This window comes from Bacillus sp. T3 (assembly GCF_033449965.1).
In the GTDB taxonomy this organism is placed as follows: Bacteria; Bacillota; Bacilli; order Bacillales; family Cytobacillaceae; genus Bacillus_BU.
In genome coordinates, this window is sequence record NZ_CP137761.1 from 1,038,088 (window position 1) to 1,095,758 (window position 57,671).

General features: G+C 38.6%; 52 protein-coding genes, 10 pseudogenes, 1 riboswitch and 1 other annotated feature (2 of these 64 only partly in view). Of the genes and pseudogenes, 46 read left to right on the forward strand and 16 right to left on the reverse strand.

Going from position 1 to position 57,671, the window contains the following annotated elements; translation table 11 throughout:
• Nucleotides 1-306 (reverse strand): annotated as a pseudogene (locus RGF10_RS05350) (metal ABC transporter substrate-binding protein); it reaches 648 nt to the left of the window's first position.
• Between the two features lie 232 nt (nt 307-538).
• On the opposite strand from RGF10_RS05350, the gene RGF10_RS05355 reads away from it, so the two are divergent.
• Nucleotides 539-1,111, forward strand: a complete 573-nt coding sequence (locus RGF10_RS05355) for a beta-class carbonic anhydrase (RefSeq protein WP_318507892.1) — start codon at nt 539-541, stop codon at nt 1,109-1,111.
• Nucleotides 1,112-1,114: 3 nt separating this feature from the next.
• Here RGF10_RS05355 and yidD read toward each other — a convergent pair whose 3' ends face one another.
• Entirely contained in the window at nt 1,115-1,360 is a 246-nt protein-coding gene (gene yidD, locus RGF10_RS05360) for a membrane protein insertion efficiency factor YidD (protein ID WP_318507894.1), read from the reverse strand.
• 112 nt (nt 1,361-1,472) lie between these two features.
• Between yidD and RGF10_RS05365 the strand changes: the two genes are divergently transcribed.
• Nucleotides 1,473-1,946: an S-ribosylhomocysteine lyase gene (locus RGF10_RS05365; protein WP_318507896.1), complete on the forward strand. Its 474-nt coding sequence runs from the start codon at nt 1,473-1,475 to the stop codon at nt 1,944-1,946.
• A 56-nt stretch (nt 1,947-2,002) separates the two neighbouring features.
• Here the strand turns inward: RGF10_RS05365 and ytzI are convergent, their stop codons facing one another.
• Entirely contained in the window at nt 2,003-2,164 is a 162-nt protein-coding gene (gene ytzI / locus RGF10_RS05370) for a YtzI protein (RefSeq protein WP_318507898.1), read from the reverse strand.
• A 127-nt stretch (nt 2,165-2,291) separates the two neighbouring features.
• Between ytzI and RGF10_RS05375 the strand changes: the two genes are divergently transcribed.
• Nucleotides 2,292-2,750, forward strand: coding sequence for a Dps family protein (locus RGF10_RS05375; RefSeq protein ID WP_318507899.1), 459 nt, complete (start codon nt 2,292-2,294; stop codon nt 2,748-2,750).
• Nucleotides 2,751-2,796: 46 nt separating this feature from the next.
• On the opposite strand, the gene RGF10_RS05380 is transcribed toward RGF10_RS05375, so the two are convergent.
• Nucleotides 2,797-3,033 carry a DUF6154 family protein gene (locus RGF10_RS05380; protein ID WP_412176680.1) on the reverse strand — a complete coding sequence of 79 codons (237 nt, stop codon included), beginning with the start codon at nt 3,031-3,033 and terminating at the stop codon, nt 2,797-2,799.
• A 275-nt stretch (nt 3,034-3,308) separates the two neighbouring features.
• On the opposite strand from RGF10_RS05380, the gene RGF10_RS05385 reads away from it, so the two are divergent.
• From RGF10_RS05385 to RGF10_RS05400, 4 genes are all read left to right on the forward strand, one after another.
• Nucleotides 3,309-3,632, forward strand: coding sequence for a hydrolase (locus RGF10_RS05385; RefSeq protein ID WP_318507901.1), 324 nt, complete (start codon nt 3,309-3,311; stop codon nt 3,630-3,632).
• 69 nt (nt 3,633-3,701) lie between these two features.
• Nucleotides 3,702-4,187, forward strand: a complete 486-nt coding sequence (gene ytkD, locus RGF10_RS05390; RefSeq protein ID WP_318507903.1) for an RNA deprotection pyrophosphohydrolase — start codon at nt 3,702-3,704, stop codon at nt 4,185-4,187.
• 135 nt (nt 4,188-4,322) lie between these two features.
• Nucleotides 4,323-5,108, forward strand: a complete 786-nt coding sequence (locus RGF10_RS05395) for an alpha/beta hydrolase family protein (protein WP_318507904.1) — start codon at nt 4,323-4,325, stop codon at nt 5,106-5,108.
• A 43-nt stretch (nt 5,109-5,151) separates the two neighbouring features.
• Entirely contained in the window at nt 5,152-5,394 is a 243-nt protein-coding gene (locus RGF10_RS05400) for a DUF2584 domain-containing protein (RefSeq protein ID WP_318507906.1), read from the forward strand.
• Between the two features lie 198 nt (nt 5,395-5,592).
• Here the strand turns inward: RGF10_RS05400 and pckA are convergent.
• Nucleotides 5,593-7,183 (reverse strand): annotated as a pseudogene (gene pckA, locus RGF10_RS05405) (phosphoenolpyruvate carboxykinase (ATP)).
• A 310-nt stretch (nt 7,184-7,493) separates the two neighbouring features.
• A riboswitch (SAM riboswitch) is annotated at nt 7,494-7,635 on the forward strand.
• 230 nt (nt 7,636-7,865) lie between these two features.
• Between pckA and metK the strand changes: the two are divergent.
• Together metK and asnB are read left to right on the forward strand one after the other, a co-directional pair.
• Nucleotides 7,866-9,065 (forward strand): methionine adenosyltransferase, encoded by a 1,200-nt coding sequence (metK, locus tag RGF10_RS05410; RefSeq protein WP_318507908.1) that lies wholly within the window; start codon nt 7,866-7,868, stop codon nt 9,063-9,065.
• Between the two features lie 369 nt (nt 9,066-9,434).
• On the forward strand, nt 9,435-11,330 hold the full coding sequence (gene asnB / locus RGF10_RS05415; RefSeq protein ID WP_318507909.1) for an asparagine synthase (glutamine-hydrolyzing): 1,896 nt from the start codon (nt 9,435-9,437) through the stop codon (nt 11,328-11,330).
• A gap of 149 nt (nt 11,331-11,479) precedes the next feature.
• Here asnB and RGF10_RS05420 read toward each other — a convergent pair.
• Nucleotides 11,480-12,008 (reverse strand): annotated as a pseudogene (locus RGF10_RS05420) (gamma carbonic anhydrase family protein).
• A gap of 145 nt (nt 12,009-12,153) precedes the next feature.
• Here RGF10_RS05420 and RGF10_RS05425 point away from each other — a divergent pair.
• Nucleotides 12,154-12,957 carry an alpha/beta hydrolase gene (locus RGF10_RS05425; RefSeq protein ID WP_318507911.1) on the forward strand — a complete coding sequence of 268 codons (804 nt, stop codon included), beginning with the start codon at nt 12,154-12,156 and terminating at the stop codon, nt 12,955-12,957.
• Between the two features lie 100 nt (nt 12,958-13,057).
• Nucleotides 13,058-14,162 (forward strand): annotated as a pseudogene (locus tag RGF10_RS05430) (tetraprenyl-beta-curcumene synthase family protein).
• A 48-nt stretch (nt 14,163-14,210) separates the two neighbouring features.
• Here RGF10_RS05430 and RGF10_RS05435 read toward each other — a convergent pair.
• The gene (locus tag RGF10_RS05435; RefSeq protein ID WP_318507912.1) at nt 14,211-14,783 is read right to left on the reverse strand and encodes a tRNA 5-(aminomethyl)-2-thiouridylate-methyltransferase MnmM; all 573 of its coding nucleotides are present in this window, start codon (nt 14,781-14,783) and stop codon (nt 14,211-14,213) included.
• A gap of 19 nt (nt 14,784-14,802) precedes the next feature.
• Nucleotides 14,803-15,750 carry a tRNA modification radical SAM protein MnmL/YtqA gene (locus RGF10_RS05440; protein WP_318507913.1) on the reverse strand — a complete coding sequence of 316 codons (948 nt, stop codon included), beginning with the start codon at nt 15,748-15,750 and terminating at the stop codon, nt 14,803-14,805.
• A gap of 332 nt (nt 15,751-16,082) precedes the next feature.
• On the opposite strand from RGF10_RS05440, the gene RGF10_RS05445 reads away from it, so the two are divergent.
• The 15 genes and pseudogenes from RGF10_RS05445 (at nt 16,083) to RGF10_RS05510 (ending at nt 28,796) form a co-directional block, all read left to right on the forward strand.
• Complete coding sequence (locus RGF10_RS05445; RefSeq protein WP_318507915.1) at nt 16,083-16,355, forward strand: YtzC family protein; 273 nt, start codon at nt 16,083-16,085, stop codon at nt 16,353-16,355.
• 10 nt (nt 16,356-16,365) lie between these two features.
• Nucleotides 16,366-16,545 (forward strand): glycogen biosynthesis protein GlgD, encoded by a 180-nt coding sequence (locus RGF10_RS05450; protein WP_318507916.1) that lies wholly within the window; start codon nt 16,366-16,368, stop codon nt 16,543-16,545.
• A 178-nt stretch (nt 16,546-16,723) separates the two neighbouring features.
• A complete protein-coding gene (locus tag RGF10_RS05455) occupies nt 16,724-17,794 on the forward strand; it encodes an EGFR-like transmembrane domain-containing protein (RefSeq protein WP_318507918.1) in 1,071 nt (356 codons plus the stop codon).
• A gap of 91 nt (nt 17,795-17,885) precedes the next feature.
• Nucleotides 17,886-19,874 (forward strand): heme lyase CcmF/NrfE family subunit, encoded by a 1,989-nt coding sequence (locus RGF10_RS05460; protein WP_318507919.1) that lies wholly within the window; start codon nt 17,886-17,888, stop codon nt 19,872-19,874.
• The gene (locus tag RGF10_RS05465) at nt 19,871-20,341 is read left to right on the forward strand and encodes a cytochrome c-type biogenesis protein CcmH (RefSeq protein ID WP_318507920.1); all 471 of its coding nucleotides are present in this window, start codon (nt 19,871-19,873) and stop codon (nt 20,339-20,341) included. The genes RGF10_RS05460 and RGF10_RS05465 overlap by 4 nt, the downstream gene beginning before the upstream one ends.
• Nucleotides 20,342-20,406: 65 nt before the next feature.
• Nucleotides 20,407-20,766 (forward strand): hypothetical protein, encoded by a 360-nt coding sequence (locus RGF10_RS05470; protein WP_318507922.1) that lies wholly within the window; start codon nt 20,407-20,409, stop codon nt 20,764-20,766.
• The gene (locus RGF10_RS05475) at nt 20,763-21,110 is read left to right on the forward strand and encodes a hypothetical protein (RefSeq protein ID WP_318507924.1); all 348 of its coding nucleotides are present in this window, start codon (nt 20,763-20,765) and stop codon (nt 21,108-21,110) included. The genes RGF10_RS05470 and RGF10_RS05475 overlap by 4 nt, the downstream gene beginning before the upstream one ends.
• 16 nt (nt 21,111-21,126) lie before the next feature.
• Nucleotides 21,127-21,552: a TlpA family protein disulfide reductase gene (locus tag RGF10_RS05480; RefSeq protein ID WP_318507926.1), complete on the forward strand. Its 426-nt coding sequence runs from the start codon at nt 21,127-21,129 to the stop codon at nt 21,550-21,552.
• Nucleotides 21,515-21,631: a TlpA family protein disulfide reductase gene (locus RGF10_RS23775; RefSeq protein WP_412176681.1), complete on the forward strand. Its 117-nt coding sequence runs from the start codon at nt 21,515-21,517 to the stop codon at nt 21,629-21,631. The genes RGF10_RS05480 and RGF10_RS23775 overlap by 38 nt, the downstream gene beginning before the upstream one ends.
• 60 nt (nt 21,632-21,691) lie before the next feature.
• Nucleotides 21,692-22,216, forward strand: coding sequence for a NapC/NirT family cytochrome c (locus RGF10_RS05485; RefSeq protein ID WP_318507928.1), 525 nt, complete (start codon nt 21,692-21,694; stop codon nt 22,214-22,216).
• Entirely contained in the window at nt 22,209-23,663 is a 1,455-nt protein-coding gene (locus RGF10_RS05490; RefSeq protein ID WP_318507929.1) for an ammonia-forming cytochrome c nitrite reductase subunit c552, read from the forward strand. The genes RGF10_RS05485 and RGF10_RS05490 overlap by 8 nt, the downstream gene beginning before the upstream one ends.
• Before the next feature lie 322 nt (nt 23,664-23,985).
• Nucleotides 23,986-25,176 carry an MDR family MFS transporter gene (locus RGF10_RS05495; protein WP_318507931.1) on the forward strand — a complete coding sequence of 397 codons (1,191 nt, stop codon included), beginning with the start codon at nt 23,986-23,988 and terminating at the stop codon, nt 25,174-25,176.
• Between the two features lie 139 nt (nt 25,177-25,315).
• Nucleotides 25,316-25,535, forward strand: a binding site (T-box leader).
• Between the two features lie 75 nt (nt 25,536-25,610).
• Nucleotides 25,611-28,026 (forward strand): annotated as a pseudogene (gene leuS / locus RGF10_RS05500) (leucine--tRNA ligase).
• A 153-nt stretch (nt 28,027-28,179) separates the two neighbouring features.
• Complete coding sequence (locus RGF10_RS05505) at nt 28,180-28,488, forward strand: rhodanese-like domain-containing protein (protein WP_318507933.1); 309 nt, start codon at nt 28,180-28,182, stop codon at nt 28,486-28,488.
• 125 nt (nt 28,489-28,613) lie between these two features.
• A complete protein-coding gene (locus tag RGF10_RS05510; RefSeq protein ID WP_318507935.1) occupies nt 28,614-28,796 on the forward strand; it encodes a sporulation protein Cse60 in 183 nt (60 codons plus the stop codon).
• Between the two features lie 233 nt (nt 28,797-29,029).
• On the opposite strand, the pseudogene RGF10_RS05515 reads toward RGF10_RS05510, so the two are convergent.
• A pseudogene (locus RGF10_RS05515) lies at nt 29,030-30,299 on the reverse strand (NAD(P)/FAD-dependent oxidoreductase).
• 207 nt (nt 30,300-30,506) lie between these two features.
• On the opposite strand from RGF10_RS05515, the pseudogene RGF10_RS05520 reads away from it, so the two are divergent.
• A pseudogene (locus RGF10_RS05520) lies at nt 30,507-32,124 on the forward strand (oligosaccharide flippase family protein).
• 84 nt (nt 32,125-32,208) lie between these two features.
• On the opposite strand, the gene RGF10_RS05525 reads toward RGF10_RS05520, so the two are convergent.
• The gene (locus tag RGF10_RS05525) at nt 32,209-32,493 is read right to left on the reverse strand and encodes a hypothetical protein (protein WP_318507936.1); all 285 of its coding nucleotides are present in this window, start codon (nt 32,491-32,493) and stop codon (nt 32,209-32,211) included.
• Nucleotides 32,494-32,606: 113 nt separating this feature from the next.
• On the opposite strand from RGF10_RS05525, the gene RGF10_RS05530 reads away from it, so the two are divergent.
• Nucleotides 32,607-33,326: a pseudouridine synthase gene (locus RGF10_RS05530; protein ID WP_318507937.1), complete on the forward strand. Its 720-nt coding sequence runs from the start codon at nt 32,607-32,609 to the stop codon at nt 33,324-33,326.
• A 35-nt stretch (nt 33,327-33,361) separates the two neighbouring features.
• Here RGF10_RS05530 and RGF10_RS05535 read toward each other — a convergent pair whose 3' ends face one another.
• Complete coding sequence (locus tag RGF10_RS05535) at nt 33,362-33,583, reverse strand: DeoR family transcriptional regulator (RefSeq protein ID WP_015595300.1); 222 nt, start codon at nt 33,581-33,583, stop codon at nt 33,362-33,364.
• A gap of 453 nt (nt 33,584-34,036) precedes the next feature.
• Between RGF10_RS05535 and pepV the strand changes: the two genes are divergently transcribed.
• The 5 genes and pseudogenes from pepV to RGF10_RS05565 all read left to right on the forward strand — a co-directional run bounded on the left by pepV (nt 34,037) and on the right by RGF10_RS05565 (nt 40,599).
• Nucleotides 34,037-35,476: a dipeptidase PepV gene (pepV, locus tag RGF10_RS05540; RefSeq protein ID WP_318507942.1), complete on the forward strand. Its 1,440-nt coding sequence runs from the start codon at nt 34,037-34,039 to the stop codon at nt 35,474-35,476.
• Between the two features lie 3 nt (nt 35,477-35,479).
• Nucleotides 35,480-36,334: a D-amino-acid transaminase gene (gene dat, locus RGF10_RS05545; RefSeq protein WP_318507944.1), complete on the forward strand. Its 855-nt coding sequence runs from the start codon at nt 35,480-35,482 to the stop codon at nt 36,332-36,334.
• Between the two features lie 117 nt (nt 36,335-36,451).
• Nucleotides 36,452-37,018 (forward strand): RNA 2',3'-cyclic phosphodiesterase, encoded by a 567-nt coding sequence (gene thpR, locus RGF10_RS05550; RefSeq protein ID WP_318507946.1) that lies wholly within the window; start codon nt 36,452-36,454, stop codon nt 37,016-37,018.
• Nucleotides 37,019-37,369: 351 nt separating this feature from the next.
• Nucleotides 37,370-39,519: pseudogene (pulA, locus tag RGF10_RS05555) on the forward strand (type I pullulanase).
• 306 nt (nt 39,520-39,825) lie between these two features.
• Complete coding sequence (locus tag RGF10_RS05565) at nt 39,826-40,599, forward strand: phosphotransferase family protein (protein ID WP_318507951.1); 774 nt, start codon at nt 39,826-39,828, stop codon at nt 40,597-40,599.
• On the opposite strand, the gene RGF10_RS05570 is transcribed toward RGF10_RS05565, so the two are convergent.
• Nucleotides 40,596-40,874 (reverse strand): YtzH-like family protein, encoded by a 279-nt coding sequence (locus tag RGF10_RS05570; protein WP_318507953.1) that lies wholly within the window; start codon nt 40,872-40,874, stop codon nt 40,596-40,598. The genes RGF10_RS05565 and RGF10_RS05570 overlap by 4 nt on opposite strands.
• Before the next feature lie 347 nt (nt 40,875-41,221).
• On the opposite strand from RGF10_RS05570, the gene trmB reads away from it, so the two are divergent.
• The gene (trmB, locus tag RGF10_RS05575; protein ID WP_318507955.1) at nt 41,222-41,860 is read left to right on the forward strand and encodes a tRNA (guanosine(46)-N7)-methyltransferase TrmB; all 639 of its coding nucleotides are present in this window, start codon (nt 41,222-41,224) and stop codon (nt 41,858-41,860) included.
• A 51-nt stretch (nt 41,861-41,911) separates the two neighbouring features.
• Here the strand turns inward: trmB and RGF10_RS05580 are convergent, their stop codons facing one another.
• Complete coding sequence (locus tag RGF10_RS05580; protein ID WP_318507956.1) at nt 41,912-42,229, reverse strand: PepSY domain-containing protein; 318 nt, start codon at nt 42,227-42,229, stop codon at nt 41,912-41,914.
• 105 nt (nt 42,230-42,334) lie between these two features.
• Between RGF10_RS05580 and RGF10_RS05585 the strand changes: the two are divergent.
• The 7 genes and pseudogenes from RGF10_RS05585 to murC all read left to right on the forward strand — a co-directional run bounded on the left by RGF10_RS05585 (nt 42,335) and on the right by murC (nt 50,393).
• Nucleotides 42,335-43,409, forward strand: a pseudogene (locus RGF10_RS05585) (M42 family metallopeptidase).
• A 69-nt stretch (nt 43,410-43,478) separates the two neighbouring features.
• Nucleotides 43,479-44,000 (forward strand): DUF84 family protein, encoded by a 522-nt coding sequence (locus RGF10_RS05590; RefSeq protein ID WP_318507958.1) that lies wholly within the window; start codon nt 43,479-43,481, stop codon nt 43,998-44,000.
• A gap of 249 nt (nt 44,001-44,249) precedes the next feature.
• On the forward strand, nt 44,250-44,795 hold the full coding sequence (locus tag RGF10_RS05595; protein WP_318507959.1) for a hypothetical protein: 546 nt from the start codon (nt 44,250-44,252) through the stop codon (nt 44,793-44,795).
• Nucleotides 44,796-44,943: 148 nt separating this feature from the next.
• The gene (locus RGF10_RS05600) at nt 44,944-45,258 is read left to right on the forward strand and encodes a thioredoxin family protein (RefSeq protein ID WP_318507961.1); all 315 of its coding nucleotides are present in this window, start codon (nt 44,944-44,946) and stop codon (nt 45,256-45,258) included.
• Nucleotides 45,259-45,262: 4 nt separating this feature from the next.
• Nucleotides 45,263-46,057 carry a DUF1444 domain-containing protein gene (locus tag RGF10_RS05605; protein WP_318507962.1) on the forward strand — a complete coding sequence of 265 codons (795 nt, stop codon included), beginning with the start codon at nt 45,263-45,265 and terminating at the stop codon, nt 46,055-46,057.
• A 140-nt stretch (nt 46,058-46,197) separates the two neighbouring features.
• Entirely contained in the window at nt 46,198-48,909 is a 2,712-nt protein-coding gene (locus RGF10_RS05610; RefSeq protein WP_318507964.1) for a DNA translocase FtsK, read from the forward strand.
• A gap of 182 nt (nt 48,910-49,091) precedes the next feature.
• Nucleotides 49,092-50,393, forward strand: coding sequence for a UDP-N-acetylmuramate--L-alanine ligase (murC, locus tag RGF10_RS05615; RefSeq protein WP_318507966.1), 1,302 nt, complete (start codon nt 49,092-49,094; stop codon nt 50,391-50,393).
• Between the two features lie 102 nt (nt 50,394-50,495).
• Here the strand turns inward: murC and RGF10_RS05620 are convergent.
• Nucleotides 50,496-51,608, reverse strand: a pseudogene (locus RGF10_RS05620) (aminopeptidase); the annotation flags it as partial.
• 201 nt (nt 51,609-51,809) lie between these two features.
• Between RGF10_RS05620 and RGF10_RS05625 the strand changes: the two are divergent.
• The 5 genes from RGF10_RS05625 (at nt 51,810) to ccpA (ending at nt 55,828) form a co-directional block, all read left to right on the forward strand.
• Nucleotides 51,810-52,274, forward strand: a complete 465-nt coding sequence (locus RGF10_RS05625; RefSeq protein WP_318507968.1) for a DUF948 domain-containing protein — start codon at nt 51,810-51,812, stop codon at nt 52,272-52,274.
• A gap of 20 nt (nt 52,275-52,294) precedes the next feature.
• Nucleotides 52,295-52,729, forward strand: a complete 435-nt coding sequence (locus tag RGF10_RS05630) for a YtxH domain-containing protein (protein WP_318507970.1) — start codon at nt 52,295-52,297, stop codon at nt 52,727-52,729.
• A 124-nt stretch (nt 52,730-52,853) separates the two neighbouring features.
• Nucleotides 52,854-53,183, forward strand: coding sequence for a bacillithiol system redox-active protein YtxJ (gene ytxJ, locus RGF10_RS05635; protein ID WP_318507972.1), 330 nt, complete (start codon nt 52,854-52,856; stop codon nt 53,181-53,183).
• A 270-nt stretch (nt 53,184-53,453) separates the two neighbouring features.
• A complete protein-coding gene (locus tag RGF10_RS05640; RefSeq protein WP_318507974.1) occupies nt 53,454-54,524 on the forward strand; it encodes a bifunctional 3-deoxy-7-phosphoheptulonate synthase/chorismate mutase in 1,071 nt (356 codons plus the stop codon).
• 302 nt (nt 54,525-54,826) lie between these two features.
• Nucleotides 54,827-55,828 carry a catabolite control protein A gene (ccpA, locus tag RGF10_RS05645; protein WP_318507976.1) on the forward strand — a complete coding sequence of 334 codons (1,002 nt, stop codon included), beginning with the start codon at nt 54,827-54,829 and terminating at the stop codon, nt 55,826-55,828.
• Between the two features lie 44 nt (nt 55,829-55,872).
• Here ccpA and RGF10_RS05650 read toward each other — a convergent pair whose 3' ends face one another.
• Nucleotides 55,873-57,042 (reverse strand): acetoin utilization protein AcuC, encoded by a 1,170-nt coding sequence (locus RGF10_RS05650; protein ID WP_318509336.1) that lies wholly within the window; start codon nt 57,040-57,042, stop codon nt 55,873-55,875.
• Nucleotides 57,036-57,671 carry the 3' portion of an acetoin utilization AcuB family protein gene (locus tag RGF10_RS05655; RefSeq protein WP_318507978.1) on the reverse strand. Its footprint extends 12 nt past the window's final position, so 636 of the gene's 648 nt are visible here — the last part of the coding sequence; the start codon falls outside the window, past its right edge — the gene reads right to left on this strand; its stop codon occupies nt 57,036-57,038. The genes RGF10_RS05650 and RGF10_RS05655 overlap by 7 nt, the downstream gene beginning before the upstream one ends.

The following is a 57,671-nucleotide window of genomic DNA, read 5'->3' on the forward strand; positions in this document are numbered from 1 at the left end:
CTTTTGCTTTATTCACAAAGCCTTCTAAACCTAATCCAATATAGAAAAAAAGGTCTGCATCTACGAGTTTCATCATATCCTTTTGAGTTGGCTCAAAGGTGTGTTCATCCGCACCAGGAGGATAGACCGTATCGACTACAACATATTTTCCACCGATTTGTTCTGTGAAATATTGGAGTGGGTATACCGTCGTATAAACGGTTAGCTGATTGTTATTATTTTCTTTTTTTGTTCTTTTCCACAGCCTGCTAAAAATAAACTTAGGAGGAGGAAAAGGGAAATAAAAATGTACCAAATCTTTTTCAAGTTGATCACCTATCCTTGACGATAATGTAAGTAAAAATATGATCATAAATAATCTTATGTCTAATTAACTAGATTACTATGAATCTTCAGAGGTAATTCGTAATCGTTACGATTTACTTTTGTATCTTACATAATTTATTCAAAAATTGCAACATTTAAATCCAATTTATTGATTAAAGCTCAATATTTTATTATTATGGACAAAATACGACAATTTTAGGGGAGATTATAGATGGCTTTATTAGATGAAATTCTAAGTTTTAATGAGGAATTTGTTGATGAAAAGAAGTATGAGGAGTATATTACAACGAAGTTTCCAAACAAACATATGGTTATTTTAACTTGTATGGATACAAGACTGCTTGAACTCTTGCCAAAAGCATTAAACCTTGGGAATGGGGATACTAAAATCGTTAAGGATGCTGGTGCCCTTATTACTCACCCATTTGGAAGTGTAATGCGCAGTATTCTTGTAGCGATTTATGAATTGCAGGCCGAGGAAGTATTAATTATTGGCCATTATGATTGTGGTATGGCAGGATTAAAGGCTGATCCAATTATTGAGAAAATGAAGGCTCGTGGGGTAAAAGAAGAAACAATTGAAACATTAGCCTATTCAGGTATCGATGTTGCAGGCTGGTTAAAAGGCTTTGATAATGTAACAGAAAGTGTTTCCCACAGTGTAAATATCGTGAGAAATCACCCACTATTACCTAAAAATGTGGCTGTCCATGGACTCGTTATTGATCCAACAACAGGTAAACTAGATTTAGTGGAAAATGGCTATGACGTAAAGGATAAGTAAGATTTATTTTTTCGGATTCTTTCTTGAAGGCCATTCCTCCGGCACGAAATCCAATCCGCCTGGGTGAAGAGGATGGCATTTCAAGATCCGTTTTACTGCTAAATAGCCGCCTTTTAATGCCCCAAAGCGTTGGATAGCCTCTAAGCCATAGTGAGAGCAGGTTGGATAAAAACGGCAGGTTGGCGGCTTTAGTGGCGAAATGACAATTTGATAAAAACGAATCAGCTTCAGCATAATTTTTGCAAACATGAATGATACCCTTTCATCGTAAGATTATTAAATAAACGGTAGCATAAATTTCCTTATTCGTCTAAAATTGTGATTGCAGAAGAAAATTTATTTAATATAAAGGAGTGTTTTTATGCCATCAGTTGAAAGCTTTGATTTAGATCATAATGCTGTTGTTGCCCCATATGTGCGCCATTGTGGTGTTCATAATGTAGGGAGTGACGGTGTTGTTAATAAATATGATATCCGCTTTTGTCAGCCAAATAAACAAGCAATGAAGCCGGATGCGATTCATACATTAGAACATTTACTTGCTTTTAATATTCGCAAGCACGTGGAAAAATACGATCATTTTGATATTATTGATATTTCACCAATGGGCTGTCAAACTGGCTATTATTTAGTAGTAAGTGGTGAACCCACTGTAGAGGAAATCATTGATTTGCTTGAAGATACGATGAAGGAAGCGGTCGAAATTACGGATATTCCAGCTGCCAATGAACGTCAATGCGGTCAAGCAAAGCTGCATGATTTAGAAGGAGCAAAGCGCTTAATGCGTTTCTGGCTTGAACACGATAAAAACAACTTAAAAGAAGTATTTGCATAAATGAAACCGTGCTGCTCAAATGAAGAGCACCACAAAACAAGGGACTGACCAATGTGTCAGTCCCTTGTTTTCGTTTGGTCTTGTAAATCATCTTGTTTCGGAAGATCATCGACCGGATCGATTGTATGCTTATAGGAATAGGCTTTTCCTGTTGTTAACACGGCTAATACTAGTACGACAAACACAATAATAATTGATATCACCATTACAACCTTCAAAACTTTCCCCTCCCTGTCACATTTATTTTATCATAAAATTGCCATTTTTGAGAAAGTGTTTCCTAATGGCTTATGAACAGGGTTAATTTTTTGATAACGGGCAAAATAGTTTCGGGAGGTTGATACTATGTCAGCAGAATTATTCACAGCAGTTAATAAACAAGTGGCCAATTGGACAGTGCTCTATGTTAAGCTTCATAATTATCATTGGCTCATTAAAGGTCATCATTTCTTTACGCTTCATGAGAAATTTGAGGAATATTACAATGAGGCTTCGGCTAATATTGATGAGCTTGCTGAAAGGATTCTTTCGATTGGTGGAAAGCCGGTAGGAACGATTAAAGAATGCTTAGAATTGTCATCGATTAAGGAAGCATCAGGTACTGAAGCGGAAACAGAAATGGTGCAGGCTATTCATAATGATTTCGCAACGATTGTCAATGAATTAAAAGGAGCCATTGAGCTTGCTGAACAAAATAATGATCAAGGAACCGCAGACATATTAATTGGGATTCAAAAAAATTTACGCAAACATATGTGGATGCTACAAGCTTTCCTTGGGCAAGGAGTTTCGGCGAAGGTTTAGTGGCAGTCATAAAGAAAGCTGGCCTCTGTGCCAGCTTTTATGTATTTTAATGAATATTTCGGGTTACCGTAGGGTGTGGACGGTGCTGACCGTATTCTTCTTGAGCAAATTTTTCGCGAAGACTTTCAATTAGATAAACACCAATTAAATTGTATAATTCTTGAGTTGTGAGGTCCTGGATCAGATGGAGGATGTCTTCTCTACTCATTTCTTCTAAAACTGCAAAGGCTAGCATGTCGATATCTTCATCGTCTCCAGGTAAGTTTATCACGGTATAATTCAAACAGTTCATCCACAAGCTTCATTTTTCCACCTCCATTCAATTTGCTTCTAATCATTTTATGTTTATGTTACTTATTAAATCCCTCATCATGAAGGATTTATTCTACCAACACTTATTTATGTAATATCAGTTTACCCCAAAACCACATGGAAGTGTTAGTTAAGTTACTCGAAAAGAAAAAAGATTTTCCTTTTTATAGGAATCTTGTTGAATGCGTATAATCTTCCAGCTTCTGTGGGAAACGATAATGAAGAGATTAAAAGGGGATGACGAAGATGAATTTAAGTAAAAAGCCCTACTATATTTCGATTGGTACTGGAGAAATTATGCAGACTGCAACGGATTCTCCTTGGAATTTTAAGATAGAAGCGACTGATGATGAAATCACAAAATTACGTGAGTATTTTGACCAAAATTACTCAACAGAATGGCAAAATTTTTTTAGAGCTCATGTCCCATATATCCAATATCATTATGATCGTGAAAATGACGCATACGATAACACGATGGTGAAAATCTATCAAATGATTTATGAATTAGGTGATGAAGAAGCGAAGCAGCATATTCGCTCGATTGGAATAATCTCTGATCAAATGTAAGCAATATACTCCCAAACACCAAACCCTATTGTAAAATAGGTAAGAGGGACAGGAACGGGGGAGTATAGAGTGGAGCAATTTTTTGATGAAAATGGGTGTACGGTGCAGTTGGTCTTTAAACAGCAAGGATTTGAACAACCTAGTCGGCATGTGCTGGTACTCTGCCGTTTTGTAGATAAATGGTTACTTACAGCCCATAAAGAGCGCGGTTGGGAGTTTCCAGGTGGAAAAATCGAGGTTGGTGAAAGTGCCGAACAAGCTGCTATCCGTGAGGTGTTTGAAGAAACGGGCGGATTGCTGGAAACTTTTTTTCCTCTAGGCGAGTATCGTGTATCAAACGGCAGGAGTTCATTTGTCAAAACAATCTTTTTCGGAAGCGTAAAAGAATTGATTGAAAAAAATACTTATTTAGAAACGGATGGTCCTGTCTTTGAGGACGGTAATATTTTGGAGACAAGATTCCAGCCGAAGTATAGCTATATTATGAAAGATGATGTTATTAAAAAAAGTATCGAATATCTCGATGAATTGAGCCTTTTGACCAATAAACGTTAATGACATTGATGTATCGGACAAGGTTGACTAGGGAGGTATATCTGGTCAACTTTTTTTAGTGTTCAATAGGATATTCATTTAATGGGATTGGAGTAAGAAAAAATAATTATCGTCAGAAAGGAGGTCAAATCTAGTATGGATCAACAAGACGGGAGCATAATTTCAAAATGGAGTTTTCCTTCTCCGAATCCGAATGTAGCCTTAACACTTGTTACTTATCGTTCCCAAGGGTTAATTGTAAAAGGGTTATTAGCTGAGCCGAAACAAGCAGGAGTTCGAGATGGGTTTTTATATCTGCGTGGTGGGATAAAAAATGTTGGTAGAGTAAGACCAGCTCGAATTGCTCAGTTTGCTCAAGAAGGCTTTATTGTGTTTGCGCCGTTTTATCGTGGCAATCAGGGTGGGGAAGGAAACGAGGATTTTGCTGGAGAGGGCCGGCACGATGCTTTTGCTGGCTTTTTGCTTTTGAATGCTCATCCTCTTGTTAATAGAATTCATGTTTTTGGTTTTTCGCGCGGAGGAGTGATGGCATTGCTGACAGCGATCCACTTTCCGGAAACAGCCTCTGTCGTCACATGGGGTGGAGTGAGTGATATGGCATTAACCTACCGAGAAAGAATGGATTTGCGAAAAATGATGAAGCGAGTGATTGGTGGTACACCGGATAAATATCCAGAGCGGTACCAGGAAAGAACCCCTCTGAATGGATTAGATAAACTTCAAGCACCAGTTCTTATTATCCACGGTTGGAACGATAAAAACGTATCGGTCGAGCATGCAACCAAGCTACAACGAAGATTACAGGAACTACAAAAGATTGTTACCACTTGGTATTTTAAACAATTTACTCATTATTTTCCCCCAGAAGTGAATAGAGAAATTGTAAAAGATCTCACGAAGTGGATGAAAATGCAGACATAATAATGTTAAAATAACGAGAAGAAGAGGTTGGAGGAGTGAGTTTATGGGAATGCCACTTGAATTAAATACTCTTATCGTAACAAAAGGGAGAGAAAAAAGATTGGATGAAAACAATTTCTCTCTAACAAAAGAAGGATATCGGCTTTATCCGATCGAGATCCCTTTAGAAGTCAGAAAAACTCTGGAGAGTGAAACAAACGGAACAGCCATAATTAAAAAAGTAGTATGGGAAAAAGAAGAAACGACTATTGTATATCAATTAATCGCACTCCATTCCACAAATTAAGAAAAGCGCAAGGCGCCCATTAATCGGCGCCTAGCGCTCGTCACCTATCAAAATTTTATACTTTCTTTACTTTATAAAAAAAGGCTGCGCAGGTCTGAATTGACCCTGGCAGCCTTTTTTATCCCCATTTTTTTCCGAACAAATTCCCCATAATAAGCCATAATGCCCCCATGCAACTATGACTTATGTGAAACTAGATTAACGTGCAATCGGTGCACCCTTCAAACCAATTTCTTGAGGTGCATTTGCAAACTTTTTGAAATTTTCATGGAATTTACCAGCTAATTCAGTTGCTTTTGCAACATATGCTGCTTTATCTGCCCAAGTTTTGCTTGGTTGAAGCACTTCATCAGGAACACCTGGAACATGAGCTGGGATTTCTAAACCGAAAATATCATCCGTTTCAGTTTCAATATGATTTAATTCGCCGTTAAGAGCAGCTTGAACCATAGAACGAGTGTAAGAAAGCTTCATTCTTGAACCAACGCCATACTCGCCGCCAGTCCAACCAGTGTTTACTAAGAAAACATTGGCATGGTGCTCATCAATTTTTTGTCCTAGCATTTCCGCATAACGTGTTGCAGGAAGCGGTAGGAATGGAGAACCAAAGCATGTTGAGAAGGTTGCTTCAGGTGAAGTAACTCCTCTTTCAGTACCAGCAAGCTTAGAAGTGTAACCACTTAAGAAATGGTACATAGCTTGTTCTTTTGTCAGCTTAGAGATTGGAGGTAAAACTCCAAAGGCATCGGCTGTTAAGAAAATAATCGTGTTTGGATGACCAGCTACACTTGGATCAACGATATTTGTAATCGCTTGTAATGGATAGGCTGCACGCGTATTTTCAGTTAATGATGTGTCATCATAATCTGCAATACGGCTTTCCTCATCAAGGATTACATTCTCAAGCACAGAGCCGAAACGAATCGCATCAAAAATTTGTGGTTCTTTTTCACGAGATAAGTTTATGCATTTTGCATAGCAGCCACCTTCAATATTGAAGACGCCGTTATTTGACCAGCCGTGCTCATCGTCGCCAATTAATTTGCGATTAGCGTCTGCTGATAATGTTGTTTTTCCAGTTCCAGGAGAGACCAAAGAATAAAGCAACGTCACCCTCTGCGCCTACGTTTGCAGAGCAGTGCATTGGCATAATCCCGTTTTCAGGAAGCAGATAGTTCATAACAGAGAATATAGATTTTTTAATTTCCCCTGCATATTCTGTTCCACCAATGAGGACCGTTCTCTGTTCAAAAGAAATAATGATGAAGGTTTCAGTTGCAGTTCCGTCAACTGCTGGATCTGCCTTGAAATTTGGAGCACAAATAACAGAGAAAGCATCATTATGCTCTTCTAATTCACCATCATTTGGACGAATGAACAATTGGTGAGAAAACAGGTTGTGCCAAGCGTATTCGTTGATAACTTGAATTGGTAAGCGGTATTTTTTATCTGCACCTGCAAAGCCACGGAAAACAAATACTTCTTCTTTTTGCTGCAAGTAGTTGATAACCTTATTGTAAAGATTTGAAAATGCTTCTTCAGAGATTGGTTGGTTTACAGAACCCCATTCTATTTTATCTTTAGAAGAACTTTCTTCTACAATATACTTGTCTTTTGGAGAACGACCTGTATATTTCCCTGTTGTTGCACGAACAGCTCCAGTAGAGGAGATAATTCCTTCTTTGCGTTCTAAAACCTTTTCAACTAATTGCGGTACAGAAAGCTGATTACGAATATTGCTACCCTTTAACAATACATTTAGTTCATTAGAGATACTGACAGAGTTCATCTGATAAATACCATCCTTTATCAAATATTTTTGAGTGTTGTGAATAGTATAACACATTTAACTAATTAATCTATACTAATATCCACTTTTTTAAAAAAATATCTAAATTATTATGGTTTCCTCCTTAAATATGGTTGTTAATTAAATTAATTTGTTAATTAGGATATTCTATTTTAGTAAATAAGGAACTAATAATGAGGTAGATTTAAATCGATAATTGTCGAAAAATGGTTACACAATCGTGAACAATTGAAAAAGCTATTGACACAATTTGAACGGTTACGGTATTATTCTACCTTGAACGGATACTCTCTTATCCCGAGCTGGTGGAGGGACAGGCCCAATGAAACCCAGCAACCTGCTATGTTAAAAATCTATCAAGACATTAGTCTAATGATTTTTCATAGCAAAGGTGCTAACCTGACGCAAGGTATAACCTTGAACGATAAGAGTGAAAGGCGCAATTGTTAACTCAAACCTTTCCTCATTTAATAGGAAAGGTTTTTATTTTGCACCTTTTGAAGTGACGCGTGTCGTTTTTATTCTGTTATCAGGATAAAAACCCCATGTTTATTTCATACTACTTAGGGAATGAGTACCGTATCAAATTGAGGTTACAAATAGGACAGTTACATATTCTTGATTAACCTCGCTTTATTTCTATATAAAAGGAGGAACTCAGATGTCAACAAAACGTCGTTTGTTTACTTCTGAATCGGTAACAGAAGGTCATCCGGATAAGATTTGTGACCAAATTTCTGATGCGATTTTAGATGCGATTTTAGCAAAGGATGCAAATGCTCGCGTTGCTGCTGAAACTTCAGTTACAACTGGTCTTGTACTAGTAGCAGGTGAAATCACAACTTCTACTTATGTCGACATCCCTAAACTTGTTCGTAAAACAATCAAAAACATTGGTTATACACGGGCAAAGTATGGCTTTGATTCAGAAACTTGTGCAGTACTAACTTCAATTGATGAGCAGTCAGCTGATATTGCTATGGGTGTTAACCAAGCACTTGAAGCAAGAGAGGGTAACATGACCGATGATGAAATTGAAGCGATCGGTGCAGGTGACCAAGGTTTAATGTTCGGATTTGCTTGTAATGAAACGAAAGAGCTTATGCCCCTTCCGATTTCGTTAGCGCACAAGCTTGCTCGTCGTCTAACAGAGGTTCGTAAAGAGGATATTCTTCCGTACCTTCGTCCAGATGGTAAAACGCAGGTTACTGTTGAGTATGATGAAAATGACAAGCCAGTGCGGATTGACACAATCGTTATTTCAACTCAACATCACCCAGAAGCTACACTAGAGCAAATTCAACGAAACATTAAAGAACATGTAATTAATCCAGTGGTTCCTACAGAACTAATTGATGAAAATACAAAATACTTCATTAACCCAACAGGCCGCTTCGTAATTGGTGGACCACAAGGCGATGCTGGTTTAACAGGTCGTAAGATTATTGTTGATACTTATGGCGGTTATGCACGTCATGGTGGTGGCGCGTTCTCAGGAAAAGATCCTACAAAGGTTGACCGTTCTGCTGCTTATGCTGCACGCTATGTTGCCAAAAACATCGTTGCAGCGGGTCTTGCTGAAAAAGTTGAAGTTCAGTTTGCGTATGCGATTGGGGTTGCACAACCAGTATCGATTGCGGTGGATACGTTTGGAACTGGCAAGGTAAGCGAGGATGTATTAGTTGACCTTGTTCGCAAAAACTTCGATCTTCGTCCAGCTGGTATTATCAAAATGCTTGACCTTCGTCGTCCTATCTATAAGCAAACAGCTGCTTATGGTCATTTTGGAAGAACTGATATCGATCTTCCTTGGGAACGTACAGATAAAGCAGAAACATTGAAGGCGCAAGCTACTAATTAATATGAACAAAGTAGGAGTTACACTAGGATGTAACTCCTGTTTTTTATTTGATTCCGATATGGTAGTATAGAAGGTATGAATTCAGCAAGAGTCGATTCATAATCAAATTAATGAGGGTTCTTTTATTAAAATAAGGCTTGTTATAGCACATTTTCATGTTTGCACACAATGTTGATTGGAGCGGAAGGTACTCGACTCCTGCGGGAGCAGCGGGACAGGTGAGACCCCGCAGGCGTAAAACGCCGAGGAGGCTCACCGCCCGCCCCGCGCGGCGCTGAGTACCTGGAGCGGAAATCAACATTCTAATTAACACAGCTGTTTATTTAAATAAAGAACTTCTTAAATGAACGGAGAAGGTGAACGTACATAATGTGTGGCTTTATTGGTTGTGTACATGAGAAAACACAAGAATATCGTGATGAACAAAAACAGCTTTTTACTAATATGAACAATGTCATTACTCATCGTGGACCAGATGATGATGGCTATTTTTATGATGAACATATTCAATTCGGCTTTCGTCGCTTAAGTATCATTGATATTGAATGCGGTCATCAGCCGCTTACCTATGAGAATGAACGTTATTGGATTATTTTTAATGGTGAAGTATACAACTATGTTGAGCTTCGTGAAGAGCTGTTGAAAGAAGGCTTAACCTTTGCAACACATTCAGATACAGAAGTAATCATTGCTCTATATAGCCACCTTAAAGAAAAGGCTGTTGAGCGGCTACGTGGGATGTTTGCCTTTGTCATTTGGGACAAACAGGAGCAAACACTTTATGGGGCTAGAGACCCATTCGGTATCAAACCATTCTTTTATTATGAAACTGACGAGCAGACTTATTTTGCTTCAGAAAAGAAAAGTATTTTGCTGGCGCTTGAAAACCAAGCTTTAAATTACGAAGCCATTCAACAATACTTAACTTATCAGTTTGTTCCAGAACCTGCTACTATGACTGACGGAATTCTTAAGCTAGAGCCGGGACATTATTTCACGAAAAAAATCGGCGAGAAAATGAACATTTCCCGTTATTGGAGAGCATCCTTCAAGCCAGTGAATAAATCAGAGGATGCTTTTATCAAAGAAATTAGAGATGTTATGTATGATTCAGTTAAAATCCATATGCGGAGTGATGTACCTGTTGGTTCATTCCTTTCAGGTGGAATTGATTCGTCGATCATAGCATCAATTGCAAAGGAATTTCATCCTGCGATTAAAACCTTCTCAGTTGGCTTTGACCATAATGGCTTTAGCGAAATTGATGTTGCAAAAGAAACGGCAGAAAAGCTTGGGGTTGAAAATATAAGCTATATCATTTCACCTGAAGAATATATAAATGAATTGCCAAAAATTATGTGGCATACCGATGATCCTTTGGCTGACCCAGCTTGTGTTCCGCTTTATTTCGTTGCACGTGAAGCACGAAAGCACGTCACGGTTGTACTATCTGGCGAGGGTGCTGATGAATTATTTGGTGGCTATAATATATATCGTGAGCCGCAGTCGTTAGAGGTATTTAATAATATCCCTGCGATTGGCAAAAAGCTGTTAAAAGGAATTGCGACCATCATGCCAGAGGGTATGAAGGGGAAAAGCTTCATCGAGCGTGGTGTTACACCGATGGAGGAGCGTTATATTGGGAATGCTAAAATGTTCACCGAGGAAGAAAAGCGCAATTTGCTTCATGTCTACAATCCTCAACTGAAGTACACGGATGTCACGAAACCGCTCTATGCTGAGAGCAGAGGCTACGATCCGGTAGACCGGATGCAATTCATCGATATTCACACATGGATGCGTGGAGACATTCTCCTTAAAGCAGATAAAATGACGATGGCACATTCGTTAGAGCTGCGTGTCCCATTCTTGGATAAAGCGGTGTTTGAGGTAGCTTCAAAAATTCCAACTAGCCTGAAAACGGCAAATGGAACAACGAAATATATTTTACGTAAAGCAGTAGAAGGAATTGTTCCTGATCATGTACTAAACAGGAAAAAACTTGGTTTCCCTGTTCCAATCCGTCATTGGTTAAAGGATGAAATGAATGATTGGGCGAAAAAGACGATCCAAGAGAGTAATACTGACCATTTATTTAATAAGGCTTATTTGTTAAAGCTATTAGATGATCATTGTCAAGGTAAAGCAGACAACAGTCGTAAAATCTGGACCGTGTTAATGTTCATGGTTTGGCATGATGTCTATATCGAAAAAAAGTATTCATTTGAGAAAGAACTAGTAAAGCAAAAAGTGATGCAAAATTAAAAAAGAACAGCCTGTTAAGGAGTAAAAAAATCCTTATCAGGCTGTTCTTTTTTAGTCAAACTCTTGGTATTATCCCATCTGTAAAGCTATAATAGTAAAAAACGTTTCAAAAGGAATATACCTTAATACTATGGGGAAACTAAACTAGTTTATTTATTCTGAACATCGTCCTGAACAGATTTATAATATTGAGCCTTTTCTGCGTATTCACGTGAGATTCGCTCCATATCAGCAATGTCGTCAGCGTTTAATTCTCGGATGACCTTAGCAGGTCTGCCGAAAGCAAGCGTATTGGGTGGGATTTTTTTTCCTTGAGGGACAAGACTACCTGCACCGATAAAGGCTCCTTCACCAATCTCTGCATTATCAAGGACTATGGAGCCCATTCCAATTAAAGCTTTCTTTCTAATGATACAGCTATGAAGAATAACCTGATGGCCAACTGTTACTTCATCCTCTAGGATGAGCGGATTGTTCGGACTTTGGTGAAGAATGGAATTATCTTGGATGTTTACTTTTTTACCGATTATGGTCGGGGCAACATCTCCGCGGATGACGGAATTGTACCAAACACTAGATTGGTCACCAATCTTGACGTCTCCAGGTAATGGTAACAAAATCTGCAATAAAAGCAGAATCAGCTATTTGGGGATAAATCCCTTTAAATGGATAAATCATTTAGTTCTCTCCTTTTTCGACTCTTAAAATTAATTTAGCCAAAGATGTGGTTAGTTTGTCAAAGGTTTTTTTATTGAATATTCAAAAAATGTCGATTGATCTAATTGTAACTGCTACTTTTTTGTGATGACGGGGGATATGAAATATGTGGAAATGGGAAGCTGAAGGAGAAGCAAAAGCAGTAATAGTGATGATCCATGGAGCGATGGAGCATCATCGGCGTTACGGTTGGCTTATACAAATGTGGCGTTCTTCAGGCTTTCATGTCGTTATGGGCGATTTGCCAGGGCAAGGAATGACGACGCGTTCTAGTAGAGGTCATATTGATTCCTTTGATGATTATCTTGTTGAAGTGAAGGATTGGATTCAAGCGGCCTACCAATTTGAATTGCCAGTTTTTTTACTAGGTCATAGTATGGGTGGATTAATTGCTGTCCGATTGCTACAGGAGGAAAAACTAAATATCGCAGGCCTTATTCTTTCATCGCCATGCTTTGGGCTAGCCCAGTACCCATCAAAGGTATTAAATGCCCTGTCCATTGCCGTAAATGTTATTTATCCACAATTGAGAATGAATTCGGGCATTACGGTCGAGCTTGCTACTCGCAATCAAGATGTACGCGATGCTGATTTAAATGATACCTTGTACGTAACAAAAGTATCGATTCGTTGGTATCGAGAGCTTGTCGAAGCGATTAAGATGGCCTTTATAAAAATGGATCAGTTACAGGACTTACCATTGTTGGTGATGCAGGCAGGAGACGATAAAATTGTAAACAAGCATCCTGTTCGCGAGTGGTTTAACGGGGTTCCGCTTTCCGAAAAGCGATTTAAGGAATGGAATGGCTGCTACCATGAAATTTTTAATGAGCCTGAGCGTGAGGATATATTTGAATACGCGAAGGATTTCGTCAACAGTCAATTAAAGGCAATTGGTTATTTAGTGTAAGGGCTGTGTTAAAGCTCTATATTGATTTTTGGCACAATGTTGATTGGAGCGAAAATCAACATTCTAATTTAACACAGTCTAATATAAAAGGAGGACAAGGATGCGGACAATTAAGATCCCGACCCGACCAATTAGTTTAATGTCAAAGGTTTATTGGCAGGTTTTTCCGATTGTCCACCAAGAATTGAGCTATTGGAAAAGGCGGGCAAATGAAATTCCAAGCGAGGAGCTCAGGAAACAGGCATTAGCAAGTATTGAAACAAAGACCTTTCATTGTCAAGGCGGGGCTATTCTTTCATTACTAGCTTTAGGAAATCGTCGCAAAGCGATAAAATTTATTGTGGCTTATCAAACAATAAGTGATTACTTGGACAATCTGTGTGATCGAAGTACCTCTCTCGATCCTGATGATTTTGCTGCTCTACATGATGCCATGAAAGATGCACTGACGTTAAACCCAGAACGGCAAAATTACTACCGCTATCGTAACGATCAAGATGATGGAGGATATTTAGCTGAGTTAGCAGAGGTTTGCCGCGGCATTCTAAGGGAAATGAAGCATTTTGATAAAATTAAAAGCTATCTCGATGAATTATGTGAATATTACTGTGATTTGCAAATCCATAAACATGTTGATGAAGAGGAACGAATTCCACGACTTAAGAAATGGTTTAATCATTATCAAAATCAGGTTCCTAATATGGAGTGGTATGAGTTTTCTGCCTGTTCAGGTTCAACTTTAGGTATTTTTTGCTTGTTATCTTATGCGTTACGGGATGATTTTGAGTTGCATCATGCCGAAAGGATTCGCAATGGTTATTTTCCATATATTCAAGGTTTACATATTCTGCTTGATTACTTTATCGATCAAGAGGAAGACCGAGAAGGCGGAGATTTAAATTTCTGTTTTTATTATGATAATCATCAAACCTTGTTTAATCGGTTAAAGCATTTCCTACAGGAGGCAGACCGGCATACGTTCAAGCTTCCGCACCAACGCTTTCATAGGCTGATTAATCGCGGCTTACTTGGTATTTATTTATCAGATCAAAAGGTGTCTAAGCAAAAAAACGTCCAGGAAATTAGCGAAAGAAATGATTAAAACGGGTGGAGCGGTTAGCTATTTCTTTTATGTAAATGGACTTATTTTTCGAAGAGTAGAAAAATGGGTACCTACTTCAATCCTTAGTTCCTTTTTAAAATAGGCTGATGATTTAAGGGTTTATCCCTAGTCATCAGCCTTTTATTTGTTCTTACCGTTTTTCAATAGCAAGGATAAAGGGTGGATTGTTCGCTTGGTTGATAAATTGATATTTAAGAACATGAACTTTTTGTTGATCCAACTGTTGAACAAATTGGAGCAGTTCATCGCGTTCTACAGCTCCTTCTTCATGACCATGGTATATAACTAACACGATAATTGCTTCAGGGGCCATGATTTCGAGCAGTTGCCCAATTGCAGCTATTGTTGTTTGTGCTGTCGTGACGATGGATTTATCACCACCAGGTAAATAACCAAGATTAAAGATTGCACCACGGACCTTACCAAAGTGTTCTTTCGGTACAGATGTCATAATATGTTCATGTCCTTTATGAAAAAGAACAACACGTTCGGATAAACTGTGTTCCTGCAGCCGGGCTTTGGTCGACTCAATTGCTTGCTTTTGAATATCAAACCCAAAAACAGTCCCGTTATCACCTACTAGCCCTGCTAAAAAGGTGGTATCGTGTCCGTTACCAAGTGTTGCATCGATTGCGATGTCACCAGGTCCTATTGCTTGCTCTAATAGCCTCCGAGCAAATGGTAAAATACGTTCGAGCTTCATCGTTTCCAAATCTCCTCTATTAACCTTGGTAATATTTCCCTTGCCAACTGTTGCGTCGAAGGAGCTCCGCATCTATGGCATTAAGAACTTCCCATTTATTGACACTCCACATTGGTCCAATCATTAAATCAATTGGTCCGTCCCCAGTAATACGGTGAATAATCATATCTGGGGGTAAAATCTCTAGTTGATCACATACTAAATTGACATACTCATCAAAAGGGAGAAATTGTAGCATTCCTTTTTCGTATTGCTTGACCATGGGTGTTCCTTTTAATAAATGGAGTAAATGAATTTTAATCCCTTGAACATCTAGCTTGGCCACTTCACGAGCTGTTTCCATCATCATTTCTGGTGTTTCAAGCGGAAGCCCGTTTATGATATGGCTACAGACACGAATACCATGTTTACGAAGCTTGTTAACACCTTCGATATAGCTTGGAAAGTCATGGGCTCTGTTAATCAAAAGAGCTGTTCGTTCGTGAACCGTTTGTAGTCCGAGCTCCACCCATAAATAAGTGCGTTTATTTAAATCAGCTAAATATTCCACCACATCATCTGGTAAGCAGTCAGGTCGTGTCGCAATAGAAAGCCCAACTACACCTTCTTGCTGAAGGACACGTTCATATTTTTCTTTTAACACTTCAACGGGAGCATGAGTGTTAGTAAATGCTTGGAAATAGGCCATATATTTTCCATCTTTCCATTTTTCGTGCATCTTTACTTTAATTTTTGCAAATTGTGTATCTAAATCCTCTGCGCGGTTTCCGGCATAATCACCAGAACCCGCGGCACTGCAAAATGTACAGCCGCCATGAGCAACTGTGCCGTCTCGGTTTGGACAATCAAATCCACCGTCTAGTGCAATTTTAAATACTTTATGGCCAAAGGTTTGGCGTAAATGGTAATTCCATGTATGGTAACGTTTTGAATCCGTTGCATATGGAAAGGGGTTCGTCTGAGTCAATTCAGAATCCTCCTTTTAAATTTCAAAAAAATTAATTCATAAAGAAAATTGTAACATGAAGGATTAGAGGATTCCAAGGGAAATTGATGTAAATAGTTGGTGGCTAGCTCCAGCGTCTAGCCCCTCGAGGTCATAAGCCAATCTGTCAAAAAGGTCAAAGTACGACCTTTCGGCCAGCTCGTCTTATGCTTGTCGGGGCTAAGCAAGCCGCTGCCGCTTTTCTTAATTGGAAGGATTTTAAGTGTGTAGTTCGTGTTAGGAAAGTGAATTGTGAACAAAATAAACAAGAAGCAACTGCTTCGTGTTCATTATGTTCGAGGGAGGAACCGAAAATGGCTACTCGTCAATCCATGGATGAATTTATTCATAAATGTGAAGAGGTCATCAAGTACGCTGAAGACCAAAAAACAATAGCCAGTAAACAGAACCATTATCACGATGACAACTTCACAGATGCTTTGCAAAAGTTAGAGGGCACATATAATGAGCTTGCAGATATGGCAAGAAGTGCAAATGGTCAGCAGCGTGACCAGCTTCATCGCATGCGCCTTCAACTTCAGCAAGTTCAAAATTCAATGATTCTACATGACCATTTTGGGGAGTGAGAAAATAAAGATGAAAAAGCGCTCTAAACAAAATAACCCAGAACAAAAAACGCGAAATGGCATCAACAATCAAGATTTGGAACTAGGGCAAGATTACGATCCCGTGAAAACTTCGAAGAAAAAGTATGAAAAATCGGGTGGACAACCAGTGAAATCGAAATTTCATCCTGAACCCGAACAATCGTCATAAAATTGAAAAACAGCCTCAATCATGCAAATGATCGAGGCTGTTTTTATTTGTAAACACTTTAAGCGTAGTGTTTATGGTGAAAAAAACGTGTTCACAAAGTAGTAACGAACTGCCAAATAAAGTGTGAAGTAGGTCACAGATGGTGCCTTTGAAAAATCGTTAAATAAGGTAGTACCAAATGAAAATAACGACAAGCTCCCAGATGATTTACGAAAGTGAAACGAGAGCTTTTATCGTAGATGATTTTAACCAAGGAAGGAAGAAGAGGATGCGCTATTTTAAGATTTTACTTAGTATATTAGCCTGTTTCTTGTTTGTGCTACCACACGATACAAAAGCAGAAACGACTGCTCCACTCCTAAAAATGGAGGAGCTTGCTATTCAAATTATGCCAGAATATTCTTATCATCCTGAGGATAAGAACAAAGAGAAGCCCCCATTACTAGTTGGTCTACATGGATCATTAATCAACAATAGTCAGCAGCCTCAAAAAGGACAAATTGAAATACCGCTCCCACTTAAAGATAAGGATTTCCGAATTGGTTATGTCGCTGATTATAATCGTGACCAAACGAAAATGAACGAAATAAAATATGAAATTGATAAAGCGAAGGGCACGATATCTTGGACAACGAGTGAAGTAATCCAGCCAGGAGAATTATATAAATTTGTTATTGAGTACTATACAAATGACATTAAGGTTGATAAGAAAAACCATACCCTTACTTATAAATTTCAAAGCTTTGCCGATATTGGTATGGTTCGCGTCTTGTTTTTAGAACCTCTAAAATCCGATAGCTTTAGCTTAACGCCCGCAGCAGAATCACATCAAGAAAATGGGTACGGAATGAACATGTTTATGTACCAGTATCAAGGAATGAAACCCGGGGACATAAAAGAGTACTCATTGAAATATCAGCGTACTGAAACGAAGACAACAATGGACATTATGAATGAGATGGGAAATAAATCAGCAGCTAAAGCTGAAGTAAAAGAAAATAAAACACTTTCTACTAGTGTGATCATTGGGGTCATCGGAGGTTTAAGTGTGCTGATTGCAGGATTGATTCTGTTCATACTTAAAAGAAAAACTAAAAAGCAGAAGACATCTCCTGAACCAAAACAGTTGAATGTTGATTTAGGAAAAATAGATTTTGAAACGAAAAAGAAAAAGCTAAGAGGGATGCTCCTTGATGGAAGCATTACCGAAGAAGAGTATCAACAATTACTTCAAAAGCTTGCTAAATAGAAATTTATTGAAGAATGAATAAAGCTTTGGATCTGTCCAGTCAGCATGAAACAGCAGGTTCATCCGATATTTTTTAAGACAGGCAGGTGCCATGATGTATATATTAGGAAATCTTTCGTTATATCTCGGTCTCGTTATCTCGATTTATTCGTTAATCGCCAATTTTATTGGGATCACAAAACAAAAGTCGAAGTGGTTAGCCAGTGCAAAGGCTGGCGTATTATCAATCACTTTTGTAACGAGTATAGCGACTTTTCTTTTGCTCTTTCTGTTAGGAACGAGTCAATTTCAATACAAATACGTTGCAACTTACACAAATCTTGACCTATCAATGGTTTATAAACTGACAGCCTTTTGGGCAGGGAATGCCGGTTCATTGCTACTATGGTTGTTCTTGTTGTCTGTCTATACGGGAATGGTTGTTTTAACGAAGAAGCGAAATGACATGATTCCTTATGTGACGAGTGTTTTATTGGTAAATATTCTGTTCTTCTTTATTGTTCTAATTTTTAGTGTGAATCCATTTGAGATGACGAAAAGCATACCAGCAGACGGAAAAGGTTTAAATCCGATGCTGCAAAATCCAGGAATGGTCCTTCATCCTGTGACGTTATATATGGGCTATGTTGGTTTAGCTATACCATTTGCGTACGGGATTGCTGCATTGATTATGAAACGGATGGATGCAGATTGGATTAAGATAACGAGACGCTGGACACTAACCGCTTGGTTATTTTTAACATTAGGTAATATTATTGGTGGCTGGTGGGCATATTTAGAGCTTGGCTGGGGCGGCTATTGGGCTTGGGATCCTGTCGAAAATGCATCATTTCTCCCATGGCTGACAGCTTCTGCTTTTCTGCACTCGGTTATGATTCAAGAGCGGAAAAATATGCTTCACACCTGGAATATCAGTTTAATTGTTATTTCCTATTTGCTAACACTGTTCGGCACTTTCTTAGTGCGAAGCGGAATTTTAACAAGTGTTCATGCCTTTGGGGATACAGATCTTGGAACGTACTTTATCATTTTTATGTCTTTTATGACGTTATTGGCGCTTTATATCGTGATGTCTAGATATGGGCTAATTAAAAAAGAAAGCAGCCCGTTTCAGTCTTATTTTTCAAAAGAAAGTAGTTTCTTATTAAATAACCTTATCTTAATCGCTGCTGCATTTGCTGTAATGTGGGGAACCATGTATCCATTAGTATCGGAAGCGATTACTGGAACAAAGGTAAATGTAGGTGCACCGTATTTTAATAAGGTAATGGCGCCGATTATGCTCGGACTGATCCTGCTAATGGCTGTTTGTCCATTGATTGCCTGGCAGAAGGCTTCATTTAATCGGTTTGTAAAAAATATGGTTGGTCCAATTATTGTTTCTGTTGTTTTCGGATTCGGTCTTGTTTTGTACGGGATTCGTGGGGGATTTGCGATTGTCGGTTTATCCTCTTCAGTGTTCATGATTGCAACCCATATTCAAGAATTTTGGCGTGGAATAAGAGCGCGAAGAAAGGCGACAAGTGAAAATTGGGCAACTGCAGCAATCCGATTAATGGTCAAAAATCAACGGCGATATGGCGGATATTTAGTCCATATAGGAGTTGCCATTTTAGCCGTCGGTGTCATTTCATCGCATGCCTATTCAGATGAGGTTTTAAAGACAGTAAATACAGGCGATAGTTTCACGATTGGTGATTATAAATTGACTTTTAACAGCTTAAGTGAACGGACAAAAGGAAGTAATGAAATTGTTCATGCCGATATGACGGTCACTTATCAAGGTGAAAAAATGGGAAAAATCATGCCAGAAAAAGTCTTTTATGACAATTGGCCGGAGCCTTCTACAGAAGTCGAGATTAAAACGAATTTAAAGGAAGATTTATATCTTGTACTCAGCTCTTGGGAAAATCGAGACAAGGCTACCTTTCTAGTTAAGGTCAATCCATTTGTCAGTTGGATTTGGGCTGGGGGATTCATTATGGTGTTGGGAATTGCTGTTGCCTTAATAGGCGGAAAAACAGCAATCCATCGCTTAAACCTACAACCTTTGAAGCGATTGGAGGGCGTAAGTAAATGATGAAAAGAGTCTTCATGGTGACGATTTTCATTGTCGTCATGGTCCCGTCACTAGCACTTGCAGCCTTTACGGTTAACTCAAAGGAATTTCGGCATGTCATTGAACAGTTGGATATGCAAGGGCATGCTGATCATGAACTATCAACCTGTACAGTAAAGAAGGTTTATTACGAGGAAGTAATCGACATGTTGAATGAAGGGAAATCAGAGGAAGAGATCATTCAATCCTATGTCGATGAATATGGTCAAGCTGCGCTAAGGACACCAGGAAACGATTTAGGAGGAATCCTCGCATGGCTTATGCCAGCAATGGGTCTTGTCATTGGAATTGTGATTGTGTTCATTACAATGAAAAAAATTACGTTAAAAAGGTCAAACCAGCACGAAGAGATCGATGTTTGGCAAAGTGAAATCGATCGTGAATTATTTGAAAAAACAATGGATGTAGAGCGACGAAAATTCTTTTAACTTAGTGAATTATCGATTAGCTGGTATGTCTAAGCCAGATCCGTCAGTCGCTAAGGAGGTTAACCATGATAGATTACGTGTATTTGATTGTCGGTTCGATGGTTACAATTATTTGTTTTTATACAATAGCATCTCCCTTTTTTCAAAGGGAGGAGCAGGCTGGGACCAATCATCAGGTTTCAGGTCAGGAGTTGTCAATTGAATTCATATATAGTGCAGTCAATGAATTAGAAATGGATTATTTAATGAAGAAAATTAGCGAAACCGATTTTCAGAAGATGAAGGAGCGCTATCAAATCATAGCTGCTGAATTGCTAAAAGCTGAAGAGGAGCATGTTACGATTGACGCACCCTTTATCAAGGATGAGGATATTTTAATAGAATTGCAAAAGATTCGCAATAAGAAGGGACGAAATGCCGGATGAATCAGCTCCCTCCTTTTCACCCTGATTGGCTCGTCAGTTTTTGGTTTTCGATGCCAATCCTAAGGTCAATCAATCCACATTGGTTTTTAATAACCATTGCAGTCATGGGTTTAGTAATCTTTTTTGCAAGAAGGAAAGGCAAAAGCCTTTCTGCTCCGTTAGATTCAGATGAGCAGCAATTTCAACATTTACTTACAAAAAAACAAATTATTGAGAAGAAATTAGTACAGCTAGAAAACCAAAGATCCCGAGGGGAATTATCAGAAGAAAATTTCCAAAGGAATTTCGATGAATATAAAAAGCATCTGGATAAGGTTAATCTGGATTTGCTTTATTACACCTAAGAAGGCGGTGTAGATTATGAAAAAAAAAATTATGCAGTTATCCATTATCCTACTAGCAGCAGTCTTTATCGGTCTTTTGCTCAATGGCTTAAACGGTAAAGCAACTTCTGCAGAAAAAGGGGAACAAGCCCCTGATTTTACTCTCAAGGATCCGAGTGGCAAGGAATATAAGCTTTCCGATTTAAGAGGGGAAGTAGTTGTTGTTAATTATTTTACGACCTGGTGTGAACCCTGCTTAGATGAAGCTCCTGAATTGGAGGCATTTAACAGTGAATATAAAGATGCGAAATTATTGGTTTTAGCAAAGGGAGAAACTTCTTCCAGGGTTAAGAAATATATCGATTTATCTGGATCAAAGCTTACGTATTTACTAGATACAAAAGAAGAAACAGCGAAGGCCTACAATGTTGTTGGTCAGCCAGGAGACGCTGATTATCAATGAAGAAGGCATCATTCGTGAGCGGTTCTCTGGACCAACGACGAAGGAAAAGCTGATTGAAATGATTGAAAAGCTTCATTAACTTTGGTTAGAGCACTTATGTGTTTTAATAGATATTTATTTTTGCCTGGGAGGTGAAAACATGTTGAAAAAGTTGCTGAAAATGGACAAACGCTTGCTTCTATTGATTGGTTTATTTATAGGGATCATCGTCTCGGTGGTTACAGCTAAAACGTTGGCCTATACGGATTCTGCAGAGTTTTGTAAGAGCTGTCATATTATGAATAATGTTTATGACTCGTTCACAGATTCTACTCATGCGGAATTAGCTTGTGGGTCTTGCCACTTACCACACGATTCATTAGTGAGTAAATATACCTTCAAGGCCAAATCAGGTTTAGGGCATGTGTACTTTAATACATTAGGAGAGGATAAAATCCCAGGTGTATTACATCCAACAGATGGCTCGAAGGATGCAATTAATCACAATTGTATGAGCTGTCACAAAAGCACTTTAGAGAATGTTTCACATGATGCAAAGGAAAGTTGTACAGAATGTCATCAGTCTGTACCGCATGGAAAGGGATTTAAAACAGAGGATTTCTATAAAGCACCTAAACCAGGAGAGCTTTTAGAAAATAAGGGAGGTACGATGAATAATGGCTAGGAAATTACATTGGGTCTATTTAAGCCTAGTCGCTGTCATCATGCTAATTTCAGGATGCTCAGGAGCTGAAGAGACAAAAAAAGCAGAAGAGCTAAAAACGGGATTATCAAAGGATGAAATTAGTAATGAAGCATTTAAGGATTTATTCCCGCTTCAATATGACAGCTACAAGAAGAATGAAAAAATGGAAGATACAAAATACAGTGGTTCCGTTAAGCGAAGTAAATTTGATCAGGATAAAGAACCGTATTTACCAATTCTTTTTAACGGTTACGGATTTGCAACTGAGTACAATGAAGATCGTGGTCACATCTATGCAAATGAGGATATCCGTGCGGTTGCACGTATTACAGATAAATCAGTAGGTTCTTGTTTAACCTGTAAATCAACTGCCGTTCCGCATATGATTGAGGAAATGGGTGAGGATTACTGGGGAGCGAACTTTAACAGTGAGATTTGGCCTAAAGCAGAATCAATGGGCCATTCACCAATTGGCTGTTCAGACTGTCACGATCCGGAAACAATGGATTTACGTGTGACTCGTCCAAGCTTCGTAAAAGCGATGGAATCAAAAGGCGTGGACATGTCTAAACCGACAAAAAATGAAATGCGTAGTTATGTCTGCGGACAGTGTCACGTAGAATACTACTTTGATGCAACTACGAGCGAAGTAACATTCCCTTGGGCAAATGGTTTCAAGCCTGAAGAAATGTATCAATACTACCAAACTACTGCTAAAGAAAAAGGTTTTGAGAAAGACTGGATTAGTAATGTTTCAGGTACTCCGATGTTAAAAGCACAACATCCTGATTTTGAAACCTTCTCAGAAGGACCTCACGGTAAAGCTCAAGTTGCTTGTGCTGACTGTCATATGCCTTATGAGCGTGTTGATGGTAAGAAGAAAATCAGTTCACACTGGTGGACATCTCCATTAAAAACGATGAAACAATCTTGTGGAACATGTCATACAAATCGTGAACTTGATGAATTAGAAAAACGTGTAATTGATATTCAAGATACACATATGGAAGCATTGCACCAAGCTGAAGATGTATCAATTTCTTCGCACTACTATGTAAATAAAATGATTACTTCTGGTGTTGCACAAGATAAAATCAAGGCAGCACAAGAACTAGTCCGTAAAGGTCAATGGTATTGGGATATTGTAGCGGCTGAAAGCTCAGCTGGATTCCATAACCCACAAGGTTCTATGAATTCTTTAAGAATTTCACTTGAAGCGTCTAACGAAGCGATTCGTATTGCAACAGAAGAGCTAGTTAAGAAGGGTGTAAGTATTGAAGAATTGAATGGTGAGATAGAAAAAGTTAAGAAGGCTGTAACAGATGAGAAGGATAACTTTAAAAAGAAAGATCAAGCAATCAATAGTTATTTCCCAGCTCAACAGCCCCCTGCAGCACCTGCTGCACCAAAAAATAAGATGCAATAAATTCGAAACACTGGGTAATGGCCGTTACCCGGTGTTTTCTTATTGTCCAGCTCCAGCGGCTAGCCCCTCGCTGGTCATAAGCCAAGCTGTCCAAAAGGTCAAAAACCGACCTTTCAGCCAGCTCGTCTTATGCTTGTCGGGGCTGGGCGAGCCGCTTCCGCTTTTATAATTGAATTGTGATGAGTTTATGTCTAAAAGTCAACGAATAAAGTTCTGTTTACAAATAATATTTAAGCAATGGAAAATTCTTGCCAAGGCACGGGAAAACCACTAATATTATTCTGTTATAATAATGTGTTTTTTTGTAAAGGAGATTTTATTCATGCCACGTGCCTTATGGCTTTTGGTAATTGGGATGGCTGTTAATGTAACTGGAGCATCATTTTTATGGCCATTAAATTCAATTTATATTCATGATCACCTAGGGAAATCAATGACGATTGCTGGATTTGTTCTAATGCTGAACTCGGCAGCTAGTGTTGCCGGAAATTTAGTTGGAGGCTATCTGTTCGATAAGCTTGGCGGTTATCGTTCAATTCTTTTGGGAATTATCATTTCTGTAGTCGCAATGTTAGGATTATCGGTCTGGAATAGCTGGCCATACTATGTTATTTTTCTAACGATTATTGGGTTGGGTTCTGGAATCGTTTTTCCATCCATGTATGCAATGGCGGGATCTGTTTGGAAGGAAGGTGGCCGGAAGGCGTTCAATGCGGTCTATGTTGCAACCAATTTGGGTGTCGCAGTAGGTTCTGCACTTGGCGGAATGGTCGCAGCTATTTCTTTTCAATGGATTTTCCTAGCCAATGCCTTTTTATATGTCGTTTTTTTATTGATTGCTGTTTTAGGATATCGAGGAATTCAAGTTGAGGGATTATCACAGAGTAAAAAACAGCAATTTGAAAGCAAGATAAAAACAGATCGTTCCAAGCTGTATTCTTTACTGATTCTATGTATCGGGTATGCCCTTTGCTGGATCGGCTATTGCCAATGGCAAGCAACTATCGGTCCCTACACACAAGAACTTGGCATCACGCTTAAAGAATATAGCTATCTTTGGACCATTAACGGCGCTTTAATTGTATTAGGTCAGCCTATTTTGAATAAACTGATGATGTATTTTGCCAAAACATTAAAATCGCAAATTTTGACTGGGACGATTATTTTTGCGCTGGCCTTCTATATTGCTGCACATGCACAGCAATTTACTGCTTTTGCAGTTGCCATGATTGTCATGACTCTTGGAGAAATGTTGGTTTGGCCAGCCGTGCCAACTATCGCTGATAGCTTAGCACCGCATGGGAGGGCTGGCTTTTATCAGGGGATTGTTAACAGTGCTGCGACCTGGGGCAGGATGATTGGCCCTATTCTTGGAGGTATGCTAGTCGATATTTACGGTATGGATACATTATTTATCGTAATGATTATCTTGTTTATTCTGTCTCTCTCTACATCGCTCATATTTGACAAAAAACTTAAAGGGAAGAATGAACTTATTTCAAGGTCATTATAAATAATATTTTTGGATAAAATTTAGTAGTAATCGTCACTCATTAATCCATTCCTCATACTATGAATATTACCTTTTCGGAAGCTAATGAACGCATACTTGCATCAGTAGGGGAAATTTTATACAATAGGTATAGTTTTATAGTTCGACAGGGACAAGGAGTAGTAATGGCAGTAAGTCTGTTTTTAGAGAGTTGACGGGTGGTGCAAGTCAACCAGACGCTTCATGAACTCGCCTTTGAGTCGCAAGAGTGAAGGAACAGTAATTCTTGCCGTTTTCCGCGTTAAGGAATTTGAAGTGAGTGTGCATACACTAATGTGGGTGGTACCGCGGGAGATATAATCAGACCTCTCGTCCCTGTTTTGGGATGAGGGGTTTTTTATTATAGTCGAAAAAAATTGTATAGCAAATACATAGTAATTAAGGAGGAAGATCCGATGAGCTTCAATCATCAGGAGATTGAAAAAAAGTGGCAAGCGTATTGGGAAGAAAATAAATCCTTTCAAACGAGTGAAGAAAAAGGAAAGCGTAAGTTCTATGCCCTTGACATGTTCCCATATCCATCAGGAGCAGGACTGCATGTAGGGCATCCGGAGGGATATACTGCAACCGATATATTATCAAGATTAAAACGGATGCAGGGCTACAATGTGTTACATCCAATGGGATGGGATGCATTTGGCTTACCTGCTGAGCAATATGCCTTGGATACGGGGAATGATCCGGCTGAATTTACTAAGAAAAACATTGATAACTTCCGTCGTCAAATTAAAGCTTTAGGATTTTCTTATGACTGGGATCGTGAAGTGAATACAACAGATCCACACTATTATAAATGGACACAATGGATTTTTCTTCAGCTTTATAAAAAAGGTTTAGCCTATATTGATGAAGTAGCTGTAAACTGGTGTCCTGCACTTGGAACCGTTTTGGCTAACGAGGAAGTCATTGATGGGAAAAGTGAACGCGGTGGTCATCCCGTCGAAAGACGACCAATGAAGCAATGGATGCTACGAATTACCGCTTATGCTGATCGCTTATTAGAAGACTTAGAAGAGGTTGATTGGCCTGAAAGCATTAAAGAAATGCAACGAAACTGGATTGGTCGTTCGGAAGGAGCGGAGGTAACCTTCGGTATTGAAGGACATGATGAGACCTTCACTGTGTTTACCACTCGTCCGGAACACGTTATTTGGTGCAACATATGCGGTGCTTGCACCGGAGCATCCTTTAGTAGATGTGATTTCAACTACTGATGCACGGGCTAATGTTGAGGCATATTTAGAAAAAATTAAAAGTAAAAGTGATCTTGAACGGACTGACTTAGCAAAAGAAAAAACAGGTGTGTTTACTGGTGCATATGCCATTAATCCTGTTAATAACGCTAAAATGCCAATTTGGATTGCTGATTATGTCTTAATGAGCTACGGTAGCGGCGCGATTATGGCTGTACCAGCCCACGATGAGCGTGACTATGAATTCGCTAAGGTTTTCGAACTACCGATTATTGAAGTATTAGCAGGTGGAGATGTATCGAAAGAGGCATTTACTGGTGATGGTCCACATGTGAATTCAGGCTTCTTAGATGGAATGAACAAGGCGGATGGAATTGCTGCCATGATTTCATGGCTTGAGGAAAAAGGTATCGGAACGAAAAAAGTAACATACCGTTTACGAGATTGGTTGTTCAGTCGCCAGCGGTACTGGGGTGAGCCGATTCCAATTATCCATTGGGAAGATGGCACATCATCAGCTGTTCCTGAACAAGAACTTCCATTAGTGCTTCCAAAAACATCTGAAATCAAGCCATCTGGTACAGGTGAATCTCCACTTGCTAATATTGCTGATTGGGTGAATGTGGTTGACCCTGACACTGGTAGAAAAGGTCGCCGTGAAACGAATACAATGCCACAATGGGCAGGAAGCTGCTGGTACTATTTACGCTACATCGATCCTAAAAATGAGGATGCCTTAGCGGACGCAGAAAAATTAAACGAATGGCTACCTGTTGATATTTATATCGGTGGTGCTGAGCACGCGGTGCTACATTTATTGTACGCTCGTTTCTGGCATAAATTCTTATATGATATTGGTGTTGTTCCAACGAAGGAGCCGTTCCAAAAGCTATTTAACCAAGGTATGATTCTAGGCGAAAACAATGAAAAAATGAGTAAATCAAAAGGGAATGTTGTGAACCCTGATGATATCGTCACAAGCCATGGTGCAGATACTTTACGTTTATATGAAATGTTCATGGGACCACTTGATGCTTCTATTGCTTGGTCAACAAATGGTTTAGACGGCTCAAGACGTTTCTTAGACCGCATTTGGCGATTGTTTATTGAAGATAACGGTGAGCTTAGCGCAAAAGTTAAGGAAAGTGAAGAAACAACGCTTGAAAAAATCTATCATCAAACCGTTAAAAAGGTAACAGAGGACTACGAAGGGTTACGTTTTAATACCGCGATTTCGCAAATGATGGTGTTCATTAACGATGCTTATAAGGCAGCGGTACTTCCAAAGCATTTTATGGAAGGTTTCGTAAAAATGCTAGCTCCAATTTGCCCACATGTTGCTGAAGAGCTATGGGAAAAGCTTGGACATAAAGGAACCCTTTCGTACGAAGCATGGCCTGCTTATGATGAAGCAAAGCTAGTTGATGATGAAGTGGAAATCGTTATTCAAATCAACGGTAAAGTAAAAGCAAAATTATTGGTTCCATCGGGTTCATCAAGAGAAGCCCTTGAACAAATTGCGATGGATGATGATACGGTAAAAGAACAAATAGACGGAAAAACAGTGCGCAAAGTAATTGCCGTTCCTGGCAAGCTAGTAAATATAGTTGCGAACTAACTAGTTTATTGTGAAAATGATTAATTCCAAAGGGGTACCACCGATTAATGGAGGTTAGGAATTAGATCATTTTTAGATAAAAAAGCAAAGTTAACATGTTATGTTGAATGGAGCGGAAATCAACAACTAGTTAACTCAGAAAGGAAAATGGGGATGGAAGAATTAAATATTATTACTCCAGAAGAGCTACAAAAAAAGATTGAAGCTGGAGAACAATTAGAATTAGTGGATGTAAGAGAAGATGAAGAGGTTGCAACCGGAATGATTCCAGGTGCAAAGCATATCAAAATGGGCGAAATCCCAATGAATCTTGATTACTTTGATCAGGATAAAGAATATATTCTGATTTGCCGTTCAAGTCGTCGCAGCGAAAATGTAGGCTACTTCCTGCATGACCATGGCGTTAAAGTACGCAATATGGTCGGTGGAATGCTTGAATGGAAAGGTGAATTAGTGTTTTAAAATATTAAGCAACAATTATCCCAGTCCCTTCTTGGAGGACTGGGATTTTTTTATGAGGTAAAAAATGTTCTAAAAAATCAGATTATTGTCAATGATAGATGTAAAAACGATTGGAGCATAAGGAAATGATCCAGGTGAAAGTATTCGATTATGAGCATGAAAAGGATTTAGAGAGTGAAATGAATCGGTTTTTAGAGAAATTGGACGAAAAAAAGCTGCTCGACATTAAATATAATGTGGCAGCCTATCAAGAGGACGAGGAGGATCAAATTTATTGTTTTTCAGCGATGGTTATTTACCGAGCATGATACGGTTCATGAAGGCCATGCCTTTTTTAGTACCTTTATTTCACCAGCTAGTTCCAAAACAGGGAACTAAACAATCATTTAATGCCCTTAATCCATTTAGTACTCAATAAATAGGGTACTAACCAATCTTTAAGTGTCCTTATTTTCTTCTACACTAAAAAGTAGCGTACTAATAGTGGAACATCCCAAGTATCTTAGGACACCACTCCCAATGTTATAAACAGTCAATTATATCACTGTGAAGCCGCAAACTTCCCTGCGTTTAGACCAGCTAAACGACCTGTTACTAAAGCAGATGTAATATTGTACCCACCTGGTATAGCCGTGGATATCCAATATTTCTCCACAAAAATAAAGACCATTCATTTTCTTTGAGGCCATTGTTTTCGGCTCAATTTCTTTTACTGATACACCCCCGCCTGTGACGAAGGCTTTTTCGAGTGGGAGGGTGCCAGTAACGCGAAATTGAAATTGCTTGCAGACCGTAACAAAGCTGCGTATTTTATCCTGTGAGATGGAATTACCCATCGCACTAGGGTCCATTTCACATTGTTCAAGTAAAAATAACAAAAAACGTTCTGGTACAATTCCTTTAAAACTATTCTTTATTGCTTTTTTCGGTTCTACCTTGATAATCTTCATGATTTCCTGAAACAGCATTTCTGCATTTTTGTCAGGAACAGTATCGAGACTCATCATTACTTCATTTTTCTTCGTTTTTCGCATTTCCTTCACAACATACTGGCTGCATCGTAGTACTGCTGGACCACTAATTCCGAAATGAGTAAAGATCATATCCATTTTGTGCGTAATGATTGGTTTGCCCTTTTGATTTAATACACTTAACGCCACGTTTCGCAGTGATAAACCCTGTAAGTCTTTTCTTTTAATAAATGGCTCGGAAGAAGTTAGTGGTACCTCGGTTGGATATAAGTCTGTAATCGTATGTCCTGCTTTTATAGCCCAGGCATAGCCATCCCCAGTCGAACCTGGTGTGGGTACAGATTTACCGCCAACTGCAATGACAACCGCCTTAGCTGTAATGGTTTCTCGATTATGTAAAATAACTGAAGCAACACGACCATCTGAATATTGAATATCTTTTACTGGACAATTCGTCCAACGTTTTACTCCAAGCTGCTCGAGGCGATCAATTAAGGCATCAACAACGGATTGCGCCTTATCATTGACTGGGAACATTCGGCCATGATCCTCTTCCTTTAATTCCACTCCAAGCTTTTCAAAAAAAGAGATAATATCCTCATTATTAAATATAGAAAATGCGCTATGGAGAAAACGGCCATTGCCAGGTATATGTTTAATGATTTCATCGATTGGAAGCCTGTTTGTCACATTGCAGCGTCCTCCTCCAGAAATGGCAAGCTTTCGGCCAAGCTTATCGCCTTTATCGACGAGAAGGACTTTTTTGCCTTGCTCTGCTGCGGCTATACCTGCCATTAAGCCTGAAGGTCCGCCGCCAATTACTACAACATCAAATTGCATAGTTCATTCACCCGCTTAATCAATTACTTCTTTTGAATACAACCCATTTATTATATTATCATTCCGAAGAAAAAGAAAACTTCTCTCCTACAATACAAATTTATATATTACGAGTAGCATTCAACAGTAAAGAAAGGTAAACTACTACTAGTGTGTGTTTCTAGCGCAGGCTGTGTGCTTGCGTATTTCTGAGTAGGAAGGGATTATATGTCATCAAAGCTTTTAAGAGGGACCCTTATCCTGACGTTAGGGACAATGGTTTCAAAGGTTCTCGGCTTATTTTATGTCATACCATTTTACGAAATCGTGGGGTACCGAGGGACGGTTCTTTACAATTACTCATACGTTCCATATACCATTTTTATAAGTATTGCCACCGCTGGGATTCCACTAGCCGTTGCAAAATTTATTTCGAAATACAATGCGTTAGAAGAATATGGTGTAGGCAGAAAACTGTTCAAATCAGGACTGCTCGTGATGCTGGCGACAGGGGTCGTTTCTTTTTTAATCATGTATATGTCGGCGCCACTGCTAGCTGATGTTGTCATACAGGATAAAGACCAGGTAACAAGTGTGAAGGATGTTATAACCGTTATTAGAGCAGTAAGCTTTGCCTTAATTGTTGTACCGTTCATGAGTCTTATTCGTGGTTTCTTTCAAGGGCATCAATCGATGGGGCCATCGGCAGTCTCGCAGGTTGTTGAACAAATTGTGCGGATCGCATTTGTGTTGGTTGGGGCATATGTTGTTTTAAATGTTCTTGATGGAAGCATTACTCAAGCGGTCAGTGTTGCGACGTTTGCTGCCTTTATTGGTGCAATTGGGAGCTTGCTCATTCTATTTTGGTATTGGGTAAAGAGAAAACCATATTTAGATGAAATTCTTTTGCAGGATAAAGGAACAATAGATATATCTTTAAGTCAAATATATAAGGAAATTCTCATTTATGCTGCTCCATTTGTGTTTGTTGGAATTGCTAATCCGCTGTTTCAATTGATTGACCAATTAACCTTTAACAAAGCGATGGTGTCAATGGGGCTTGCAAAACAAACGGATTTCGCGCTTAGTGTTCTAAACTTTGAATCCCATAAATTAGTTATTATTCCTGGTCTCGCTTGCAACAGCGTTCTCGCTTACGCTAGTACCAAGTGTCACTAAGGCCTTTGTTGAAAATGATCGGAAGGACTTGATTCGTCAGTTAAATCAAACCTTTCAGGTAATGTTGTTTTTAACTTTGCCGGCGGTTCTTGGATTATCTTTGTTAGCAGAGCCAGTTTATACCGTATTTTATGAGCATAAGGACTTAGGAACAGAGGTGCTTAGGGCTTATGCACCTGTTGCGATTCTTTTTTCACTCTATTCCGTTACCGCCGCCATACTCCAGGGCATTAATGAACAGCGGTTTACGATTCTTAGTCTACTGATTGGGTTACTCTTAAAGTTAAGCTTAAACATTCCTCTTATTAAGCTTTTTGAAACAAATGGAGCGGTGCTTGCGACAGCCTTAGGATATACTGCGGCAATTATGATTAATTTGTTTGTGATCAAAAAATTTGCCCATTTTCCGTTTCGATTTGTGGTTAGGCGTTCTATGTTGATCGTATTATTCACATTAATCATGTTGGCCGGTGCTTTTGCTACCTTGAAACTATCATTGCTATTTTTATCGCCAGCTTCTAAAATACAATCGTTAATTATTATTGCTTTATCAGCGTTTGTAGGGGCAGGGATCTATGTATTTTTAGCCTATCGTTCAAAGCTTGTCTATCGATTGTTCGGCCAACGTGCCCATAGTATGAAACAAAAATTGCGTTTACCATTTTAATTAAAACGATCCCTCACTTTTGAAACGGAGTGTTTCAAAGCGAGGAGATCATCATCTGCTGACTAAGACGATTTACTGTTTTTCTTAATAGTAGTAGCCAGTGTATTGTGGGTATTGAGCTGGTAGCTGTTGTGGCTGTGCAACAACCTGAGTCTCTTCCTGTCTAATCCCTAAGCGACGTTCAATACGATCAATACGACGACGTAATTGTTCAACTTCGCGATCAAGTCGATCTACACGGCGGTCTAATCTATCTAGGCGTCGGTCGACATTTCCTGCTCCACCACCAGGGAATCCACCACCAGGAAAGCCGCCACCAGGGAAGCCACCTCCTGGAAAACCTGGGAATTGTTGTTGTCGGAAGTCCATATTATCATCTCCATTTTTTATATTGGGTAAGAATGATAACAGTCTATGTGGTTAATTGGGAATGGTATAGGCAGCTGCCCAAAACACGGTTTAGAATGTTCGGAGGTGTGTTGATGAGAATCGATAAAATGTTAGCGAATCTCGGTTTTGGAAGTCGGAAGGATGTAAAGCAACTCCTTAAATCAGGGGTTGTTCAAATAAATAATGTAGTCATAAAGGATTCGAAACAGCATGTGGATCCAGAAAACGATGTTGTGTCACTGAATGGTGAGGTGATTGAATACCGCCAATTTATTTATTTGATGATGAATAAACCGAATGGAGTCATTTCAGCAACAGAGGATAGTAAGGATGAAACGGTAATCGATTTGTTGGAAATGGCTGATTGTGTTTTTGAGCCATTTCCGGTTGGTCGCCTTGATAAAGATACAGAGGGGTTGCTCCTTCTAACAAATGATGGGCAATTAGCCCATCGACTTCTGTCACCTAAAAAGCATGTTCCAAAAATGTATTACGCTGTCATTGATGGAGTAGTGACAGAAGCTGACGTGGAAGCCTTTAAACAAGGCGTGACCTTGGATGATGGATATGTCACTAAACCTGGTAAGCTAAACATCATTAAAAGCGGAATCCGCTCAGAAATTGAGCTGACCATTACTGAAGGGAAATTCCATCAGGTGAAAAGAATGTTCCAAGCCGTGGACAAACGAGTCGTTTATTTAAAAAGAATGACGATGGGCCCGCTCAAGCTGGATGAGGACTTGGAATTAGGTGAATATAGAGAACTAACCGAGGAAGAAATCGAACAATTATTAAATTATCAGCAAAAATAAAGAAATCGTCCAAAGGACGATTTCTATTTTGCTATTTAAGACGACATTTTAACCTTCTTATGAGTTGTTGTCCATCTGCCGCGGCTGGGACTTTCTACTAAGTCATTATAAGCCAAAACATTTAAATCTCTTTGGATCGTGCGAGGAGTAATTCCAAATTCCTCAACAAGGTCCTGTGTCGATACGGTCCCATTTTTTTGAATAAACATGTAGATGGATTTGATACGGTTTAACATTCGGTTAGTCGAAGGTTTCAAAAAACCACTCCCTATCCTTTTTTCAAACCCGTGGCAAATACCTGCATCCGACTGGCTCATGAAGTATAGACTATTAAATATGTAGTTTCCCTTCTGCAGACAACTCCTTTTTCAACTCTTAATCGTATTTCTACGATTTAGATGATTCTTAAATTTATTGTACGCTTGTTCTCTGAAAATTTCTACTTAATAAGTCTAGATTTAACAAAATATTAATTTTTACCAGTAAAATTGGACAAATTCTCCTTTCTTTTTATTAATACTATACAATATGGTGAATAAAGGAGTAAATATACCAAAGAAAGAAAATTTTAAATTTTTTTGTAATTTCTTTCAATTGATAACATGTTGCATAAAAGTGATAAACCGGTTCGTTTTCATCAAAGGATTCTGTGTATAATGGTGCTAGAGCTTAATATTGTCGAGTTGATAATTAAAAAGGAGGTTCTTTCTTTGCAAACATTTGATTGGGTTAAAGAGGTTGAAAATCGAAAGAGTAAGCTAATATCGGACACTCAACAACTTTTACATATAAAAAGCGTATTAAATGAAGAAGAGGCTATGCCGGATGCCCCACTAGGGAAAGGGATTAAAGAAGCATTGGATTTTATGCTCCAATTAGGTGAATCGGATGGTTTCAAGATAAAAAACGTAGGCAATTTAGCTGGTCATATTGAGTTTGGAGCAGGAGAAGAGTTAGTAGGGATTTTATGTCATGTCGATGTCGTGCCAGAGGGGGATGGCTGGAGCAGTGACCCGTATGCCGCGGAAATTCGTGATGGGAAGATTTTTGCACGAGGAGCTATTGATGATAAAGGGCCTACCATTGCTGCCTATTATGCGATGAAAATCGTCAAGGAGTTAGGTGTTCCATTGAATAGACGGGTTCGGATGATTATTGGAACCGATGAGGAAAGTAACTGGCGCTGTGTTGACCATTATTTTCAACAAGAGGAAATGCCGACGATGGGTTTTGCGCCTGATGCGGATTTTCCAATCATTCATGCTGAAAAAGGGATTGCGGATTTAGACCTTGTTCAAAGTGCTAAATTTGAACAAGTCGGAGAGCTTCCCATTGAGCTTTTATCATTCACATCTGGAAGAAGGTATAATATGGTTCCTGATTTTGCAAAAGCAGAATTAGTTGCCCAGCAATCCCAGACCGATATTGTGCAATGCTTTAATAACTTTTTAAAGGATAATCAATTAAACGGGAAGCAGTATGTTGAATGTGGCAAACTTGTCCTGGAAGTTGAGGGTATTTCCGCACATGGGATGGAGCCGAATAACGGGAAGAATGCCGGACTTTTCTTAGCTAGATTTTTATCGGATATAAAAATGGATTCTCAGGCAGCTCACTTTATTCAATTTGTTGATCAATATTTTGGTAATGATTCTCGTGGAAGAGCGCTTGGCGTTCAATATCATGATGAGATTTCAGGTGATTTGACCATTAATGTTGGAAAATTAAGCTATTCAAAGGATGAAGGTGGAAGATTAGGCTTAAATATGCGCTATCCTGTTACGAATCAAATCGCAGATACTAAATCAAATTTAGAGTCTTTTCTTAAGGATAAAGATTTCGTAATTGAAAATTACTCAAATTCGAATCCGCATTATGTAGAGGAGAATGATCCACTCATTCAAATTCTTCAAAAGGTGTATGAGGAACAAACAGGAGAAAAAGCGGAGCTTCTAGCCATCGGGGGCGGGACGTATGCACGTTCATTAAAGTCTGGAGTCGCATTTGGCCCATTATTCCCAGGGAGAGAGGACATTGCGCATCAGAAGGATGAATATATTGAAATTGATGATTTATTAAAGGCAACGGCAATTTATGCGCAAGCAATTTATGAGCTTACACGTGGTGACGAGACTAAAAGGAGTGTGTAACAGATGAGCATCGCGATTCTAAATGGTGAATTTGTAGAACGAAATCAAGCGAAAGTAGATATTGAAGATCGGGGCTATCAATTTGGCGACGGAATTTATGAAGTCATCCGTGTTTACAATGGGCATATGTTTGCAAGTCAAATGCATTTAGACCGTCTTTTGGAATGTGCAGAAAAAATAAATTTAGTTTTACCGTTTTCAATATCTGAAATTGAGCAAAAATTAACCGCGTTAATTGAGAAAAATCAGCTAGATTCTGGGATTGTATATTTACAATTTTCACGAGGTGTATCAGCTCGAAATCATGCTTTTCCCGCTCCAACTACAGTTGCATCTTTTGTTGCCTACACGAAAAAGCTAGAACGTCCAATCAAAACCATTAAACATGGTGCAAGAGCAGTTTTAGTGGAAGATATTCGTTGGCACCATTGTGATATTAAAAGTTTAAATCTACTTGGAAATTTACTTGCAAAACAAAAGGCGGTTGAGTCAGGATGTGAAGAAGCGGTGCTCCACCGTGGTGAAAACATTACTGAAGGTAGCTCATCGAACATTTCAATTATAAAAAATGGGGTACTTTACACTCATCCTGCTGACCAATACATACTCAATGGAATTACGAGACAGGTGATGCTCTCCCTTTGTAAGAATCTAAATCTACAATATGAGGAAAGAGAATTTTCTATCGAGGAGTTATTTGCAGCAGATGAAGTTATCCAAACGAGTACAACTGCTGAAATAACTCCAATTGTAGCAGTTTCAGATAGAGTAATTGGAACAGGGGAACCAGGAGATTTTACAGTTCGCTTAGGTGAACTTTTTGAATTAGAAATTATTCGACAGTGTGGAGCTGTTTAAGACGTGAATAGTTAGTCAACAATGTTCTAATAAGTCTGATTAAAAATAAAGGGGTCAAACCACACTTCTTAGGCGTGGGGATGACCTCTTTTATCATTTTGTAAAGGAGATTTCAACATGGTTTTGCAGCGTCATTATTTTTTTGCCTTAAGCCTTCCAGAGGAAATAAAGTTGAAGTTAAAGGAATGCTGTAATCAGCTTAAGAATTCCTACCCTTTTGCAAGATGGGTACACGAATTGGATTATCATATTACGCTTGCCTTTTTGGGACAGGCTTCAAAAGAGCAGCTTAATCAAGCAACAGAACTTGTTGGTCAAAATCTTCATGAAAGCCACTCTTTTCCGTTAACGATTGATTCACTCGGTATTTTCGGGAGAAAGGAAACTCCTAGAATTTTTTTTGGGGGTGTGCAAAGGGAAGAAATGTTACAGGAAGTGCGAAATCAGGTTTTCAAATCGTGTTTAGAGGCAGGCTTTAAGTTGGAAACAAGACCCTTTCATCCCCATATCACCTTAGCACGAAAATGGCAGGGGGATGATAAATTTCCATACACGACATTTGAAATGGAAAAACGATTAGTCACTTCATTAACCTTCAAAGCTAACCAAATTGTACTTTATGAATCTCATCTCGACCGAGAACAAAAATATGAGGCGATAAAAACCTTCACACTTAATGATTAATAAATCTTTTTATAGAAAAATGATAAAAAAGCATGAAAAGACACATTGGGAGAAAAAGAAACTATATATATACTATAAGAGGTTTGTAGTAGGTGTATGATTCTTTGGCGTTAGGGAAATGACTTTGCCAGAGGCTTTTATATTCCTACTGAACCATTGCTCGCTTTGTACTTTGTTACTGTAAATAATTGGTGGACCCTATAGGGTATTGACTGTTTTTGTTAGCGTTTTCCGGAAGGCTGTTGGATAGACTTCCCTAAGCATACACATATTCAAGGTAGCTTTAATGATGATCGCCCCCGCACTTTAAAAACAAATAAGAAGCAAGATGATAAAAGGAGTTGAATTATGATGAGTCCCGGTGATCGCTTGTTTTCAGCATATTTGGATGAGATGAACATGATCACAATTCTTCTCCCTCTGGCGTATTACAAAGGTGTTTCAACCCGTTTTTTTCTTCTTGATGGCAACCTGAAGCAGGAGTTAGAAATTAACCGTACAATCGAGCTTGATGAAAAGATTAAATATATTTGTTCCTCTGACATTAAAGTAATGATGGGAAAACAATTATGGATTATGGATGAACATGAAGGAATAACAGACCTCCAAATTGGATCAGTCATTCGAACTCCTGAATTCGATGAGTTATTTTATTACGAAGGAAACGATTTAGGAGTAACCTTTTATCCGGAAAGGGTTGGCTTCAAGCTATGGGCTCCAACCGCAACTGGCGCTAAAGTAAAGTTAACACCTCCAAATCAAGCTACTTCGGTTGAATACGAAATGAATCGTGAGGATAAAGGGGTATGGTTTCTGGAAAAACAGGGGAATTTCGAACTGTTTCAGTATACTTTTGATATTTGCATCAATCGAGATTGGCGAGAAGTTGTTGACCCCTATGCTGTAGCTGTTACTGCAAATGGGGAGAAAGGTGTCATTATCAATCTAGAAAAAACTCAGACACCCAAACCGCGTTTGCCTCGATTGAACAGTCCAACTGATGCCGTTATTTATGAAACACATATCCGTGATCTTACAATCCACTCCTCGAGTGGAGTGAATAATAAAGGGACTTATCTTGGTGTAGCTGAAATGCATACTAGGTGTAGTGATGGTTTCCCAACAGGTCTTTCCTATATAAAGGATTTAGGTGTAACCCATATAGAGTTTCTTCCTTTTAATGATTTTGATGGAGTAAATGAGCTAGATCCAGAAAAAGAATATAATTGGGGCTATAATCCGCTCCACTTCAATGTGCCTGAAGGTAGTTATTCGAGTAACCCAAATGATCCCTATGCACGGATAAAAGAACTGAAGTATATGATTCATAGTATCCATGAACAAGGTTTACGAGTCATTATGGATGTTGTTTACAATCACGTCTATATCCGCGAGCAGTCTGCTTTTGAAAAAATCATTCCTGGCTATTTTTTTCGCCATGATCATCACGGAATGCCTTCAAATGGAACAGGAGTTGGTAATGATATTGCTTCAGAGCGATTAATGGTCCGCAAATATATCCTAGATTCGATTGAATTTTGGATGAAGGAGTATCATGTTGACGGGTTTCGCTTTGATTTAATGGGGATACTCGATATAGAGACGATGAATTTAGTTCGTAAAACAGTGGATGAAATAGATGAAACAGCGCTTATTATAGGAGAAGGCTGGGACTTAAATACCCAATCCCTGCAGAGCAGAAAGCAAATATTCGTAACCAAAAGAAACTCCCACGGATTGCCCAATTTAATGATTGGTTTCGTGATTCCATTAAAGGAAGTACATTTAATTTGTATGATCGAGGCTTCTGCTTTGGTAATGACCACTACTATGAGGCTGCGATGCAGGTATTAGGAGGAAGTATCGGGATTGAGAAATCAACACAGGGGATTTTTCTTGAGCCCATCCAGACAGTTAATTATGTTGAATCCCATGATAATCATACACTTTGGGATAAAATTTCAGTATGTATACAAGATTCTAATATAGTGCAAAGACAAAAACGACATCGATTAGCTACAGCAATGGTCCTATTGGCGCAAGGAATTCCCTTTATTCACAGTGGTCAGGAATTTTTTCGGACAAAAAAAGGGATTGGCAACAGCTATCGATCACCTGATGATATTAATTGGTTAGACTGGAATAAACAAGTTCTTTATCACGATAATGTTCGATTTGTAAAAGGAATAATCGAAATCCGTAAATCACACGGAGCTTTTCGGCTTGCCTCTGCTCAGGAGATTAGAAATTATTCTTCTTTTCTCCCTCTAACCAAGCCAATTATTGGTTATTTATTAAAAGACGTCACCAAATTTGGCCATTGGGATAAAATCCTTGTGTTAATCAATCCGTCTGTTGAACATGTTGGAATCGAGCTTCCTTATCAGGGAGAATGGCATATTCTAGCTGATGGTCATCATGCAAGCTCCACGCCAATTGCCAAAACAAATCATCATCGTTATTTTTTAGATCCGATAAGTGTAGCGGTATTAGTCCAATGAAAAAATGGTAATCACCTTTTTCGTTACGAGAAGGGGTTGACGAAAAAAGCAAATAGAGGATAAAATTATTAAGATTGCTATCAGTATTTTTATTAGAAACTGTTTTTTATTGTAATTTGAAAATAACGATCGTTTTATGTATGAATAATATTTTGAGCTTAGCGCCCAATCCAAGCAAGCATTAAGAAATCATTTATGAATGAGGTTCATATGCTGCCAAGGATAAACATGGGCGCTACCCTTTTTGTTAACATATTATAGCCATTCATTGACGGAAATTGTGAATTTAATTGAAGGTGAACAACTTTGGAGCATTTATTAGGACAAGAGTGGGACATTGTCCCCGCAGGAGGAGCTACAGGTAAGGCTTTTTTTGCTCAACATGAAGAACAAAAGCTATTTTTAAAGCGAAATTCTTCTCCTTTTCTTGCAGTACTTTCAGCAGAAGGGCTTGTCCCAAAGCTGGTTTGGACGAAGAGGCTGGAAACAGGCGATGTGATTACTGCCCAACAATGGTTAAACGGTCGGGAATTATCGCCAACTGAGATGAATGATGAAAAGGTGGCAAAATTGCTTCGTAAAATTCATCAATCAGAACCACTTAAGGGAATGTTAAGCAGATTAGGGATTACTCCGATCATGCCAGAGCCTTTTTTACAAATTGTTCTGAATGGATTAGATTATGAACAACTACAGCATCCTTCTGTTCAAAAGTCAGCTGAATTTCTGGAAAAAGAGGTTAAGAATGTACAATGCCAAAAGCATGTAGTTTGTCATGGCGATGTCAATCATAACAACTGGCTGCTTGCGGAAGACAACCAGTTGTATTTAATTGATTGGGACGGTGCCATGATTGGAGACCCTGCTATTGATTTAGGATTACTGTTGTATTGGTACATTCCAAAATCTGAGTGGAAAGATTGGCTTGATCTCTATGGTATGGAAGACTCAGAAGAATTGAAACTAAGAATGAAATGGTATGTACTTGCTCATACACTAATATCCATTCATTGGCACAAAAAGAAAGCGCGATACCAAGAAATGAAACGATGGATTGATTATTTAGATAAAATCCTCTAGGTGTATTGATTAATATCATTAACCCAAGCTGACAATCGACCTTGATTAGTTTCGATATGTTGGTTAATATCAGAGGTTTGAATTCCATCTTGACTGTAGTTATAAACTTCTTGTAGAACAGATTTCACATCATTATTTATGTTGTCATTCATTAATAATGATTTTATTAATCGTTCCAATTGCTCACATTCAGCAACTGAACCACAACAGTCCGTCTGATGATTGCTCAAAATGTCTTTTAGTAAATTTACTTGGTCTTGATCATTTAAAGGCATTAAAATCGTTCCTTTCTCGAGAGGAGTTCACAGTTAATTTGTGAATTCCTTTTTTAGTTTATGCATGATTGTCATATATTTCTTTTATTAACGAAAGTGTTAAATTTGGTCTGTTGATTTCCGCTCCAGGTGCTCGCTTTCCGCGGGGAGTCCGTGAGCCTCCTTCTCCCGCAGGAGTCTCGCACCTTCCGCTCCAATCAACAGAGTGCTCAAAAATCAACACCATTCTTTAACATAATCTTTACTAAAAAAAGGTAAGATTTTGCATTTTTAGGTATTATTTTAGCTTGCAACGGAACTTGTCACATGCTATTGTTTGAACGTATATAATTTTAGGGGTGTCACGAATGAGATTACGAAATAAACCATGGGCAAAAGATAAATTAGAACAATATCCTCAGTATGTCATAACTTCTCCTCAATTATTAAAAGGAGAGTGGAATAACGCATTTGAATTAAAACAGCCATTGCATATTGAAATTGGGACCGAAAGAGGACGGTTCATTACAGAAATGGCAAAAGCCAATCCACATGTTAATTACCTTGGGATTGAACTGCAGCCAAGCGTTATCGTAACTGCACTTGAACGAGTTATTGAGGCCGATGTAACGAATTTAAAGTTGTTGAATGCAAATGCTGCAGATGTAACGGAATACTTTGCTAAAGGTGAGGTAGATCGGGTCTATTTGAATTTCTCTGATCCTTGGCCAAAGAAACGTCATGAAAAGCGTCGGCTTACGTACAAAACGTTTTTAAAGCAGTACGAAGATATTCTAATCGATCAAGGTGAAATCCATTTTAAAACGGATAATCAAGGGTTATTTGAATATTCACTGACAAGCTTTTCAGAATACGGCTTGCTATTGAAATGGGTAAGCTTGGATCTTCATAATAGTGATTTTGAAGGAAACATTATGACTGAATACGAGGAAAAATTCTCAAACAAAGGTAATCGTATTTACCGTTCTGAGGTAAAATATCGATAGAAGCAAAAAAAGAGCTGACGAAAAGCTCTTTTTTTGTATTCTTTCAGTAAACTATAGCTGTTCAACCGATATAATCGTGCCTGTTAATGCGTCTGCAATAAATTCGTACTGAATGGCATGGTCTTCTTTATTTTGTGAGATGCCGCCCTTATATACCTTATATTTGAGATGATTATTTTCATACGGTACGGCCTCCATGTTAATCCAGGATCCACTAATAGGGCCTTGCTCTTTGAATTGAGTTTTTACCTGCTCAAGAACCTTTTCAGGAGAAACCTTTATAGGGTACTCTTTCGAGACTAAATAAGTAGCAGCAAGACCTCCAATAAGTCCCGAACCAAGACCAATGAAAAATGATTTCCAGTTCAAATGATAAACCTCCTTTAACAGTCGATTTTTTATTATTTTCTTATTCTTATCATAACAGAATGGTAAAATATACATAAGAGTCATCATAGAAAGAGGGTAAAATGAATGAATGAAAGCACATTAAACCTATTTCAAACCTTAACAGAGTTACCAGGTGCAGCAGGAAATGAGCATGCGGTTCGTCAATTTATGAAGGAACAATTAAGTAAATATAGTGATGAAATTGTCCAGGATAAGCTGGGAAGTATTTTCGGTGTAAAAAGAGGAGTTAAAGTTGGACCAACCATTATGGTTGCTGGGCATATGGATGAAGTTGGTTTTATGGTTACATCGATAACGGACAATGGGATGATCCGTTTCCAGCCTTTGGGAGGATGGTGGAGCCAAGTTTTATTGGCGCAACGTGTACAGATCATAACGAAGACGGGTCCAGTTATTGGGGTAATTGGGTCTATTCCACCGCATCTTTTAGATGAAGCCACACGTAATAAACCAATGGACATCAAAAATATGTTGATTGATATTGGTGCTGATAACAAGGAGGATGCTGCGCAAATAGGAATTAAACCTGGACAGCAAATCGTCCCAATCTGTCCGTTTACACCAATGACTAATCCAAAGAAGATTCTTGCTAAGGCATGGGATAATCGTTATGGCTGTGGTTTAGCAATTGAGCTACTCAAGGAACTTCATAGTGAAGTAGTACCGAACATTCTTTACTCCTGGAGCAACTGTTCAGGAGGAAGTAGGACTTAGGGGAGCACAAACAGCAGCTAATTTAATTAAACCTGATTTATTTTTTGCTTTAGATGCTAGCCCAGCTAATGACATGACTGGATCTAAAAAGGAATTTGGCCACTTAGGTAAAGGTGTATTGCTGCGTATTTTGGATCGCACGATGGTAACGCATCGGGGGATGAGAGAATTCGTCCTCGATACAGCCGAGTCGAATAATATTCCCTATCAATATTTTGCTTCACAGGGCGGTACAGACGCTGGACGGGTACATACGGCGAATGACGGGGTTCCAAGTGCCGTCATTGGTATTTGTTCGCGCTATATTCATACCCACGCTTCGATGATTCATGTTGATGACTATGCTGCGGCAAAAGAATTATTGGTGAAGCTGATCAAGCAATGTGATCAATCAACCGTAGATCTTATTCGCAACAATTCATAAATAATTAAGGGGCAGCTAATCCTGCCTCTTTTTCAATTGGAAAGGAGCAAGGGCATTGGCCCGTATCATATGAAAATTGTAATAGGTTCAAAAAACCCTGCCAAAATTGAGGCAGTTAAGCAAGCATTCACATTGAAGGAATTTAATTTTACTGCAGTCGATGTGCCATCTGGTGTAAGGCCACAACCATTCAGTGATGATGAGACAATCAAAGGAGCCGTTAATCGTGCAAATGAAGCACTTATACAAGGATCCGGGCAAATCGGAATTGGACTTGAAGGTGGAGTTCATGAAACTTCCTATGGCCTGTTTCTATGCAATTGGGGAGCGCTTGTAACAAGTGATGATGAAGCACCGATAATTGCGGGCGGCGCGCGGATATTATTGCCCGAACCCATTGCTCTACGATTGCGTGAAGGTATGGAGCTAGGTCCAGTGATGGATGAATTTACAAAAATACAGAATATCAGAAAAAATGAAGGGGCGATTGGCATTTTTACGGCAGGAATGATTAACCGTGCTGATATGTTTACCCACGTCACCAAATTGTTATATGGTCAATATTTATATCGATTGAATCAATTAAAATAAGGCTGTCTTAAGAACGTAGTTGATTTTTGAGTACTCTGCTGATTGGAGCGGAAGGTGCGAGACTCCCCGCGGAAAGCGAGTACCTGGAGCGGAAATCAACAGACAAATTTTACAAAGAAAAAATTTAAACGACTTTTTTCGACAATTTCTTTACTTTTCAAAAAAATGCCACACATTTCCTTGTCATTGCTTTCATATTAACGATATGATATAAAAAGTAAAAATTAGTTGGGCAAGGAGTGTAAGAACATGAAAAGACTCTTTAAAAGAGCCTTGGTATTAGTTGTATCCGCTTTACTACTTAGCGCTTGTTCTGCCAATGTTAAGGAGGAGCAAAAAACTACAAACGAAAAAGTGGTTACTGCACTAACTTCTTCACCAAAGAAAGCAAAAGAAAAAAATAATGATATAAAGTTTTATATGCCGTTTGGCTTTGAAATCAAAGAGAAGTCAGAAAATAATATCATCCTGAAAAATGGTTCAAAAACATATATACTTTTCTATAATCCTCAAGAAGGTCAGGAGAGTAAAGTCGTTTATAATGCGACCTTAAATGCCAACAAGTATGATTATAAAAAAACGTATAAGCAGGACGGGAAATTTGGCTATCTCCTTATCCGTAAGCTTGATGATGAACGGCAGGAAGTAACAGTTGGAATCGGTGGGGTTAAAATGACAACCGAAACCAAAACGAAAAGCATGAAAAATGACGCAGAAATGATGATGCAAATTGTTAACTCTGTTAAAGTGGTAAAAGAAGTTAAAGAAAATGTGAGCGCGAAAGACAAAAAATAAGCTGATACATCATATCCCACAGTCCAAATGGCTGTGGGATTTTTTAATGAACCATATAAGTAGACTCGTTTTTCCGTTCCTGTTAATATCAAATCAAATAAGATAAAATATTATCTTATTGGGGAAATATATTGTTGAGGTGAAAGACATGAAAAAATTAGAAACATATGAGCAGTTTAATGAACTACGTGACAATGGTAAACATATATTTTTATTTTCAGCAGATTGGTGTAAGGATTGTCGAATGATTGAGCCGATTTTACCTGAAATAGAATCGAAGTTTACGGACTATACCTTTATTTACACGGATCGTGATCAATTTATCGACCTTTGTGCTGAATTAGATATTTTTGGGATTCCAAGTTTTGTTGCCTTTGAAAATGGTCGTGAGTTGGGGCGTTTTGTCAGTAAGGATGCAAAAACCAAAGAGGAAATCGAAAGCTTTATTACTGGGTTAAAATAAGACGATGGATACAAAGAAGCTAAGAAGAGAATTAGAAAACCGATTAAAGCACCCAAGCCGCCATTTTATTTTTGATCGTGAGAAGGATCAGCTTCGGATTGAAAATATTCGTACCTGTCAGGGAATTACCGTGTCCCTCCTGGGTATTATCGCCAAATGGCACGAGCAAAAGGATGCTGCGATTGATGAAGTCGTTTACTTTGTCGAAGAAGGCTTACAGGCAATGGGTAAACCAGTGAGTCTATCGGGAAATGAAAGCAAAATTTTCCCTGTTATTCGCTCAACCTCTTTTCCAACTGAAGCAAAGGAAAATGAGCGCTTTGTTTATGATGAGCATACTGCCGAAACACGGATCTATTATGCGCTTGATCAAGGAAGTTCTTATCGGCTTATTGATGAAAGCATGATGAAGGCTGAAGGCTGGAACTTGGAGCGAATTCGAGAAACTGCCTTGTTCAATGTAAGGACTCTTCCGATAACGGTAAAAGAAGATGTAGTTGCAGGCAATCACTTTTATTTTGTTCGGTCAAATGACGGCTATGATGCTAGTAGGATATTAAATCAAGCATTTTTAAAGGAAATGCACGAAAAAATGGTGGGGACGATGGCTGTAGCGGTACCCCATCAGGATGTTCTAATTATTGCAGATATTGAAAATAATACTGGCTATGATGTTCTAGCACAAATGACGATGAGCTTCTTTGCGAGCGGTCGCGTCCCCATTACTGCGTTATCGTTCTTGTACGAAGAAAACGAGTTAGAACCAATCTTTATTTTAGGTAAAAACAAAAAAGTATAGAGCTGAAGGACCACATAAAATGTGGTTCTTTCTTTTTGATAGGTATTAATACTTATTCACCGATTTTCCCTCGTATTTTGTTAATTAACTGTTAAAATATAAATGTCACTTTAAAAGAAAGCAGAAAGAGATGATCATCAGTGGATTGGTTTAAAAGATTATTACATGGTTTCAAGGACGACTCAGGTGAACCTGAGGATTTAATAGAGTATACACAACATTCATTACCAAAAAGTAAACAAGACCAACAAGAAGGTCCAAAAGACCTCAATGCTAGAATCGCTTATCAATATCCCAAAGGCAGAGACGGGTTCCCTGTTGTTCCCGAAGTAAAAGTCCAAAAGCCAAATCGGCAATCTAGGAAAGAAAATCGGCAGCCACCACAGCAGAAAAAACAGAGTGAAAGCACTCAGGCACCTCAAGCTCAGCGATCTCAACCATTGCGGACTCGATTAGAAAAATTAAGAGTAGTTGAGGAACCAAAGGAGATTCCATCTTTCCCAAACTTTGAAGATAAACCAATACAGAAAGTGAAGCCGAAGAAGGAAAAGATTCGTCACGGTCCGTTTCGTCCAACCGAAATTCCATCACCTATTTATGGTTATGGGAGGCCACGACAGATGAAGGTGATTGAACACGAATTAACTGGTTTCATTCACGGAATTGATGCATATCTAGACGAAGAGAGTGCTGTCACGCTTGAAACACCTGAAGTTAAGGAAATGGAAACAATGATGGTGGAGCAAGTAGAAGTGGAAGAGCCAGATACACTAATAGAGCAGGTAGAAGAGGAAGAGCTAGATACAGTAGTAGAGCAAGCAGAAGAGGAAGAGCCAGATACAGTAGTAGAGCAAGCAGAAGAGGAAGAGCTAGATACAGTAGTAGAGCAAGCAGAAGAGGAAGAACTGGATATACTAATAGAGCAAGTAGAAGAGGAAGAGCTAGATACACTAATAGAGCAAGTAGAAGAGGAAGAGCCAGATACTCTAATAGAGCAAGTAGAAGAGGAAGAACTAGATACAGTAGTAGAGCAAGCAGATGAGGAAGAACTGGATACACTAGTAGCGAAAATAGTCGCGGAAAAGCCTAGCACTCTAGCGGAACAAGTAGCAATAGAAAAGCAGGCTGAAATGGTAGCTGAAGTAATACAAGATGAATTCGACACAGATGAAAATGTTGAAGCAAGCATGGATCAAGAAACAACTTTACAAGAGCCAGTTAGAAAGTCCCATATTCCTTTCAATGTTCTGATGCTCAAACAGGACAAAGAAAGGTTAATCCAGTCTAAATATCGTGAAAACAAACCTTTCATCGCAGCAGGAAGCGAACAGGAAGTTCAAGAACCAAAGGCTGTATTGGAAGAAATCGTTCCTGAACAACAGGATACTGAACTATCAGAAGAACCAATTGAAGAAAAAGAGACTTTGCTCTATTTTCCGCCGTCTGAAAATCTTCTATCCCCTCCAATTATCCAGGAAGAGAATGGAGAATGGCTTCAAGGGCAGGAAGACCTGTTAAATCGAACTTTAGCAGACTTTAATGTTGGTGCAAAGGTTGTTAATGTAACAATGGGGCCATCTGTTACTAGGTTTGAGGTTCAGCCGGATCCTGGGGTAAAAGTAAATAAAATTACGAATTTACAAGACGACATTAAACTTAGTTTAGCTGCTAAGGACATCCGGATTGAAGCTCCGATTCCTGGGAAGCACACAATTGGAATTGAAGTGCCGAATCAAACAAGCCGTCCTGTTTTAATTAGTGAGATATTAAATAGTCCTGAATTCATTCATAATTCGTCACCATTGACGGCTGCATTAGGCCTTGATATTTCCGGTAAACCAGTGGTAACCGACCTTCGGAAAATGCCACATGGCTTAATTGCCTGGGCAACGGGTTCAGGAAAAAGTGTCTGTATTAATTCCATCCTAACAAGTCTCATGTATAAAGCCGATCCGCAGGATGTTAAGCTATTGCTAATTGATCCTAAGATGGTGGAATTAGCGCCATATAATCATATTCCACACCTAGTAAGTCCTGTTATTACCGATGTTAAGGCCGCAACAGGTGCACTTAAGTGGGCGGTTGAGGAAATGGAGCGAAGATATGAGTTATTTGCTCATACTGGCGTTCGTGAAATCATGCGTTTCAATGAGCTTGCACATGAAGCAAAGCAATATAACAATAAGCTTCCTTATATTCTTATTGTAATCGATGAGCTTGCGGATTTAATGATGGTTGCCCCTGCGGATGTAGAAGAGGCAGTCTGTCGAATTGCTCAAAAAGCTAGGGCTTGTGGAATTCATTTAATTATTGCAACGCAACGACCTTCCGTTGATGTTATTACAGGTTTAATTAAGGCGAATATCCCAACAAGAATTGCCTTTTCAGTCTCATCACAAATAGATTCTCGTACAATCATTGATATTGGTGGAGCAGAGAAATTATTAGGAAGAGGAGATATGCTCTTCCTAGAGAATGGATCGTCAAAGCCTGTCCGGCTTCAGGGAACATTTATTTCAGATGCCGAGATAGACCGTGTTGTAGCCCATGTTCGGGATCAGGGGGATCCAGAGTATTTATTTGAGCAGACAGAGCTAATAAAAAAAGCGCAAGTAACGGAGGAAGAAGATGAGCTATTTTACGAGGCCTGTGAATTTATAATTGAGCAAGGTGTTGCCTCTACCTCGAGCCTTCAGCGCCGCTTTAAAATCGGCTACAATCGAGCTGCACGGTTGATTGACATGATGCACGCTAATGGATTTATTTCAGAAGCAAAGGGAAGTAAGCCTAGAGATGTATTAATTACAGAAGAAGAACTTGACTCCTTTAACAGTAGTAGTACAATAAACTAATGCAAGAATCTTTTAGGGGGCATTTTATTTATTAAAAGGTGTTTTTTAAGAAAAATTTCTCGTCTTATGTATTAATGGTATAATGTTTTAATATGATAACGCTGTGACGTAATGAAAATGAGCAAAATGAAAACATTCTCATATAATGTGTTACAGATAGACGTTTGTTGGAGGTTCTTTAGATGACTATTTACCATTTTGTAGGTATTAAGGGGTCTGGAATGAGTGCGTTGGCACAAGTTCTTCATGATACAAATTTTCAAGTTCAAGGCTCCGATGTCGAAAAGCGCTTTTTTACTCAACAGGCCCTAGAGCAATCTGGAATAAAGATCCTTCCGTTTAATAAGGAGAATATTCAGCCAGGAATGACAATTATTGCTGGAAATGCATTTCCAGATACTCATGAGGAAATTCAAGAAGCAATGAGGATGGGGCTTCCGATTGTAAGATATCATCGCTTTTTGGGCGATTATATGCAAAATTTTACAAGCATTGCTATAACTGGGGCACACGGAAAAACATCTACTACTGGTCTTTTAGCGCATGTCATTCAAGGCGCAAAGCCTACTTCTTTCCTAATTGGAGATGGAACTGGTAAAGGCGACCGTGATGCAGAGTACTTCGTTTTCGAAGCCTGTGAATATAGACGGCATTTCTTATCATACAACCCAGATTATGCAATCATGACGAATATCGATTTTGATCATCCAGATTATTTTGCTAATGTTGAGGATGTTTTTTCAGCATTCCAGGAAATGGCGTGGCAAGTAAAAAAAGGAATTATTGCATGTGGTGATGATGGTCACCTGCAAAAAATCCAGGCAAAGGTTCCCGTTCTATTTTATGGCTTTGGTGACGATAACGATTACCAGGCTAGAAATATTGTGAAATCAACAGATGGTACTAGCTTTGAGGTGTTTGTACGGAATACTTATTTTGATCGTTTTACGATTCCTACTTTTGGCGATCATAATGTTTTAAATTCGTTAGCGGTCATTGCTATGTGTGATTATGAGGGTATCGATATTAAAATAATCAAAGAACAATTATTAACCTTTTCTGGAGTTAAGCGAAGATTTTCAGAGAAACAAATAGGATCACAAATCATTATTGATGATTATGCACACCATCCAACTGAAATCAAAGCAACGATAGATGCTGCTAATCAAAAATATCCTGATCGTGAAATTGTAGCTGTATTCCAACCGCATACATTTTCAAGGACACAGACATTTTTAAGTGATTTTGCTGATAGCCTAAATCTAGCCGATAAGGTATATTTGTGTGATATTTTTGGCTCGGCTCGTGAAAATCATGGAAAGCTTTCAATTGCCGACCTACAAGCGAAAATTCCTGGAGCAGAGCTTTTGGCTGAAGATGACACTTCGATGTTAAAACAGCATGAAAACAGTGTGATTATCTTCATGGGAGCCGGCGATATTCAAAAGTTCCAAGAGGCATATGAACAGGTATTAGCAATATAGAGCACTTTTGGTGGAAAAAAAAGACCAAATCGCTTCTTTGTGAGCGGTTTGGTCTTTTTTGTTTTTTGTGGTCAGTTTTAAACAGAAGAGCTTACTTTTTACTTCAAATTCTTCCGGATTTAAGGCTTCGAGCTCAGGGATCACAAAGCGACCATCCTTGCGAATAAGCACATCATCAAAATAGATTTCTCCGCCACCGTAATCTGGCCGTTGGATATTGACCATATCCCAATGGATATCAGAATGATTTCCGTTATATGCTTCGTCATAGCATTGTCCCGGGGTGAAATGGAAGCTTCCTTCGATTTTTTCATCAAATAATATATCCTGCATTGGATGTAAAATAAATGGATTTACACCAATCGCAAATTCTCCGACATAGCGAGCTCCCTCATCAGTATCAAATATCTTATTGATTCGCTCTGTATCATTCGCTTCTGCATTAATAATTTTCCCGTTTTCAAACGTAAGCTTCACATTTTCGAATGTAAAGCCATGATAAGGCGATGGGGTGTTATAGGTAATGACTCCATTTACGGATTCTCGAACAGGAGCCGTATATACCTCTCCATCTGGAATATTCATTTGACCTGAGCATTTAATCGCTGGAATGTCCTTAATCGAGAATGTTAAATCTGTTCCAGGTCCTGTAAGGCGCACTTTATCGGTTTTATTCATGAGTGCAACAAGGCCATCCATCGCAGCATCCATTTTTCCGTAGTCAAGATTACAGACGTCAAAATAAAAATCTTCAAATGCCTCTGTGCTCATTTTGGCTAACTGGGCCATCGAGGAGTTTGGATAGCGTAGCACGACCCATTTCGTTTTTGGAACACGTATATCTCTATGTACTTTTTTACCAATCGTTTTACCATGAAGCTTCATTTTTTCGTCTGGAACATCGGCATGTTCGTTAATATTGTCACCAGAACGTAACCCGATGTAAGCATCCATTTGACTCATCACACTGGCTTCGAAATCGGCCATTAAATTGAATTGCTCTTCTTTTGCACCTAATAACAAAGAGCGGTCGACCTGATGATCTTTCAACAGTACAAAAGGATAACCTCCAGCGGCATAAGCAGCTTTAACAAGTGCGGTTACTAGCTCACGCTGCAACCCAAAGTTTTCAATTAGTACTTTTTCTCCTTTTTGCAGTCGAACGGAATAATTAATTAAATTATTTGCAAGCTTCTCAATTCTAGGGTCCTTCATCGCTTTTCCTCCTTTTAATTCCTTCTGCACTATTATTGTAACCCAATTTAGAAATTTTGTTGAAGTTATGCAATTGATGAGCGAAAATATCGTGTGACCTAGGAAGGAAAATGCCACTATAATATTGAAGTATGTAGGAAAGAGGTTTATTCCCGCTAAAGTGAGTTAAACATATTGGTAGAGACAACGGAGGTGCAAAGAGTGGTTAATATTTTATATTTTAGCGTGGCCTTAATTGCCATAGCCTTTCTAATTTTAGTGATTTATTTATCCAAGACATTCAAATCGCTACAATACACGCTTGATAGTGTTTCAAAAACATTAAATGGGTTAGAAAAACAACTTGATGGAGTTATGAATGAGACGACGGAGCTTTTGAAAAAAACGAATGCCTTAGCGGATGATATTCAAGAAAAAGCAGATAGCTTGAATAGTGTTGTACACGCAGTGAAAGATGTAGGGTCTACCATCCAAAAATTCAATCATTCAATCCAAACGGTTACCAATACTGTAGATAAAAGTGTCGAACAAAATCAAGAAAAAATATCGCAAATTGTACAGTGGAGCAATGCCTTCATTGAGTTAAAGGAAAAATGGAAAAATAAAAAGCAGCAAAAAGCAGATAATACTCCAATTCCAATACGCCAGCGACAACGTGATCATTAAAAGCTAAAGGAGGATTTTTGATGGGAAATTATTTACATGAAGAGACTGATAAGGGCGGTACGAAGGATTTTCTACTTGGAGCAATGATTGGAGGAGTAATTGGAGCGGCAGCAGCTTTATGGCTTTCTCCAAAATCAGGTACAGCCCTTCGCGAATCGGTTACGAATCAAACAGCGGTCATAAAGGAAAAAGCAGGAAACTTGCAGTTAAAAGAAAAGGTTTCCGATATTGCCCAAATGACAAAGGAAAAAACGAACACATTGACCCAAACAATTACCCAACAATCATCAGAAGCTCTAGCAAAAATTAAAGGAATTAATCGCGGTGCAGAAAGCGAAGTTTTAGATGAAAATCCAAATGAAATCACCGACAATGGGGGGTTGGATTCGATTCAAAAGATGCTTGAGGAAACGAAAAAGGCTTTTGATGAGACCGAAAAAAAGCTCAATCATTAAATTTGCGGATAGGTTCTGAAAATGTTACGATTACAGAAATTAAGCGAGAATGCCTTGATTTAAAAGGATAATCGCTTTTTTCGATGAATTCATTTGTTTAGTCAAAGCCAAGGAGGATTGGGAAATGCAAAAAATTGATTCTGTTGAACAATTTGATCAAATAATTCAAGCTAACGAACCTTTTGTTTTTTTAAAGCATAGTGTGACATGTCCAATTAGCCAGGCGGCCTATGAGGAATATGTGAAATTTACGGAGGACCATCCAAATTTCAATAGCTATTACTTAACAGTCCAAGATTCGCGTCCGTTATCCAATTACATAGCAGAAACTTTTCAAATAAAGCATGAATCACCACAAGCATTATTTTTTAAAGAAAATGGGTTGGTATGGAATGCTTCGCATTGGAACATCACTTATGATGCCTTAACATCAGCCAAAGAAAAAAATAGTTAAAAAACATCCGCTTTTTGGATGTTTTTTTTAAAATTTAGGTTCCAATTATTCGTGTTGCATACAATATAGGCATCAATAGATATTTCCGGCATATTATACTTTAACGCTTAAAAGCTTAAAAGCTTAAAAGCGTTTAATCGTTAAAGTTTTTCGTGACAACAAAAACTTTATCATATATAATTATCCGTAATTATAAAAATGTTCATATTTTTAATATTATTTTCATTACAGATGTAACAAGGCTGTAAAATAAACCTGGAGGTTGAAGAAATGAGTAATCTAGATCAATTGCGAAACCGTGTCGATGAATTAAACTTACAATTACTTTCATTAATTAATGAAAGAGCTAGACTCGTACAGGAAATCGGTCGAGTTAAAGAAACTCAAGGTGTTAATCGCTATGATCCAGTTCGTGAACGGATGATGCTTGATTTAATTAAAGAAAATAATGATGGCCCATTCCAAAATTCAACGATTGAGCATATGTTTAAGCAAATCTTCAAAGCCGGTTTAGAGCTTCAAGAAGATGATCACCGTAAAGCTTTGTTAGTGTCTCGTAAGAAAAAACCAGAAAATACAATTGTTGATGTTAAAGGCGTGAAAATTGGCGATGGCACTCCACACTTTGTATTTGGTCCATGTTCTGTTGAATCGTATGAGCAGGTTGCAGCTGTAGCTGCTGCCGTGCAAGCAAAGGGCTTTAAACTGTTGCGCGGTGGTGCCTACAAACCAAGAACCTCTCCATATGATTTCCAAGGCCTTGGCTTAGAAGGATTGAAGATTCTTAAACGCATCGGAGATGAATTCGGGCTAGCGACTATCAGCGAAATTGTTAGTCCAAATGATGTTGAAACGGCCCTTGATTACATCGATGTGATTCAAATCGGTGCCCGTAATATGCAAAACTTTGAGCTTCTAAAAGCAGTAGGTGCGGTGAAAAAGCCAGTTCTATTAAAACGTGGTTTAGCTGCAACAATTGAAGAATTTATCAATGCTGCTGAATATATAATGTCACAGGGAAATGACCAAATTATTCTTTGTGAACGTGGAATTCGTACTTATGAAAAAGCGACAAGAAATACTTTAGATATTTCTGCAGTGCCAATTTTAAAACAAGAAACACATTTACCTGTAATGGTTGATGTTACTCATTCTACAGGACGCAAAGATTTGTTACTGCCATGTGCAAAAGCTGCATTAGCAATTGGTGCTGATGGTGTGATGGCTGAGGTACATCCAGATCCAGCTGTTGCTTTATCAGATTCCGCTCAGCAAATGGATTTAAAACAATTTGATGCATTCCTTGAAGGTTTAAAGGAAACGCCATTTGTTCGACTTTAATACTTAATAAACTTATTAATAAAATCCTCTGGCTTTAGCTGGAGGATTTTTTTACGTATTGGAAAAGCATTAGTGTTATTCATGTTTTGCTAAGTATAGACTTACTTTTTGATTGGATATACAATAATTTTATGAAAAATACATATGGGTCATTGCGGCATCGGATTCGGTATCGTATGATTAGATACATAATTATACAAGTTAAATTTCTCACAAACTTAAGAAATAGGTTTAATACAACGAAACTTGCTGTAAACTAAAAATAAGCTGAATTGTGGGTATAAATGAAGGAGTGGGTGTTTTTGAATATTACCATTTATGATGTTGCACGCGAAGCAAGTGTTTCAATGGCAACAGTATCAAGGGTTGTCAATGGCAATCCGAATGTAAAACCAGCAACAAGAAAAAAGGTACTCGAAGTAATTGAGCGCTTGGGCTATCGTCCAAATGCTGTTGCTCGTGGTTTAGCCAGCAAAAAAACGACTACTGTTGGTGTGATTATTCCCGATATTTCTAGTACGTTTTTTGCTGATTTAGCTCGAGGAATAGAAGATATTGCAACAATGTATAAATATAATATTATTCTAAGTAATTCCGATCAAAATATCGATAAGGAACTGCATCTAATCAATACGATGCTAGGGAAACAGGTAGACGGAATTGTGTTCATGTCTGGAAATGTAACCAATCAGCATGTAGAAGAATTTGAGAAATCACCTGTGCCAATTGTTCTTGCAGGTTCAATCGAGGAAACAGGAAAATTACCATCTGTTAATATTGATTATGAACAAGCGGCATATGATGTAACCAAATCATTTATCGATAAGGGCCATACCCATATTGCATTTGTCATTGGGCCGCTCCATGAACCAATTAATAGTGTGAAGAAATTAGCTGGTTATAAGCGTGCTTTGGCTGAAGCGGGAATCGAATATTTAGAGGATCTCGTTGTTGAAGGTGACGATACATATGACTCCGGTATTGAGGCTATCGATAAATTAATGGAGGCAGATACGAAGCCAACCGCAATTTTTGTAGGACAGGATGAAATGGCATTAGGTGTTGTTCATGGTGCTGAAGACAAAGGTTATTCTATCCCTGAGGACTTTGAAATTATTAGCTCAGATAACACAAGATTAACTTTAATGGTTCGTCCACAATTAACGACGGTTGTTCAGCCACTCTATGATATTGGTGCAGTTGCGATGCGTCTATTAACAAAACTTATGAATCAAGAAAAAATGAATGAGACAATTATCGTTCTTCCACATCGAATTGAAGAGCGTGACTCAACAAGAAAATAACACTAAAAAACGTGAGTGCTTGCACTCACGTTTTTCAATTCAATTTATAAGACTGATTTTTTCTGACTTCGAATTGGGTACAGTGCTTTTGCAACTGTTTGGGCGTTTTTTTCTGTTATTTCCCCTTTTCTTGGGATAGGGGGATATAAATCCTGTGGATCATCCCATTGTCGTGGAAGTCCAACGGGTGATAAAGGCTGCCATTTATCAATCCAATTGCTCGGTAAAGCGCCAGAACAATTCGAGTTTTCTGTCATTTCGAGCCAGATGAGCGCCCATGCCCTTGGGACTACTCGCCAAATATCGTATCCGCCTCCACCAACGGCTATCCATCTTCCATCGCAAAACTCGTGAGCAATTTTATGAGCAAGCTTTGGAATTTCACGGTATATTTTTATTGTTGTGGATAAATGAGTAAGTGGGTCAAAATAATGAGAATCTGCCCCATTTTGCGTTAGGATTACATCAGGCTTAAAAAAATCTGCAACCTCCTGTAAGGCAACTGTATAAGCATCAATCCATGATTCATCTTCGGTAAAGGCATCTAGTGGGATATTAAATTTTGTCCCATAGCCTTTTCCTTGACCACGCTCACTTACATTTCCAGTTCCAGGAAATAAATATCGTCCCGTTTCATGAATGGAAAGAGTACAAACATTTGGGTCATCATAGAAGGACCATTGAACTCCATCGCCATGATGGGCATCTGTATCTACATATAGAACCCTTGCATGATATTTTTCTTGCATATATTTGATGGCGACAGAGCTATCATTGTAAATACAAAATCCTGAGGCCCTCCCGCGAAAGCCATGATGTAAACCACCACCAAGATTAAGTGCATGATTTGCTTTCCCAGACATAACATAATCTACCGCAGTTAAAGTGCCACCTACCAAGAATGAGCTTGCTTCGTGCATATTTGGAAAAATAGGCGTATCCTCGGTACCAAGTCCATAATTATCAGCAACACTTGCTGGTAACTGACCGTGACTTGCTAATTTCACTGCATCAACATAGCTGGGGTCATGGATGAGTAGAAGCTCCTCCTCAGTTGCCATTCGTGGTAAAACGATTTGACTCTCGTTAATCGCACTAATATTATTCAGTAAATCAAGTGTAAGCTCCAGACGTTGCTGATTAAAAGGATGATGACTATTAAATTTATATTTTAATAAATCCTGTGAAAAAATAAAGACTGAGTCGGTCATGATGAAATCCCCGGAAGGTTTGGCCATAAAACGGTATGACCAGCTGCCTTTAGATCTTCGATAATATTCATCGGGTTCATAGTTCGAAGTCTAATTACTAAATGTTTGTAGTTTTCATCCTTTTTGTCTGGATATACAAGTACACTTTGAATACTGGCATTTCTTTTTTTGATTACATTTGTCACATCACTGAGCACACCTGTCATGTTGCGAACTCTAACCTCTATGACAGAACCAGGTTGATGTGCACCAGTTAGCTCGACTAATGTTCTTAACAGGTCTGTTTCTGTAATGATCCCCGCTAGCTTGTTTTCCTTCACGATTGGCAGGCAGCTTATATGGTGTTCATAAAAGACCGCTGCAATCTCTTCTACAAAGTCGAGGGGGTGTCCTGTTATAATATTGGTTTGCATGATGGTGTGTAACGGCTTTTGCAAAATGTCGCGGTGCTCCTCTGCATAAAAGGTGGACGGATTTGCATCTCGTATATCACGATCGGTAATTAGACCAACAACATTTTGTTGCTCATTAACAATTGGAATATGACGGATTTTTTTCTCCCCCATTAATTGTATTGCATCTGCAATATTGTTTTGAGTTGTTAATGTTGCCACATTAGTTTTCATAATTTC

Excerpts from the sequence above, each read along its gene's own strand:
- RGF10_RS05460 (WP_318507919.1), top strand. The coding sequence starts at position 17,886 with ATGATGTATATATTAGGAAATCTTTCGTTATATCTCGGTCTCGTTATC.
- RGF10_RS05425 (WP_318507911.1), top strand. The coding sequence starts at position 12,154 with ATGTGGAAATGGGAAGCTGAAGGAGAAGCAAAAGCAGTAATAGTGATG.
- RGF10_RS05605 (WP_318507962.1), top strand. The coding sequence starts at position 45,263 with ATGGATACAAAGAAGCTAAGAAGAGAATTAGAAAACCGATTAAAGCAC.
- asnB (WP_318507909.1), top strand. The coding sequence starts at position 9,435 with ATGTGTGGCTTTATTGGTTGTGTACATGAGAAAACACAAGAATATCGT.
- RGF10_RS05445 (WP_318507915.1), top strand. The coding sequence starts at position 16,083 with ATGGCTACTCGTCAATCCATGGATGAATTTATTCATAAATGTGAAGAG.
- RGF10_RS05385 (WP_318507901.1), top strand. The coding sequence starts at position 3,309 with ATGAATTTAAGTAAAAAGCCCTACTATATTTCGATTGGTACTGGAGAA.
- RGF10_RS05530 (WP_318507937.1), top strand. The coding sequence starts at position 32,607 with ATGAGAATCGATAAAATGTTAGCGAATCTCGGTTTTGGAAGTCGGAAG.
- RGF10_RS05505 (WP_318507933.1), top strand. The coding sequence starts at position 28,180 with ATGGAAGAATTAAATATTATTACTCCAGAAGAGCTACAAAAAAAGATT.
- dat (WP_318507944.1), top strand. The coding sequence starts at position 35,480 with ATGAGCATCGCGATTCTAAATGGTGAATTTGTAGAACGAAATCAAGCG.
- RGF10_RS05490 (WP_318507929.1), top strand. The coding sequence starts at position 22,209 with ATGGCTAGGAAATTACATTGGGTCTATTTAAGCCTAGTCGCTGTCATC.
- RGF10_RS05570 (WP_318507953.1), bottom strand. The coding sequence starts at position 40,874 with ATGCCTTTAAATGATCAAGACCAAGTAAATTTACTAAAAGACATTTTG.
- thpR (WP_318507946.1), top strand. The coding sequence starts at position 36,452 with ATGGTTTTGCAGCGTCATTATTTTTTTGCCTTAAGCCTTCCAGAGGAA.
- RGF10_RS05485 (WP_318507928.1), top strand. The coding sequence starts at position 21,692 with ATGTTGAAAAAGTTGCTGAAAATGGACAAACGCTTGCTTCTATTGATT.
- RGF10_RS05525 (WP_318507936.1), bottom strand. The coding sequence starts at position 32,493 with ATGGACTTCCGACAACAACAATTCCCAGGTTTTCCAGGAGGTGGCTTC.
- RGF10_RS23775 (WP_412176681.1), top strand. The coding sequence starts at position 21,515 with ATGTTGTTGGTCAGCCAGGAGACGCTGATTATCAATGAAGAAGGCATC.
- murC (WP_318507966.1), top strand. The coding sequence starts at position 49,092 with ATGACTATTTACCATTTTGTAGGTATTAAGGGGTCTGGAATGAGTGCG.
- RGF10_RS05640 (WP_318507974.1), top strand. The coding sequence starts at position 53,454 with ATGAGTAATCTAGATCAATTGCGAAACCGTGTCGATGAATTAAACTTA.
- RGF10_RS05480 (WP_318507926.1), top strand. The coding sequence starts at position 21,127 with ATGAAAAAAAAAATTATGCAGTTATCCATTATCCTACTAGCAGCAGTC.
- RGF10_RS05375 (WP_318507899.1), top strand. The coding sequence starts at position 2,292 with ATGTCAGCAGAATTATTCACAGCAGTTAATAAACAAGTGGCCAATTGG.
- RGF10_RS05355 (WP_318507892.1), top strand. The coding sequence starts at position 539 with ATGGCTTTATTAGATGAAATTCTAAGTTTTAATGAGGAATTTGTTGAT.
- RGF10_RS05600 (WP_318507961.1), top strand. The coding sequence starts at position 44,944 with ATGAAAAAATTAGAAACATATGAGCAGTTTAATGAACTACGTGACAAT.
- RGF10_RS05400 (WP_318507906.1), top strand. The coding sequence starts at position 5,152 with ATGGGAATGCCACTTGAATTAAATACTCTTATCGTAACAAAAGGGAGA.
- RGF10_RS05455 (WP_318507918.1), top strand. The coding sequence starts at position 16,724 with ATGAAAATAACGACAAGCTCCCAGATGATTTACGAAAGTGAAACGAGA.
- RGF10_RS05435 (WP_318507912.1), bottom strand. The coding sequence starts at position 14,783 with ATGAAGCTCGAACGTATTTTACCATTTGCTCGGAGGCTATTAGAGCAA.
- RGF10_RS05450 (WP_318507916.1), top strand. The coding sequence starts at position 16,366 with ATGAAAAAGCGCTCTAAACAAAATAACCCAGAACAAAAAACGCGAAAT.
- RGF10_RS05465 (WP_318507920.1), top strand. The coding sequence starts at position 19,871 with ATGATGAAAAGAGTCTTCATGGTGACGATTTTCATTGTCGTCATGGTC.
- RGF10_RS05630 (WP_318507970.1), top strand. The coding sequence starts at position 52,295 with ATGGGAAATTATTTACATGAAGAGACTGATAAGGGCGGTACGAAGGAT.
- RGF10_RS05495 (WP_318507931.1), top strand. The coding sequence starts at position 23,986 with ATGCCACGTGCCTTATGGCTTTTGGTAATTGGGATGGCTGTTAATGTA.
- RGF10_RS05365 (WP_318507896.1), top strand. The coding sequence starts at position 1,473 with ATGCCATCAGTTGAAAGCTTTGATTTAGATCATAATGCTGTTGTTGCC.
- RGF10_RS05595 (WP_318507959.1), top strand. The coding sequence starts at position 44,250 with ATGAAAAGACTCTTTAAAAGAGCCTTGGTATTAGTTGTATCCGCTTTA.
- RGF10_RS05590 (WP_318507958.1), top strand. The coding sequence starts at position 43,479 with ATGAAAATTGTAATAGGTTCAAAAAACCCTGCCAAAATTGAGGCAGTT.
- ytxJ (WP_318507972.1), top strand. The coding sequence starts at position 52,854 with ATGCAAAAAATTGATTCTGTTGAACAATTTGATCAAATAATTCAAGCT.
- metK (WP_318507908.1), top strand. The coding sequence starts at position 7,866 with ATGTCAACAAAACGTCGTTTGTTTACTTCTGAATCGGTAACAGAAGGT.
- RGF10_RS05395 (WP_318507904.1), top strand. The coding sequence starts at position 4,323 with ATGGATCAACAAGACGGGAGCATAATTTCAAAATGGAGTTTTCCTTCT.
- trmB (WP_318507955.1), top strand. The coding sequence starts at position 41,222 with ATGAGATTACGAAATAAACCATGGGCAAAAGATAAATTAGAACAATAT.
- RGF10_RS05470 (WP_318507922.1), top strand. The coding sequence starts at position 20,407 with ATGATAGATTACGTGTATTTGATTGTCGGTTCGATGGTTACAATTATT.
- RGF10_RS05510 (WP_318507935.1), top strand. The coding sequence starts at position 28,614 with ATGATCCAGGTGAAAGTATTCGATTATGAGCATGAAAAGGATTTAGAG.
- RGF10_RS05475 (WP_318507924.1), top strand. The coding sequence starts at position 20,763 with ATGAATCAGCTCCCTCCTTTTCACCCTGATTGGCTCGTCAGTTTTTGG.
- yidD (WP_318507894.1), bottom strand. The coding sequence starts at position 1,360 with ATGTTTGCAAAAATTATGCTGAAGCTGATTCGTTTTTATCAAATTGTC.